The sequence below is a fragment of the Halobacteriovorax vibrionivorans genome (assembly GCF_003346865.1).
GTDB classification, from domain to species: domain Bacteria; phylum Bdellovibrionota; class Bacteriovoracia; order Bacteriovoracales; family Bacteriovoracaceae; genus Halobacteriovorax_A; species Halobacteriovorax_A vibrionivorans.
Map to the genome: position 1 here is coordinate 922,742 of NZ_QDKL01000001.1, position 57,671 is coordinate 980,412.

At 33.6% G+C, this 57,671-nt stretch carries 54 protein-coding genes (2 of these 54 running past the window's edge); 18 read left to right on the plus strand and 36 right to left on the minus strand.

What is annotated here, in order from left to right; genetic code table 11:
- The 17 genes from DAY19_RS04520 to rpmH all read right to left on the minus strand — a co-directional run.
- Positions 1 to 8, minus strand: partial view of a hypothetical protein gene (locus DAY19_RS04520; RefSeq protein ID WP_114705981.1) — the start only. The gene continues 1,549 nt to the left of window position 1, outside the view; only the first 8 of its 1,557 coding nucleotides appear in the window; it begins with the start codon at positions 6 to 8; the stop codon falls past the left edge of the window.
- Positions 9 to 118: 110 nt separating this feature from the next.
- A complete protein-coding gene (gene atpC / locus DAY19_RS04525; protein ID WP_158536784.1) occupies positions 119 to 529 on the minus strand; it encodes an ATP synthase F1 subunit epsilon in 411 nt (136 codons plus the stop codon).
- 146 nt (positions 530 to 675) lie between these two features.
- On the minus strand, positions 676 to 2,094 hold the full coding sequence (gene atpD / locus DAY19_RS04530) for a F0F1 ATP synthase subunit beta (RefSeq protein ID WP_114705983.1): 1,419 nt from the start codon (positions 2,092 to 2,094) through the stop codon (positions 676 to 678).
- Positions 2,095 to 2,104: 10 nt separating this feature from the next.
- On the minus strand, positions 2,105 to 2,977 hold the full coding sequence (atpG, locus tag DAY19_RS04535; protein ID WP_114705984.1) for an ATP synthase F1 subunit gamma: 873 nt from the start codon (positions 2,975 to 2,977) through the stop codon (positions 2,105 to 2,107).
- A gap of 16 nt (positions 2,978 to 2,993) precedes the next feature.
- Entirely contained in the window at positions 2,994 to 4,502 is a 1,509-nt protein-coding gene (gene atpA / locus DAY19_RS04540) for a F0F1 ATP synthase subunit alpha (RefSeq protein WP_114705985.1), read from the minus strand.
- Positions 4,503 to 4,527: 25 nt separating this feature from the next.
- Positions 4,528 to 5,067, minus strand: a complete 540-nt coding sequence (atpH, locus tag DAY19_RS04545) for an ATP synthase F1 subunit delta (protein ID WP_114705986.1) — start codon at positions 5,065 to 5,067, stop codon at positions 4,528 to 4,530.
- A 15-nt stretch (positions 5,068 to 5,082) separates the two neighbouring features.
- Complete coding sequence (locus DAY19_RS04550; protein WP_114705987.1) at positions 5,083 to 5,610, minus strand: F0F1 ATP synthase subunit B family protein; 528 nt, start codon at positions 5,608 to 5,610, stop codon at positions 5,083 to 5,085.
- A 23-nt stretch (positions 5,611 to 5,633) separates the two neighbouring features.
- A complete protein-coding gene (locus tag DAY19_RS04555; protein WP_114705988.1) occupies positions 5,634 to 6,077 on the minus strand; it encodes a F0F1 ATP synthase subunit B family protein in 444 nt (147 codons plus the stop codon).
- Between the two features lie 145 nt (positions 6,078 to 6,222).
- Positions 6,223 to 6,555, minus strand: coding sequence for a bactofilin family protein (locus tag DAY19_RS04560; RefSeq protein WP_114705989.1), 333 nt, complete (start codon positions 6,553 to 6,555; stop codon positions 6,223 to 6,225).
- 113 nt (positions 6,556 to 6,668) lie between these two features.
- Positions 6,669 to 7,631 (minus strand): ParB/RepB/Spo0J family partition protein, encoded by a 963-nt coding sequence (locus tag DAY19_RS04565; RefSeq protein WP_114705990.1) that lies wholly within the window; start codon positions 7,629 to 7,631, stop codon positions 6,669 to 6,671.
- Positions 7,632 to 7,647: 16 nt separating this feature from the next.
- Positions 7,648 to 8,499: a ParA family protein gene (locus tag DAY19_RS04570; protein WP_114705991.1), complete on the minus strand. Its 852-nt coding sequence runs from the start codon at positions 8,497 to 8,499 to the stop codon at positions 7,648 to 7,650.
- 36 nt (positions 8,500 to 8,535) lie between these two features.
- Positions 8,536 to 9,201 (minus strand): 16S rRNA (guanine(527)-N(7))-methyltransferase RsmG, encoded by a 666-nt coding sequence (locus tag DAY19_RS04575; protein ID WP_114705992.1) that lies wholly within the window; start codon positions 9,199 to 9,201, stop codon positions 8,536 to 8,538.
- Positions 9,198 to 11,039, minus strand: coding sequence for a tRNA uridine-5-carboxymethylaminomethyl(34) synthesis enzyme MnmG (gene mnmG / locus DAY19_RS04580; RefSeq protein WP_114705993.1), 1,842 nt, complete (start codon positions 11,037 to 11,039; stop codon positions 9,198 to 9,200). The genes DAY19_RS04575 and mnmG overlap by 4 nt, the downstream gene beginning before the upstream one ends.
- Before the next feature lie 141 nt (positions 11,040 to 11,180).
- Positions 11,181 to 12,755, minus strand: coding sequence for a tRNA modification GTPase (locus DAY19_RS04585; protein WP_114705994.1), 1,575 nt, complete (start codon positions 12,753 to 12,755; stop codon positions 11,181 to 11,183).
- A 3-nt stretch (positions 12,756 to 12,758) separates the two neighbouring features.
- Positions 12,759 to 14,237: a membrane protein insertase YidC gene (gene yidC / locus DAY19_RS04590; protein WP_114705995.1), complete on the minus strand. Its 1,479-nt coding sequence runs from the start codon at positions 14,235 to 14,237 to the stop codon at positions 12,759 to 12,761.
- Positions 14,238 to 14,308: 71 nt separating this feature from the next.
- Positions 14,309 to 14,668, minus strand: a complete 360-nt coding sequence (gene rnpA, locus DAY19_RS04595; RefSeq protein ID WP_114705996.1) for a ribonuclease P protein component — start codon at positions 14,666 to 14,668, stop codon at positions 14,309 to 14,311.
- On the minus strand, positions 14,668 to 14,820 hold the full coding sequence (rpmH, locus tag DAY19_RS04600) for a 50S ribosomal protein L34 (RefSeq protein ID WP_103218603.1): 153 nt from the start codon (positions 14,818 to 14,820) through the stop codon (positions 14,668 to 14,670). Before rpmH ends, rnpA begins: the two co-directional genes overlap by 1 nt.
- Before the next feature lie 241 nt (positions 14,821 to 15,061).
- Here rpmH and dnaA point away from each other — a divergent pair, with 241 nt between their 5' ends.
- The 8 genes from dnaA (at position 15,062) to DAY19_RS04640 (ending at position 26,715) form a co-directional block, all read left to right on the plus strand.
- Entirely contained in the window at positions 15,062 to 16,732 is a 1,671-nt protein-coding gene (gene dnaA / locus DAY19_RS04605) for a chromosomal replication initiator protein DnaA (RefSeq protein ID WP_114705997.1), read from the plus strand.
- 817 nt (positions 16,733 to 17,549) lie between these two features.
- Positions 17,550 to 18,662, plus strand: coding sequence for a DNA polymerase III subunit beta (gene dnaN, locus DAY19_RS04610; protein ID WP_114705998.1), 1,113 nt, complete (start codon positions 17,550 to 17,552; stop codon positions 18,660 to 18,662).
- A 14-nt stretch (positions 18,663 to 18,676) separates the two neighbouring features.
- On the plus strand, positions 18,677 to 19,759 hold the full coding sequence (gene recF / locus DAY19_RS04615) for a DNA replication/repair protein RecF (protein WP_158536785.1): 1,083 nt from the start codon (positions 18,677 to 18,679) through the stop codon (positions 19,757 to 19,759).
- A 69-nt stretch (positions 19,760 to 19,828) separates the two neighbouring features.
- Positions 19,829 to 22,291, plus strand: coding sequence for a DNA topoisomerase (ATP-hydrolyzing) subunit B (gene gyrB, locus DAY19_RS04620; RefSeq protein WP_114706000.1), 2,463 nt, complete (start codon positions 19,829 to 19,831; stop codon positions 22,289 to 22,291).
- 21 nt (positions 22,292 to 22,312) lie between these two features.
- On the plus strand, positions 22,313 to 24,820 hold the full coding sequence (gene gyrA, locus DAY19_RS04625; RefSeq protein ID WP_114706001.1) for a DNA gyrase subunit A: 2,508 nt from the start codon (positions 22,313 to 22,315) through the stop codon (positions 24,818 to 24,820).
- Positions 24,801 to 25,625, plus strand: coding sequence for a tetratricopeptide repeat protein (locus DAY19_RS04630; protein WP_114706002.1), 825 nt, complete (start codon positions 24,801 to 24,803; stop codon positions 25,623 to 25,625). The genes gyrA and DAY19_RS04630 overlap by 20 nt, the downstream gene beginning before the upstream one ends.
- 2 nt (positions 25,626 to 25,627) lie before the next feature.
- Positions 25,628 to 25,828 carry a hypothetical protein gene (locus DAY19_RS04635; RefSeq protein ID WP_114706003.1) on the plus strand — a complete coding sequence of 67 codons (201 nt, stop codon included), beginning with the start codon at positions 25,628 to 25,630 and terminating at the stop codon, positions 25,826 to 25,828.
- Between the two features lie 278 nt (positions 25,829 to 26,106).
- On the plus strand, positions 26,107 to 26,715 hold the full coding sequence (locus tag DAY19_RS04640) for a transposase (protein ID WP_114706004.1): 609 nt from the start codon (positions 26,107 to 26,109) through the stop codon (positions 26,713 to 26,715).
- A 17-nt stretch (positions 26,716 to 26,732) separates the two neighbouring features.
- On the opposite strand, the gene DAY19_RS04645 is transcribed toward DAY19_RS04640, so the two are convergent.
- Positions 26,733 to 27,905: an O-antigen ligase family protein gene (locus tag DAY19_RS04645; protein ID WP_114706005.1), complete on the minus strand. Its 1,173-nt coding sequence runs from the start codon at positions 27,903 to 27,905 to the stop codon at positions 26,733 to 26,735.
- Between the two features lie 57 nt (positions 27,906 to 27,962).
- Between DAY19_RS04645 and DAY19_RS04650 the strand changes: the two genes are divergently transcribed.
- The 4 genes from DAY19_RS04650 (at position 27,963) to DAY19_RS04665 (ending at position 30,662) form a co-directional block, all read left to right on the plus strand.
- Complete coding sequence (locus tag DAY19_RS04650) at positions 27,963 to 28,331, plus strand: hypothetical protein (protein ID WP_114706006.1); 369 nt, start codon at positions 27,963 to 27,965, stop codon at positions 28,329 to 28,331.
- A gap of 3 nt (positions 28,332 to 28,334) precedes the next feature.
- Positions 28,335 to 29,138 (plus strand): F0F1 ATP synthase subunit A, encoded by an 804-nt coding sequence (atpB, locus tag DAY19_RS04655; RefSeq protein WP_199506609.1) that lies wholly within the window; start codon positions 28,335 to 28,337, stop codon positions 29,136 to 29,138.
- A 66-nt stretch (positions 29,139 to 29,204) separates the two neighbouring features.
- Positions 29,205 to 29,429, plus strand: coding sequence for an ATP synthase F0 subunit C (locus DAY19_RS04660; protein ID WP_021267602.1), 225 nt, complete (start codon positions 29,205 to 29,207; stop codon positions 29,427 to 29,429).
- Between the two features lie 186 nt (positions 29,430 to 29,615).
- Positions 29,616 to 30,662, plus strand: a complete 1,047-nt coding sequence (locus DAY19_RS04665; RefSeq protein WP_133296883.1) for a glycosyltransferase — start codon at positions 29,616 to 29,618, stop codon at positions 30,660 to 30,662.
- Here DAY19_RS04665 and asnB read toward each other — a convergent pair.
- From asnB to DAY19_RS04735, 13 genes are all read right to left on the minus strand, one after another.
- On the minus strand, positions 30,655 to 32,514 hold the full coding sequence (gene asnB / locus DAY19_RS04670; protein WP_114706008.1) for an asparagine synthase (glutamine-hydrolyzing): 1,860 nt from the start codon (positions 32,512 to 32,514) through the stop codon (positions 30,655 to 30,657). The two genes, DAY19_RS04665 and asnB, sit on opposite strands and share 8 nt — an antisense overlap.
- Before the next feature lie 9 nt (positions 32,515 to 32,523).
- Positions 32,524 to 33,426 carry a glycosyltransferase gene (locus DAY19_RS04675; RefSeq protein ID WP_114706009.1) on the minus strand — a complete coding sequence of 301 codons (903 nt, stop codon included), beginning with the start codon at positions 33,424 to 33,426 and terminating at the stop codon, positions 32,524 to 32,526.
- On the minus strand, positions 33,416 to 34,663 hold the full coding sequence (locus DAY19_RS04680; protein WP_114706010.1) for an O-antigen translocase: 1,248 nt from the start codon (positions 34,661 to 34,663) through the stop codon (positions 33,416 to 33,418). The genes DAY19_RS04675 and DAY19_RS04680 overlap by 11 nt, the downstream gene beginning before the upstream one ends.
- A complete protein-coding gene (locus DAY19_RS04685; protein ID WP_114706011.1) occupies positions 34,660 to 35,763 on the minus strand; it encodes a DegT/DnrJ/EryC1/StrS family aminotransferase in 1,104 nt (367 codons plus the stop codon). The genes DAY19_RS04680 and DAY19_RS04685 overlap by 4 nt, the downstream gene beginning before the upstream one ends.
- A 219-nt stretch (positions 35,764 to 35,982) precedes the next feature.
- The gene (locus tag DAY19_RS04695; RefSeq protein ID WP_114706013.1) at positions 35,983 to 37,611 is read right to left on the minus strand and encodes an HAD-IIIC family phosphatase; all 1,629 of its coding nucleotides are present in this window, start codon (positions 37,609 to 37,611) and stop codon (positions 35,983 to 35,985) included.
- Positions 37,608 to 38,009, minus strand: a complete 402-nt coding sequence (locus DAY19_RS15525) for a VOC family protein (protein ID WP_114706014.1) — start codon at positions 38,007 to 38,009, stop codon at positions 37,608 to 37,610. Before DAY19_RS15525 ends, DAY19_RS04695 begins: the two co-directional genes overlap by 4 nt.
- A complete protein-coding gene (locus tag DAY19_RS04705) occupies positions 38,006 to 38,563 on the minus strand; it encodes a GNAT family N-acetyltransferase (RefSeq protein ID WP_158536786.1) in 558 nt (185 codons plus the stop codon). The genes DAY19_RS15525 and DAY19_RS04705 overlap by 4 nt, the downstream gene beginning before the upstream one ends.
- 2 nt (positions 38,564 to 38,565) lie before the next feature.
- Positions 38,566 to 39,288 (minus strand): class I SAM-dependent methyltransferase, encoded by a 723-nt coding sequence (locus tag DAY19_RS04710; RefSeq protein WP_114706016.1) that lies wholly within the window; start codon positions 39,286 to 39,288, stop codon positions 38,566 to 38,568.
- Positions 39,272 to 39,685: a sugar 3,4-ketoisomerase gene (locus DAY19_RS04715; RefSeq protein ID WP_114706017.1), complete on the minus strand. Its 414-nt coding sequence runs from the start codon at positions 39,683 to 39,685 to the stop codon at positions 39,272 to 39,274. Before DAY19_RS04715 ends, DAY19_RS04710 begins: the two co-directional genes overlap by 17 nt.
- Positions 39,675 to 40,676, minus strand: coding sequence for a dTDP-glucose 4,6-dehydratase (gene rfbB, locus DAY19_RS04720; RefSeq protein WP_114706018.1), 1,002 nt, complete (start codon positions 40,674 to 40,676; stop codon positions 39,675 to 39,677). The genes DAY19_RS04715 and rfbB overlap by 11 nt, the downstream gene beginning before the upstream one ends.
- Positions 40,669 to 41,538 (minus strand): glucose-1-phosphate thymidylyltransferase RfbA, encoded by an 870-nt coding sequence (rfbA, locus tag DAY19_RS04725; protein WP_114706019.1) that lies wholly within the window; start codon positions 41,536 to 41,538, stop codon positions 40,669 to 40,671. Before rfbA ends, rfbB begins: the two co-directional genes overlap by 8 nt.
- Entirely contained in the window at positions 41,538 to 42,545 is a 1,008-nt protein-coding gene (locus DAY19_RS04730; RefSeq protein WP_199506611.1) for an NAD-dependent epimerase/dehydratase family protein, read from the minus strand. Before DAY19_RS04730 ends, rfbA begins: the two co-directional genes overlap by 1 nt.
- A complete protein-coding gene (locus tag DAY19_RS04735; RefSeq protein WP_114706021.1) occupies positions 42,545 to 43,804 on the minus strand; it encodes a nucleotide sugar dehydrogenase in 1,260 nt (419 codons plus the stop codon). The genes DAY19_RS04730 and DAY19_RS04735 overlap by 1 nt, the downstream gene beginning before the upstream one ends.
- A 1,248-nt stretch (positions 43,805 to 45,052) precedes the next feature.
- On the opposite strand from DAY19_RS04735, the gene DAY19_RS04745 reads away from it, so the two are divergent.
- Positions 45,053 to 46,156 (plus strand): glycosyltransferase family 4 protein, encoded by a 1,104-nt coding sequence (locus tag DAY19_RS04745; RefSeq protein WP_114706023.1) that lies wholly within the window; start codon positions 45,053 to 45,055, stop codon positions 46,154 to 46,156.
- Here DAY19_RS04745 and DAY19_RS04750 read toward each other — a convergent pair.
- A complete protein-coding gene (locus DAY19_RS04750) occupies positions 46,137 to 47,150 on the minus strand; it encodes an MraY family glycosyltransferase (RefSeq protein ID WP_158536787.1) in 1,014 nt (337 codons plus the stop codon). The two genes, DAY19_RS04745 and DAY19_RS04750, sit on opposite strands and share 20 nt — an antisense overlap.
- A gap of 112 nt (positions 47,151 to 47,262) precedes the next feature.
- Positions 47,263 to 48,471: a UTP--glucose-1-phosphate uridylyltransferase gene (locus DAY19_RS04755; RefSeq protein ID WP_114706025.1), complete on the minus strand. Its 1,209-nt coding sequence runs from the start codon at positions 48,469 to 48,471 to the stop codon at positions 47,263 to 47,265.
- A 313-nt stretch (positions 48,472 to 48,784) separates the two neighbouring features.
- On the opposite strand from DAY19_RS04755, the gene DAY19_RS04760 reads away from it, so the two are divergent.
- On the plus strand, positions 48,785 to 49,036 hold the full coding sequence (locus DAY19_RS04760; RefSeq protein WP_199506612.1) for a helix-turn-helix domain-containing protein: 252 nt from the start codon (positions 48,785 to 48,787) through the stop codon (positions 49,034 to 49,036).
- A gap of 4 nt (positions 49,037 to 49,040) precedes the next feature.
- Here the strand turns inward: DAY19_RS04760 and DAY19_RS04765 are convergent, their stop codons facing one another.
- Positions 49,041 to 51,086 (minus strand): sulfatase-like hydrolase/transferase, encoded by a 2,046-nt coding sequence (locus DAY19_RS04765; protein ID WP_158536788.1) that lies wholly within the window; start codon positions 51,084 to 51,086, stop codon positions 49,041 to 49,043.
- Between the two features lie 236 nt (positions 51,087 to 51,322).
- Between DAY19_RS04765 and DAY19_RS04770 the strand changes: the two genes are divergently transcribed.
- Positions 51,323 to 52,066, plus strand: coding sequence for a polyprenol monophosphomannose synthase (locus DAY19_RS04770; RefSeq protein WP_233500236.1), 744 nt, complete (start codon positions 51,323 to 51,325; stop codon positions 52,064 to 52,066).
- A gap of 283 nt (positions 52,067 to 52,349) precedes the next feature.
- Positions 52,350 to 53,852: an LTA synthase family protein gene (locus tag DAY19_RS04775; RefSeq protein WP_158536789.1), complete on the plus strand. Its 1,503-nt coding sequence runs from the start codon at positions 52,350 to 52,352 to the stop codon at positions 53,850 to 53,852.
- Here the strand turns inward: DAY19_RS04775 and DAY19_RS04780 are convergent.
- Positions 53,839 to 54,999: a glycerophosphodiester phosphodiesterase family protein gene (locus DAY19_RS04780; RefSeq protein ID WP_114706029.1), complete on the minus strand. Its 1,161-nt coding sequence runs from the start codon at positions 54,997 to 54,999 to the stop codon at positions 53,839 to 53,841. The two genes, DAY19_RS04775 and DAY19_RS04780, sit on opposite strands and share 14 nt — an antisense overlap.
- A 288-nt stretch (positions 55,000 to 55,287) precedes the next feature.
- On the opposite strand from DAY19_RS04780, the gene DAY19_RS04785 reads away from it, so the two are divergent.
- Together DAY19_RS04785 and DAY19_RS04790 are read left to right on the plus strand one after the other, a co-directional pair.
- Positions 55,288 to 56,049 (plus strand): helix-turn-helix domain-containing protein, encoded by a 762-nt coding sequence (locus DAY19_RS04785; RefSeq protein WP_114706030.1) that lies wholly within the window; start codon positions 55,288 to 55,290, stop codon positions 56,047 to 56,049.
- A gap of 33 nt (positions 56,050 to 56,082) precedes the next feature.
- A complete protein-coding gene (locus DAY19_RS04790; RefSeq protein ID WP_133296884.1) occupies positions 56,083 to 56,514 on the plus strand; it encodes a hypothetical protein in 432 nt (143 codons plus the stop codon).
- 36 nt (positions 56,515 to 56,550) lie between these two features.
- Here the strand turns inward: DAY19_RS04790 and DAY19_RS04795 are convergent, their stop codons facing one another.
- Positions 56,551 to 57,671, minus strand: partial view of a hypothetical protein gene (locus tag DAY19_RS04795; RefSeq protein WP_114706032.1) — the 3' portion only. 67 nt of this gene lie beyond the right edge of the window; the window shows 1,121 of its 1,188 coding nt (coding positions 68-1,188); its start codon lies off the right edge, out of view; its stop codon occupies positions 56,551 to 56,553.

Consider the following 57,671-nt stretch of genomic DNA (forward strand, 5'->3'; position numbering starts at 1 on the left):
TTTATCATTAGCTCTATTTTCGCATTATTACTTTTTTTAAAGCTTAAGAGGCAAATATTGCCGATACAAAAAAGGCCCCGAATTACGGGGCCCTTTTATATTTCAAATAGTATTAAATCTATTTAGAGATTTGCTTAACTAGTTGTAATCTAAGCTGCGCTCTTTCAACCTTACGACGGTATTTAACTAATTCTTCGTCAGTTAAAGTATCTTTCAGTTTTTCACGAGCATAAATTAGTGCATTAGTAGCTCTTTCTTCGTCAATCTGATTATCTTCTTCAGAAGTCAAAGAAAGGATAGTAATTTCGTCGTTTAAAACTTTTACTATACCATTAGTTACAGTGAAAAATCTCTCTTGATCATCACCGTGAACTGCAACGCTACCTGTAGCTAGTTTTTCAACAATATGAGTGTGACCTGCTAGAACTTCAATTTCACCCTTTAGAGTTGGGATAAATACTGATTCTGCCGGTACATTCTTCGCTACAACTGAGCTAGGCGTTAATATATTTACAACAAAGTTACTCATCATTTAATCCTTATTATAAAGCATTATATATTTTGCTCCTACTTCGAACCGCTCGGGCCTAAACCCTCGCTCTCGAAAAAAGCATGCTCCTTTCAAGGGGAGCTTGCGAAGCAAACAATAGACTGGCCTTAGCCAGTCGATTTTGCTTACGCATCCTTTTTAAGTTGTTCCCATTTTTCGTATACCATATCTAGGTTACCAACTAGGTAGAACGCTTGCTCAGGTACTTCATCACATTCACCCGCTAAGATAGCTTTGAATGCTTTGATAGTATCGTTGATATCTACGAACTGACCTGGGATACCAGTGAATTGCTCAGCAACGAAGAATGGTTGAGAAAGGAACTTCTCAATCTTTCTAGCACGACCAACAAGTACTTTATCATCTTCAGAAAGCTCATCCATACCAAGAATAGCAATGATATCTTGAAGCTCTTTATATCTTTGAAGAATCTCTTGAACCTGTCTAGCAACTGCATAGTGATCTTCACCAAGAATATCTGGAGATAGAATTGTTGAAGATGATGATAAAGGGTCTACCGCTGGGTAAATACCTTTTTCAGCAATTGAACGGTTAAGTTCTGTTGTTGCATCTAAGTGAGCAAATGTAGTCGCTGGAGCCGGATCCGTATAGTCATCGGCTGGAACGTATACTGCTTGAATAGATGTAATAGAACCGTCTTTAGTTGAAGTAATACGCTCCTGCATAGCACCCATTTCTGTACCAAGAGTTGGCTGGTAACCAACGGCAGAAGGGATACGACCAAGAAGGGCAGAAACCTCTGAACCTGCTTGTGTAAAACGGAAGATATTATCAACGAAGAAAAGAACGTCTTGCTTCTCTTCATCACGGAAATATTCTGCAATAGAAAGACCAGTAAGAGCAACACGTGCACGTGCACCTGGTGGCTCATTCATCTGACCATATACCAGGGCAGTCTTATCGATAACCCCTGATTCTTTCATTTCTTCGTAAAGATCGTTACCTTCACGAGTTCTTTCACCAACACCTGCGAATACTGAGAAACCACCGTGTTGAGTTGCAATGTTGTTAATAAGTTCCATAATTAGAACTGTCTTACCAACACCAGCACCACCGAATAGACCAATCTTTCCACCTTTTAGGTATGGAGCAAGAAGGTCGATAACTTTAATACCAGTAAAGAATGGCTCAAGTTTAGTCGACTGGTTTTCAAATGTTGGAGCTGTATTGTGAATTGAATAAGATTTCTTATTTCCAATTTCACCAGCTTCATCAATAGCTTCACCAACTACATTGATAATACGACCAAGACATTCACGTCCAACAGGCGCTTGAATTGGTGCACCTGTATCAGAAACAACTAGCCCTCTTGAAAGACCTTCAGTCTGATCCATTGCAATTGTTCTAACAACGTTATCACCTAGGTGAGAAGCAACCTCAAGAACAAGGTTATTTTCTTTGTCGTTAATTGTTTTGTTTGTAACTGTGAGTGCGTTATAGATTTCCGGTAAATTTCCATCAGCAAATTCAACGTCTACAACAGGACCCATAACTTGACGAATAACACCTTTTGCTTGTGACATTCTACGCTCCTTAACCATTGAGGGACTCAGCACCAGAAACAACTTCAATTAGTTCAGTTGTAATAGCAGCTTGTCTCAATTTATTCATTTTTAATGTTAATGTTCTAATTGCATCTTTACAGTTTCCAACAGCACTATCCATTGCTGACATACGTGATCCGTGCTCTGCTGCGGTAGCATCTAAAATTGCTGTCCACATTGCACTTGTGTATGCCTCAGGAATAAGGCCGTTAAGAATTTCTTCTGCATTAGGGTTGTATCTAAAATCAAACGGATACTTTTCCTTAAGCTCTTCTTTTTCAGATGAATCTAAAGTCATTGGAAGAACTTGCTTAACTGTTGGCTCAATTGAAATCGCAGAATAGAAAATATTGTAAGCGATACTTACCTTTCCTACTTCACCACTTGAGAAAAGTGCTGATAGCTTTGAAGCTAGATCTGCAATTTCATGATGTTGAGGTTCAGCTTTTTCAAACTCATAGAACCCACCAACATTAACAAGTTTCTCAACAAGTTCTTTAACTTTAGTTCCAATAAAGTGTACTTCTAAATTTGATGGATCCTCATGATTTGCAACGTAGTTTTTAACTACTTTTGCAAGCCCAGAGTTATAACCACCACAAAGACCTTTATTAGATGAGATTACAAGTAAAACTTCTTTCTTACTTTCGTTATTTTGTAAGAAAGAGTGATTGTAATCTTCAACTAAGGCAGAAATTGTCTTAATTGAATCTTCTAATTCATTTGCATAAGGACGAGCATTCAGAATTGCATTCTGAGCCTTGTTTAGCTTTGCAGCTGAAACAAGTTTCATAGCTTCCGTAATCTTTAAAGTACCCTTTGTACTTTTGATTTTCTTTTTAAGATCCTTAATATTTGCCATTATGGCTCCTCAATAATTAGTAGTTCTTACTTGCGATAAACTCTTTAATAACAGTAGCTAATTTACCGTCATTCTCTCCTGAGATTGCTTTTTCATTTCTAATAGAAGTCATAAGCTCAGAGTGAGATGCATTTAAGTGATCAATTAGATCTCTTTCAGCTTCTTTAACTTTTTCTACAGGAACAGAGTCAAACATTCCTTTTGTACCAGCATAAACAGATACAACTTGATCAATTACATCGTAAGGTGAGTACTGAGCTTGCTTAAGTAGCTCAACAAGTCTTTCACCTTTTGAAAGTTGTTTTTGAGTTGCTTCATCTAGATCTGAACCGAAAGCAGCGAATGCCTGAAGTTCACGATACTGAGCAAGATCAAGTCTTAATGTACCAGCAACTTTCTTCATTGCCTTAATCTGAGCAGAACCACCAACACGTGATACTGAAATACCAACGTTAACAGCTGGACGAATACCAGAGTTAAATAAGTCACCTTCTAGGAAGATCTGACCGTCAGTAATCGAAATTACGTTAGTTGGAATATATGCAGAAACGTCACCTTCTTGAGTTTCAATAACTGGAAGTGCAGTTAGTGAACCAGCTCCGTCTTTATCAGCAAGTTTTGCAGCTCTTTCTAATAGTCTAGAGTGACAGTAGAAAACGTCCCCTGGGAATGCTTCACGCCCTGGAGGTCTTCTTAGAAGAAGTGAAAGCTGACGATATGCTTGTGCTTGTTTTGTTAAATCATCATAAACGATTAGAGCGTGCTTACCACTATCTCTGTAGTACTCACCCATTGTACAACCAGTGTATGGAGCAAGGTACTGAAGTGGTGCAGAGTTAGAAGCAGTAGCAGATACGATGATAGTATAATCAAGAGCACCGGCTTCTTTTAGCTTTTGTTGTACTTGACGTACTGTTGAGTTCTTTTGTCCAACAGCAACGTAGATACAAATAACATCTTTACCTTTTTGGTTGATGATTGTGTCGATAGCAACAGCTGTTTTACCAGTCTTTCTATCACCAATAATAAGCTCACGTTGACCACGTCCGATTGGGATCATTGAATCAATCGCTTTGATACCAGTTTGAAGTGGCTCGTGTACAGACTTTCTAGCTAGAATACCTGGAGCTTTAATTTCAACACGTCTTGAGTGTTCAGAAACGATTTCACCTTGTCCATCGATTGGATTACCAATAGCATCAACAACACGACCTAAAAGAGCGTCACCTACTGGTACTTCAACGATCTTTTCAGTTCTTTTAACTGTTGAACCTTCTGTGATTTTTGGATCATCACCTAGAATAGCAACACCAACGTTGTTAGTTTCAAGGTTTAGAACCATACCTTTTGTACCTGTAGCAAATTCTACAAGTTCACCGGCCATAGCATTTTTAAGACCGAAAATTCTAGCAACACCATCACCAACAGTTAGAACTGTACCTACTTCATCAACTTGTAGTTTAGTTTCGAAGTTAGCAATTCTGTCTTTGATAATGCTCGTAATTTCTTCTGGATTCATTGACATCATTTACCTCTACAATAATTGGCTTTTAACCATTTATAATTGATTCTTTTAAAGTATTAAGTTGTTTATCTACAGAAGCATCGACTTGATAGTCTTCAACTGTCACTCGAACACCTGCAGTTATTTTTTCGTTTTTTACGTAAGTTAATTCAGGCTCTGATCCTAATTCCTTCTTGATAAAAGATTTAATCTTATCAAGAGACTCAGTATCAATTGAATCTGCACTACCTTCGATTGTTCCTCTCATGAAACCTTTTTCATGATCATCGATAACGATTACTTCTTTAAAAATAATTGGCATAAGACCAATTCTTTTTTCTTGAAGTAGGAAATTAATAAATGATTTTACAACTTGAGAAAGTCCTAATTTTGTCATTACATCATTAACAACAGCTGTTTTTTCTTCAGCAGAGAAAACATCAAGAAACATAACATTTTCAAGATTGTTGTTTTCGTTAACCACTTCAGTAAGTGTTGTTAATTCTTTAGCAACGTCAAGATTTGACTCTTTACCTAGGTTGTAAATCGCTTTTGCATACGCTTTGGCTACATTCTTATCTTTCATTTTACTACCCTAGAACTATAGTCTTGATATTAAATTACTAGTTGCTTTATTTGATAATTTTTCATCTTTATGAATTGTACTTTTAGTCTTGTTAATAACTTCATCTAAAAGTGATTCGTTAAGACTTTTAAGCATCATTTTCTTTTCAGATTCTAATTTATGCTCAGAATCTTTTTCCATTTTTTCCATTGATGCTTTCATTTCTTCAACAAATTTTTGTTCAAACTTTTCGCTATCTACTTTTGCATTTGAAATGATTTTTTCTTTTTCACTTTGAATGTTATCGATCTTAGCTTTTGAAGCTTGTAGCTCTTGTTCTGCCTTAGCATCTTTCTTTGCTGCATACTCAACTAAGTCTTTAATGTTTTCTGATTTTTCTGTGAATGATTTGCTCATAAATGGGATCATCTTCCACGCAATAAAACCAAACACAATTGTGAAGTTAATTGCAGGAACTAGAAGATCACTTAAATGACCACCGCGGTACTCACCACCAGCAGCTAGAGCAACATTACTAATGATTAAAGCTAATAAAAATTTCATTGCTTACCCTATCCTTAAATAATTTACTGAACGATTTTGTTTACAAGAAGTGACGATAGTTCTTCCGCATCTTTCATAACGGCAACTTTCTTTTCTTCTAATTCTTTTGCGTACTCATTCTTCTCAGCATTTAGTTGAGACTCAAGTTTATCTGCTAGTTCTTTAACCTTTGCAGCTTCACGCTTTGTTACTTCTTCTTTCTTTGCTTGAATGATAGAAAAAGCTTCTGATTGAGCACTTTCAATTTTCACTTTATATTCTTTTTCAAGCTCAGTTGCTAGACGAGTTTTCTCCTCTGCTCCTGACTCCATTTTAGTCGTTTTTGCTTCACGATTTTCAAGAATATCTTGAAGCTTAGACCAAATTAAGTTTCTTGTTACAAAGTACAAAACAGTAACAATAGCTAATTGAATGAATAAAGTTGAATCGATTTGTAGTGATTTTAATACTGTAAGAATAGTATCCATTAGTGACTACTCCAAATTACATCTAGATGATTGGTTAAAAGTTCACTAATAATTAAACTTTATATGGCCTATCGTCAAGATAAACCGGTTATTTCTGAATGTTTGTTAATTTTTAATTAAGGTGTAAATAATCAAATTTATTTAATTATTTGTCATCATGCATCTTCGTTGTTCCATGGAAGATAACACCATCTTCAACAATCAGCGAAGGAGTTGTGATAGTCCCCTCGAAGCGAGCTGGCTTGATAATTTCAACGCGAGAAGTCGCTTTAATATCACCTTTTACGATACCACTAATCATAATTACATCAGCAATAATATCTGCATTTATAACAGCGGCCTCTGAAATAATTACCGTATCATTAGAATAAATTGTTCCGTTCACAATTCCTGCAATGCGTCCAACACCATTAAGTGTAATATTGCCTTCAAGCTTACAACCATCTTCAATAATTGCTGCCATTGTTCCTTGTGTCATATACTCTTTACCTTTTTTCCATGGTGGTTCTATAGGACCAATTTAATTATTTCATTATTTGGTTCTATAGGACCAGTTAAGACTATATCCAACTGGTCCCATAGGACCGATTTTTATCTATTAGTTAAAAGATATTCAAAGATATCATTAAATTCAGCTTCATTAGCAAATTTAAGAACGACTTCACCACCGCCACTCTTATTTGTCTTAATACCAAAGTGGTACCCAGTACGCTGCTCAAGCTTCTCTCTATATTGAGACATTTTGCCATTGAAGAAGTCAAAGTTTTCTTCCTCTTCTTTCTTGTCTTTTGGTGCACGTTTAGAAGCTTTAATTAGTTTTTCAGTTTCTCTAACTGATAAATTATCTACAGCTGCTTTATTTGCAATGCGAATACAATCTTCTCTTTCTTTAACACCTGCTAAAATTTTAGCATGACCAAAAGATAGCTGATCCTTTTGAATTAAATCGACAACATCACGAGGTAGTTTAAGGATACGTAGGAAGTTAGCAATTGTTGATCTTTCCTTTCCTACTTTCTTTGCAACTTCTTCTTGTGTCAGGTTGTAGTCTTCCATTAATCCAAAGTAAGCTAGCGCTTCTTCTACACAATTTAGATCTGAACGTTGAACGTTTTCAATGATCGACATAACCATTTTTTCACGATCAGTTGCTCTTTTAATGACAACAGGAACCTGAGTAAGGCCAGCAAGTTTTGAAGCTCTTAATCTTCTTTCACCAGCTACAAGTTCATATCCTTCATCCGCTTTAACAACAATTAAAGGCTGGATAACACCATTTTCCTTAATTGAGTTAGATAGCTCATGAAGTTCTTCTTCTTTAAATATTTTACGTGGTTGATTTGGGTTTGCATGAATTGATGTAATATCCAACATTGATGGATTCGTTTCAACTTGTACTGCTGCTTCTCTTTGTACCGGTTTTTCAGGTTGATTTTCTGCCGCTACCTTTTGGAGATCTGAAAATGCAGCTTGCGCTTTCGATGCTTTAGAAGAACCACTTGTTCCACCTAAAAGAGAACCCATACCTTTACCTAGAGCTACTTTCTTTGCCATTTTCTCTTCCCCTTACCTATTGAATATTACCTTGAAGTGTATTGTCGACATTATCAACTGAAGGCACCTCTGGTAGTCCATTTTGAGTTTCTACTGATTGAGCACGATCTTTAATAATAAGTTCTTTTGCTAGAGCAAGGTAAGCTTCAGAACCTTTTGATTCAATATCGTAAAGAATGATTGGTTTCCCAAAAGATGGGCACTCGGCAAGTTTTACGTTTCTAGGTATTACCGCTTGAAACACTTTATCGCCGAAGTGCCTTCTAATCTCTTCAGAAACTTGTTTATGAAGAGAAGCTCTTCCATCAAACATAGTAAGGACGATTCCGTCCATTTCTAATGCTGGATTTAAATTCGCTTTTATTAGTTTTACTGTATTAATTAATTGAGCAAGACCTTCCATCGCTAAATACTCTGTTTGCATTGGCACGATAAAGCTATCAGCTGCGTTTAGAGCGTTTACAGTTAGAAGACCTAATGATGGTGGACAATCGATTAGAATGTAGTCATATGAGTCCATAATAGGCATGAAAGCTGTCTTTAACTTAGACTCACGTGCAAACTCAGATACTAATTCAATCTCGGCACCAGATAGATTATTGTCAGAAGGACAAATATGTAAGTTAGGAAGTTCTGTTTCATAAATTGCTTCACGAATATCAGTTCTTCCAATCATTGCATGATATACATTACTATTTGTATGCTGCGATGAATCAAGTCCTAAACTAACACTACCATTACCCTGCGGGTCTAGATCAATTACCAGAGTCTTTTTCTCGGCTACTGCTAGGCAGGCTGCTAGATTAATTGTGGTTGTTGTCTTACCAACACCACCCTTCTGATTCATGAGTGCAATAATTTTAGCCATTTATGTCTCCCCATATATATAGTTGTTACTATATTTTTAAAGAAATGAGGACAAAGTGACAAGATTTTTATTTTTATTTTTTCGAAAATTGTTAATTTCTGTTCCACGTAGAACATTCTTGTTCCTAAGAGCAATCATCATACGCCCCTCAGTACCAGGAATATCAACCAATGTTTCCTCTATAATGTCCCACTTACCACCAAGCCAATCAAGATCTTCAAGCTCGTAGAAATTTGGTCCCTTGTAAAAGATCACGTTTACTTTCTTATCCGTGATAATTTTAGGAAGCAGATTTTCAATAGTCGAAACAGCTTTGAATGTAATTGTGCAATCACGGTCAAAGTATACGTGCTCGAATCTCTGATGATATGTCTTAACATTATCTAAACCGATGGCCTCAGCAATTTGATTAACGACTTTGGATTTTTTCCCTCTAGCTTCAAATCCAATATACTTTTTGTCAGGATTAAGACTTGCTAAAGGCAGTAATGGAAAACCTCCACCGAAACCAATATCCACATGAATCTCAGTCTTGTCATAGATCTTCTTTAGTGACTCCACTTCTTCGATTGGCTTAACACTATCAACATATTGTTTCACGTGGAACTCTTCTGGTGTATTAATTCTTGTAAGGTTAATACCAGCAAATGGACCATTAATTTGTTCTAAATACTTTTGGCAAAACTCAGTATCTTTCATCATAAAATATTTCCTGCCACAAAGGCCAAGGTCGCAGGTCTAATACCTACTATTCTCTGGAGTTGCCCAAAGCTTTCTGGTTTAATTTCTGTTATACGTTGGCGGCATTCGAAGGAGATATTCTCACTTGCAACTAATTGCTCCCAATTAATAGGTTTTTTACTTAAGCGATTAATCTTAGCATTCTCCACTAATGCTCGATCAATATATCCTTCATATTTGAGAGAGATAGCTACTGTGCGAATCACATTTGGATCGAAGGCCATATTATTCTCACTCAATTCTCTAGTGAGAACATCTACTGGATTAAGTTGTGCTCTCTTTGAAAGTTCAGCAAGAGTTATATTTGAATTAAGCGGCCCATAACCCTTGTCTTTGAAATATTCTTTATTCTTTGGGTTAGCTTTATACGTATAGTTCTTCGCTACACTCCATATAATATTAAAGCTTCTTTCAAACTTATCCTGGTAGCGATCAACTTCTGCGAAGAGACCCAGTTCCTGACGATATTTTTTCATACGTAGAATTGTATTATCCTCACGTACGTAAAGACGGTTCTCATTTCTAGCAGTAAATAAACGATAAGGCTCATCTCTCTTATTAGAAACTAAATCCTCTACCATAACACCAATATATGAATCTTCACGATCAAGAATGAATTTGTCTGCACCTATTATAGACCTCGCTGCATTTATCCCTGCAATTAAACCTTGTCCTGCAGCTTCTTCATAACCAGAAGTTCCATTTACCTGTCCTGCAAAGTACAATCCTGGCATTTCCTTGGACTGAAGAGTTCGATCTAAGCATGTTGTATCAACAACATCATATTCCACAGCATAGCCATAGACAGCAATCTCTGCATTCTCTAGGCCTTCTATTGTTCTAATGAAATCCAACTGAATTTCACGTGGAAGAGATGTTGAGATGCCATTTGGATAAAAGGTATCTAATTCATGTGATTCAGGTTCAACAAAAACATGGTGAATATCTTTTTCTTCATAACGATAGGCCTTATCTTCAATAGAAGGACAGTACCTAGGACCAACGCCTTTAATTTGACCATTAAAAATAGGACTTCTCTCTTTATTCTCACGTATAATCCCAAGGGTCTTTTCATTAGTCTTTGTTAAATGACATGAAACTTGATCAATAAACCTCTCATTAAGTTCATGTCCATAGTGGAAGTTAACAGCATTAATATCGCTTTCCTGCTCTACCATCTTTGAAAAATCAATAGAATCACGTTTCAACCTAGCAGGAGTTCCTGTTTTAAACCTTGTTTTAAGTGCAGTAACACCCACAAAGATATTCTCTAGAGAATCGGCCTTTAGACAATCAACACGTCCACCATCAGACTGCTCCTCACCTGTATGCATTTTTCCAGCAAGGAAAGTTCCTGTTGTTACAACAATCTTCTTAGAGAGATACTCACCTTCTGTTGTCTTAATGAGAAACTGCTCTTGATCTTTACTAACCCTTTCCACCATTTCACGAATAACGGTGATATTCTCATTGGCAGCAACCTCAGCTTCTGCGTTTCTTGCATAGACCTCTTTATCGATTTGGACACGTGTCGACTGGACAGCGTAACCCTTTGATTCATTTAATGTACGGTATTGAATAGCGCTGCGATCTGCAAGCTTTCCCATAATGCCGCCAAGGGCATCAATCTCACGAACTACCTGACCTTTACCAACACCACCAACTGCTGGGTTACAGGGAGCTGAAGCAATACTTACCCCTGGCATCGTTACGATCGCAACCTTTAAATCGAATTGAGCAGCGGCCCAAGCAGCTTCAAGCCCAGCATGTCCCCCACCTATAATTGCTACATCAAACATAGTTTTTCCAATTTCACACGTGTTCCACGTGGAACTATTACCCTGGCTTGTTCTACGTGGAACAAATGGGCGCAGTTCTAATAATAAAGTTCTACGTGGAACATTTAAGCTATATTTTAAGAAAAATCAATGGTTTATATATTATTTACCGATACAGAAGTTAGTAAATATATGTGTCAGGGTATCATCTGGACTGATAATTCCAATAAGTTCTGCGGTTTTCTTTTCAAGTATTGAAACTTCAGAGGATATGATAGCGATATCATCTAAGTATTTGATATTACTAGAGAATTCACTAAATTTACTATAAATATCATTGATGACAATACGGTGTCTTTCGATTGATATCGGGTCACTATTACGTAATTTCGTATACTTAGATAGTATATCTTGAGTAATTAAGTCAGTTATATGAGGTGGTTCTATAGGACCAGTCTTTTGATTTTTTCCTACTTTTGCCCCTGTAGGACCAGTATTGTCCTGTGGTTCTATAGGACCATTTTTTTGATTTGCCCCCATAGGACCGAGATTAAATTCTTCTAATTCTTTTGGTTCTATAGAACCACTTGTTGTTTTTGGTCCGATAGGACCACTTATTTCAACAAGTCTCCCCTCGCCTTTTGAAGTGTCGGCACTATAGTATTTAATAGCCTTTGGAAGATTTGATTTTAAAGTATCTAAATTTAAATCACCCTCAAACTCATCAAAATGTGTAAAGATAAGAGCATCAAAAAGTGTCTCATTGATATCGTGATATTGGTATTTTTCTACTTCATTTATATTAACTAGAAGAATTTTATAAAATGCATTGTCGATAAGATTACGACTTCTCTTTATTCCTTCTTCTTCAATAACATCAGTTGTATTGCGTAGACCGGCCGTATCCACTAATTTAAATGTTTCATTTCCAAGGCTGATATATTCAGAAATATAATCACGAGTGGTTCCTGCAATATCTGAAACAATTGAGCGGGATTCATCGAGAAATAAATTAAAGAGAGAACTCTTTCCAGCGTTCGGTTCACCACATAGAACTATATCTGGCGACATTAAGCTTTTAGCGTTCACACTTGCACTTCTGTGAAGTGAGCTAATATGCGTACTAATATCAGAAACGGCCTCATCTAAAAGTTTCTGCGACTGTTCCTCCCCTACGTCTTCAGCAAAATCGATATTAATTTCAACTGCAGCTTTCAGTTTTAAAAACTTATCGTAGAGATCAGTGTATTTTTGATAAAGGCTTCCATTTAAAAGTTTAAGTCCTTCATCAAGCATTAGAGAAGAAGAAGCATTTAGGAGAGCATCAAGTCCTTCAACTTGTGCAAGGGAGAGCTTCTTATTCTTTAGTGCTCGATAAGTGAATTCACCATTTTTTGCGAGACGAAAATTACCAGAGTTAATGAATGCATTCATAATACGCTTTAAATTAAGTGTATTTCCATGAGCTGCAATCTCTAATATATTTTCACCATTGTAACTATTAGGTCCCTTAAAATAAGTGATAACTACTTCATCCAGGAAGTTTCCATCAATGTCATAGAGATTAACAAATGTCGCTTTTCTTATTTCAAGTTTTGAAAGGTCTTTTTTGAAAAATGGTCCTATAGAACCAACGAGATCGGTAAAACCAGATAAACGGATAACCCCTATGGCCGTATTCTCACTTAAGCCGGTAGAGCATGCGACAATAGGTTGGTCATCCGTTTGGTATATCATTTTCTATGCGTCTGCTGTTTTATAAACGTATAACTGCTGTGCAATCCCTAAAATATTTGAAACTGCAAAGTAAAGATTTAATCCTGCCGGTAGATCTTTCATAATAAAAATGAAAACAATTGGCATGATATACATAATCTTTTGTTGATTAGGATCTGCTGATGTTGAAGGGTTAAGTCTAGTTTGAGCTAGCATTGTAATACCCATAATCGCAGGCAGAATGTAATATGGATCCTTTGCACTAAGATCAGTTAACCAAAAGTAAAATGGAGAACCAACTAGTTCAACTGAATTTGAAATTGCTTGATAGAAAGCGATGAAAATAGGAATTTGAAGAACCATTGGTAAACATCCACCTAATGGTGAAGCTCCAGATCTTTTAAATAATTCCATTGTTGCTTTCTGTTGCTTCATTGGATCATCAGCATACTTTTCTTTAAGCTTAGCAATTTCAGGTTGAAGTTTTTGCATCTTCTTCATTGAACGGAAAGACTTAGCTTGCAGCGGGTATGTTGCGATACGAATAACAAGTGTTAAAAGAATAATAGCAATACCGTAGTTACCTACATACTTATATACGAATTGCATTGCCTTAAGAATTGGAACAGCAAAAATTCCAAAGATACCAAAATCAATTGAAAGATCGAGTTGATCGTCAAAAGCTAGAAGGTAATCATAATTTTTAAGAGCATATAACATATAACCGTTATAAGTTTTTTTACCACGAACTGTTTGAAAGAAAGCATCTCCACTTTCAGTCGTCAGATAATTAATTGTTTGTTTTTCATTAAATACATTTAAGAATACATGGTGATTAAAATCTAATCCTAACCACTTTAACTTGCCTTCCCCATTCTCATCTGATTCTAAGTTTAGACGTTCAGTATCAACTGTTTGAAGAATATATTGACGGTAAGTTCTGTTATCAGATTGTTTTTCTGATGAAGACATATTGTATGAAAGTCTAAAGTCTTGTGTACCTTCGATTTCATAACTTAAACGCCCATCATCCAGAAGACTTAAACGAATAGAAATATTTTTTTCTAAATCATTTGCAACAACTTCATTTGGTGATGTTTTCTCATCAAAAACAAAATTAAAGTTTTGAAGGTTATTGTTGATATCAATTACTTTAAAAGCAAAGAAGTTATCTTTATCAGATAATTCCTTTAAACTCATGGCCGTTTTATTTCCAGTAGCTGCTTTAAAAGAAAGATCGCTATTTACAGTATAACTATAAGGTCCATTCTCTAAAGTGACACTTTTAAGATTTGTTGCTTTTGCTGAACTCGTAGCAATTGCCTTAGGAGTTGTAGACTCTTGCGAAGTCGTTTCTGACTTTGTTTGAGTTTGAGCTGTTGACTGCTCTTGCTTAACTTGTGTTTGAGTGTTTTGAGTTGGACTAAAAAGCGCTTGCCATGTGAAGACAATAACACCTGCTAATACAAACGCTAAAACGGTGCGTTTTTGATCATTATTCATGCGAGATAACTCCTAAACTGGTAATTATAAGTACAGGATTTTTAACATGCCCTACGGCACTTGTTAACTTTTTATTGCAGTTTTGCGAATGCTCTTTCTAAAGAGATTTTGAGGTCTTTTTTGGGATCTTCGGATTGTTTAAAAAGACGATTAGAAACAACTACCATGATATCTTTCCCATCATTACGATAAGGACTCATACGAAAAAATTCGCGAATTAAACGCTTACAAAGATTGCGCTTATTTGCCTTACCTACTTTTTTGGTAACAGAAAATCCGATTCTAGAAGTTTCAGAATTAATTCGCGATGGCTTATAATAAACTCTTAGCCAGCGATCAGTGATAATTTTTGAATTCTTTCGAAGATAAGAGAAATCTTCAGTTGATAGCAATCTTGAACTTTTATCAAAAGTGCTATCAACTGATTCCATTATTTCTTACCGTGAGAAACTGTAAGTTGCTTACGTCCCTTAGCTCTACGAGCCTTGATAACGTTGCGACCACCAGCTGTTTCCATTCTTTTAAGGAAACCGTGTACTCTCATTCTTTTCTTTCTTTTTGGCTGCCAAGTTCTTTTAGACATCTTCAACCTACCTAACTATAACTGTTAAACTTAAAATTAATATTGTAAGGGCTAGTATTATACCATTTCGCATCACCGGTCAATGGCCCTGTAGATAGTGCAGGCCAAAATATTTGATTTATTTGGCCATGCGTAAAAAACTTATTTTTTTATTGGCCTAGGATTTTGGGCCATGATACAAATTTGCCCCACAACACAGAATTAAAGAAAAATTGACGAGTGCAGCTCAAGGGAATAGATCATGCAGGGAAACTTTCCTTTTAATGAATTTTTAAAAAATTCAAACTCAAACACGAACACACACAATGAATTAGGACACAGTAAAGTTAATAATATTGAAGACTTAGCAAATAAGAACATCATTGAAGATCCCTTCAATATCAAGCAAAGCTTAAATAGTAATCCTTCTCAAGACTACTCTAGCCTATCAGATGACTTCTTTAGTGCCGAAGAGTTAGAGATGATGAATTGTGAAATACATAACTCACTGAAATCACTCATAAATCCACAAAAGTATGCATCGTTTTTTCAAGGTGAATTCTTTCGCCTTGTTAATATTGATGGTGAGAGAGCTACATTCTCAACAACAACAAATTTCATTAAGTCATTCATTGAGAAGAATTTAGAGCAAATTAGCCAAAGTATTGTAAATACGTTAGGTAAATCATACCAAATCGTTATTATTACTAATAATAACAACAACTTAGCTAATAGTAGCCAAACTTCACTATCTCAGAGCTTAAATTCATCTGGTCCTATAGAACCAGCTCAGAATCGACCTAAATCAGCAAATGAAATTTCATTTTCGCTTGATCTAGAGCCTGTACAGGAAGATCTTCTATCAAAGGTAGAATCAAAATATATCGATCACGTAAGTGATGATTATAATAATATTGTAATCGATAAGAGTAAGACGTTTAAGAACTTCGTAATCGGACCATCTAATAATATGGCCTACGCTGCTTCACTAGCAATTGCTAAAAGCCCTGGTAAAGCAGGTAAATACCCTTCACTTTATATTCATTCGAATTCTGGACTTGGTAAGACTCACCTCTTACATGCCATGGCCAACGGAATTCAAAATCAATACCCTCACTTTGTTATCTGCTTAATTACAGCACGTGACTTTATGAAGGAAATGATTGAATCGATTCGCAACAAACAACTTCCAGAATTTCGTCAAAAGTATTCAGAGAAAGTTGATGTTCTTATGATTGATGATGTTCATGAACTTAAAGGCAAAGAAGGAACTCAACGCGAATTCTTCCATATCTTTAATGAGCTTTATCAAAAAGGAAAACAGTTAATCTTCACTTCTGATAAGACACCTCAAGAGATTAATGGTCTAGAAGAGAGAATCAAGACTCGCCTACAATGGGGTCTAGTTGTTGATATTCAAAAGCCAGATATTGAAACAAGAGTTGCTATCATTAATGCTAAGGCAGATGATCTCGACCTATTCCTTTCTGAAGATATTGTTAATCTAATTGCATGTAATGTTAAAAACTCAATCAGAGAGCTTGAAGGTGCTCTAATTAAGCTTTCAGCCTACTCTGATATCATGAAGGTTGATATTGAATTAGAGATGGTTAAAGAGGTTCTTGCTCTTCGAGATTTTGAAGATGAGAAGAAAATTACAATCGAAGGTATTGCTAAGCAAACATCTCAATATTTTAAAATACCTGTTGCTGATTTAAAGTCAAAATCACGTACGAAAGATATTGCTAACGCTCGTTTTGTGGCCATGTACTTATGTCGTAAGCTTGCAAATGCAACTCATGAGGAAATTGGTCGCTTCTTTGGTGGTCGAGATCACAGCTCTGTTGTACACGCAGAACAGAAGATTTCAGAAAGACTATCACAAGATCCCCTACTTTCTAAGACTATTATGACGATTGAAAATCAACTTTAATCACTACTAAATCCAAATTAAATTCTGACTAGTCAAATGACTATCCAAAAATAGGCCACTCAATGAGTGGTCTTTTTTATGTCCAGGATGGACGGTATGTCGACGAGAGGCAGGAGCCGAAGTCGACCTTGATGACTACTCGGCCGTGAGTAAATGATTGGCCAACACTGACAAACACACAATTTAATCCACATGAAATCTGTGAAATGTTGATTATATGACTAGTCAAATGGCCGACAAATTCACAGTAGTATTTGACTAGTCAACTTTGGTCCGACGAGATCACAGTTATCCACGGCCATTAGCGGCCAATTCACGGCCAACAAACTTAATTGTGGATTAATAAATGTATTAAAATTAATAACTTAGAACATATTTTAGAATTTATTCACGGCCGTTAATAATATAATCGACAAAAACGTAGGCCGTGGATAAAAAAGTTATCAACATGTTTGCAAAATGTGAGTAAATGAATGGCCAAATTAATAAAAAGTTAAGCAATTTAACTCGACCTAAAATTATCAACATTTGGCCGTGAGTAAAAATCTAATAACGTCAATATATTGTTACCGAAATGATAATATACGAATGTGTGCATTGAGTTAAAAAAACTAATCAACCATTGCTCACAAATGGGAAATCGAGAGAATGAAGATCTAATAGGGAAGTAGAAGCTTATACACTTTTCCACAGGATTATATATTATATTAATATAAATATATATAAAAAGAGAAACACTTAAAACGCCTATGCTAGCTTGCTAACTGGTGTTTTCCATTATACAACAATAGCACAATTATTTCTGATAGGATTAAAAATGAAGCTTAGGGTAGATACAGATAACTTAAGAGATGCACTAAATAAAATTTTAACTGTAATTGATAAGAAGAATTCAAGACCAATCTTAACTTATACGTTACTAACTGTTAGCAATGAGAAAATATATTTATCAGCTACAGATTTAGAAGTATCAGCAAAGTATTCAATAAATGCATCAACTGAAGGTTCAGCTTCATTTTGTATAAACGCTAAGAATCTATTTGATATATTAAAAGAACTTCCTAACACAGATATCAACATGGAGTTGGAAGAAGGTGAAAATCTTCTAAAAATAAATTGTGAAGATATCCATTATTCACTTTTAATTTATGAATCAGATGAATTTCCAAACCTACATTTTGGAAATGAAAATACATTCAATCTAAATTCAGATGATCTATTAAATCTAATCACAAAAACTTCATATGCTATTTCAAATGATGAAACGAGACTTCACTTTAACGGAATATATTTTCAAGAAGTAGAAGGGAAGTTAAGAGCTGTCTCAACAGACGGTCATCGATTATCACTAATTGAACACGACATAGCAGAACAAAATAATGAAGCACTTATTAATGGAATTATCATTCCAAAGAAAGGTGTATCAGAACTTAGAAAGGTTGCAGAAACTTATCCAGGTGCTAATCTGTTTATTTCTGTTGATGACTCTTATTTATATGTAACAGCTAATGAGCAATACCAATTAGGTATTCGTTTAATTGCTAGAGAATATCCAAAGTATCAAGCTGTAATTCCAGCTAAGACGACTTATTCACTAACAGCTGATAAAGAAACTCTTCAGCATGCTATTAGACGTATTAAAATTATGTCTAATGAGAAATCAAATGCAGTTAAGATCAAGCTTACTGAAAACCATATGACAATCTCTGCTAACCATCCTTCACTTGGAGATGCGAAAGAGACGATCGCTGTTGATTACAATGGTAAGGAGCTTGAAATTGGATTTAATGCACGATTCTTATTAGATTCAATTGCAATTTTAAATTCAGAAAATATTACTTTTGAATTCAATAATGAATTCTCAGCTGTGATTGTAAGATCAAATGATATCCAAAACTATCTTGGAATCATTATGCCACTTAGAATCTAAGAGATTATATTATTTTGAAGCTATCTAAGTTACAGATTACAAACTTCCGTAACCTCCAGCCAGATATTATATCTTTCAATAAGAATATAAATTGTATCTTGGGAGAGAATGGAAATGGTAAGACAAATATATTAGAAGCGCTTCATGTGTTAGTAACTCGAAAATCTTTTCGTAAAAATACAACTTTTCCACAGTTATTAAGTATTGATGGGGATAACCCAGAAATATTATTTTCATCTCTTTTTGAAAATGAAGGTGACCAAATCACTTTTACTGGAAAGATGAATCCTAATGGTTCTTCGTGGACTCTAAATGGAAAGAACACCAAGAAAAAGCTTGATGCAAAATTAGTATTTATTAATCCATTTGATTCATATTCATTTTCTAATATTCCAAGCTTTAGAAGAAAGTGGTTTGATGATCACTTATCACTACTTAGTCGCGATTATAAGAAAGTATTAAATCAGTACAATTCTTCTCTTAGATTTAGAAACGTACTTCTTTCTAAAAAGCCGCCACAATTTAGAGAGCAGCTACAAGTTATTGATCGTCAAATGGCAGATTACGCTTACGAGCTAGTGGCCATGAGAAATCAATTTGTGGCCGAGTTAATTCCATATTGTGAAAAAACTTATCGCGACATTTTTTCAGAAGAACATGAGCTTAATATCCAAGTCGATTCACGCTTTCACGGCTTTTCACCAGATATGATCTTTGATTACATGCAACAAAGACTTGAAAAGGACCTAGTTGTGGGGCATACGACGTATCAAGTCCATAAAGATGACTACGTGCTTCTTTTTGATGGAATGAATGCCTATGAATTCTGCTCTCTAGGCCAACAAAAAATGTCTTATTTGAGCCTCATATTTGCCTATATAGAGCTATTTAGGTATAACTTATACACCTATCCAATTGTACTTATCGACGATGTCTCAGGGGAATTAGACAAAGCGAGATGGGGTAGGCTTGTAAATTTTTTGGAACAACGAGAGTTTCAAGTATTAATTACAACGGCAAATGAAAAATTTAAGGAAGAATTAGAAAAAATTGATGGAGCAAATAAGATCTATATCTCTAATGGATCCATTCACTAATCTATCTTCCAAAAATATATTTTTAAAACAACAACACACTGACACAAGAAATTGGAAGAGAGGTTCCTTTTGGAAAATCAAGAAAATCAAGCAGGAAGTATTGGTAAGGTCGGACAAGAATATGGTGCGAGCCAAATTAGTGTTCTTGAAGGACTTGAGGCCGTTAGAAAAAGACCGGGGATGTATATTGGGGATACTGCTAATCGTGGACTACATCACTGTGTATATGAAATTGTTGATAATGCAGTTGATGAAGCACTGGCAGGCTACTGTAGTGAAATTAAAGTTATTATCCACGTTGATAACTCTGTAACAGTTATCGATGATGGCCGAGGAATACCTGTTGATATCCATCCAAAAGAAGGTGTTTCTGCCGCTGAACTTGTTTACACAAAACTTCATGCAGGTGGGAAATTTAATGAAGATGGTGGAGCTTATAAAGTTTCTGGTGGTCTACACGGTGTAGGTGCATCTGTTGTAAACGCGCTTTCCAAGTGGGTTAAGATTGAAATTAAAAAGCATGGAAAAATCCATCAGGTAGAATTTAATCATGGCGTTACTAAAGCACCTCTTAGCATAGTTGGAGAATTAGAAGATCCAGAGCAAACTGGGACATCTGTAACTTTCAAGCCTGATAATGAAATTTTTGAAGTACATGAATTTAATTACGATACTTTAACAAGTCGTTTTAGAGAGATGGCTTTTCTTAATAGAGGATTAAAGATTGTTGTTAAAGATGAGAGAAATGATAAAAAAGAAGTATTTCATTATGAAGGTGGTTTAATTGAATTTGTTCAGTACTTAAATAGAGCAAAGACTGTCGTTCATAAGGCTCCGATTTATATATCTGAATCTCGTGAAGACTATGAAGTTGAAATCGCAATGCAATGGACGGATTCATACTCAGAAGTTCTTTCAGGTTATGCAAACGCAATTACAACTCCTGGTGGTGGAACACATATCTCTGGATTTAAAACTGCACTAACAAGAGTTGTAAATCAATATGCTAAAGAAAATAATCTTTTAAAGGGAATTAAAGCAAATCTTACTGGAGATGATATGAGAGAAGGTCTTACGGCCATTATCTCTGTAAAGCTTCCTGAACTTCAATTCGAAGGTCAGACAAAAGATAAACTTGGTAACTCTGAAGTCGAAGGGATTGTTAACTCTCTAGTTGGTGATGCTCTTAAGCGCTATTTAGAGGAGAATCCATCAACCGCAAAAACGATTATTAGAAAATCAGTTGATGCAGCCGCTGCAAGAGAAGCTGCACGTCGTGCTCGTGAATTAACGAGAAGAAAATCAGTTCTTGATATGGGTGGCCTTCCAGGTAAGATGGCAGATTGTCAGGAAAAAGATCCAGCACTTTCTGAAATTTATATCGTTGAGGGTGACTCTGCCGGTGGTTCTGCAAAGCAGGGACGTGATAGAAAGTATCAAGCTGTACTTCCACTAAAAGGGAAGATTCTAAACGTTGAAAAAGCACGTTATGACAAAATGCTTGGTAATGCCGAAATTAAAATGATTGTTCAAGCAATGGGAACAGGAATTGGTAAAGGGAATTTTGATATCTCAAAACTTCGTTACCATAAACTTGTTATTATGACAGATGCCGACGTCGATGGGTCTCACATTAGAACTCTAATTCTGACTCTTCTTTACCGTCAGTTCCCAGAACTTATTGAGCAAGGTTATGTGTATATTGCACAACCACCATTATATAAATACAAGAAAGGTAAGAAAGAGATTTATCTTAAAGATGAAAAAGCTCTTGAGACTTTCCTTGTTGCAAACGCAATTGAAGGAACAGCAATTAACTTCAATGGTGAAATGATTGAAGAAGACACGGCCAAAGGCTTAGTTAATAAGTTTTCTCAATACGATAAGACACTTAAGTCTTACGATATTCACTTTGATACTCTTCTTCTAAGACATTTAATTGAAGAAATTGGAATTAGAGCTGCTGACTTAAAAGATAAAGCAAAATTAGAAAAAATTGTTACTGACTTAGATACACACTTCAAAGCAAATGAAGCTGAAACATTAAGAAATTATGCTTTTACTATCGAAGAAGATAAAGAGCATGAGAGTTTTCAACTTCGTATTACTGTTAAAACGACAGCTCGTACAAAGAAATTTAAGCTTTCTTCTTACTTCCTTGAATCTTCAGAGTATGCAGATTTAATTAATCTCTATGATGGAATTCAAAAGTACAAAGTAGGGAAGTTCTTATATCAACCTGAAAAAGGTAACTCGAGAGAATTTGGAACATTACGTGAATTTGCTAGTTTTGTTATCGATGATGCAAAACAAGGTGCATATATTCAACGTTATAAGGGTCTTGGTGAGATGAACCCTGAGCAACTTTGGGAAACTACAATGAATCCTGAAAATCGTACTCTTCTACAGGTTAAGATTGAAGATACGATTGAAGCAGATTCTGTATTCTCTGTTCTAATGGGTGACCAGGTAGAACCAAGAAGACAATTCGTTGAAGAAAATGCACTTAATGTAAGGAACCTAGACGTTTAAACGTTTTGCGAGGATTAAGAAATGACTGATGAAACAAATACAGTAGATAATGGTGACGGTGGAAATCACAATCACGGAAATATTCAACAAATCGGTATTCGCGATGAAATGAAAAATTGTTACCTCGATTACGCTATGTCTGTAATCGTTGGGCGTGCACTTCCAGACGTACGTGACGGGATGAAGCCAGTTCACCGTCGTTGTCTGTATGCGATGCACTCACTTGGTAACTATCACAATAAACCATTTCTAAAATCTGCCCGTGTTGTCGGGGATGTTATTGGTAAGTATCACCCACACGGTGACTCTGCGGTTTATAATACAATCGTTCGTATGGCCCAAGATTTCTCAATGAGATATCCAATGGTTCAAGGTCAAGGTAACTTCGGTTCAATTGACGGTGATAACGCTGCAGCCATGAGGTATACAGAGATCAGAATGCAAAAGCTTTCTGAGGAGATGCTAAAAGACTTAGATAAGGAAACAGTTGATTGGCAACCTAACTACGATGACTCTTTAAAAGAGCCAACAGTTCTTCCATCAAAGATTCCTAATCTTCTAGTTAATGGATCTGCTGGTATTGCCGTAGGTATGGCCACAAACATTCCACCACATAACTTAACAGAAGTTATGACAGCACTTACTCAACTTGTTGATAATCGCGATATGACGATTGATGAAATCATGCAAGTTATTCCAGGTCCTGACTTTCCAACTGCAGGAACGATCCATGGAACTGAAGGTATCCGCTCTGCCTATAAAACAGGTAAGGGTGTTGTTCAAATGCGTGCAAAAATGGATGTGGAAACACATGGTAAGAAACAAGATCGTGAAAGAATTGTTATTACTGAACTTCCATACCAAGTTAATAAAGCAAAACTAATTGAAAAGATTGCTGACCTAGTAAATTCTAAGTCACTTGTTGGGATCTCTGATCTTCGTGATGAATCTTCACGTGAAGGTATTCGTGTTGTAATTGATCTTAAAAAAGGTGAGATTGCTACAGTAATCATGAATAAGCTTTATAAGCAGACTGCTCTTCAGTCTTCTTTTGGTATTATCTTCCTTTCAATCGTTAACTCTTCTCCAAAAGTTCTTAATATTAAAGAACAACTTGAGTGTTTCATTGATCACAGACGTGAAATTATTATTCGTCGTACAGTTTATGAATTGAAGAAAGCACGTGAAAGAGCGCATATCTTAGAAGGTTTAAAAGTAGCTGTTGAAAATATTGATGAAGTTGTTGAGATGATTAAAAAGTCTGACGGGCCAACAGATGCTCGTGAGAAATTAATGTCAACATTCTCATTAAGTGAAATTCAAGCTCAAGCAATTCTTGATATGAGACTTCAACGTCTAACTGGTCTTGAAAGAGATAAGATCATTGCAGACTATGAAGCAATTATGAAAGAGATTGCACGTTTAGAAGGTATCTTAGGTTCTGAAGAAAAAATTAAAAATATCATCAAAGAAGAGTTCACTGAAATCATTGAAAAATATGGAGATGAAAGAAGAACTGAAATCGTTGCAAAAGCAGACGAAATTCAAATTGAAGATTTAGTTGCAAAAGAAGAGATGATTGTAACAATCACTCATAAGGGATACGTAAAACGTATGCCACTTGATACTTACAAAGCGCAAAAGCGTGGTGGAAAAGGTGTTAAGGGTGCTGCTAATGAAGATGATTTCTTCACAAATATTTTTACAGCTAATACACATGATAAGCTTCTATTCTTCACATCTCGTGGACAAGTTTTCTCTAAGAAAGTTTATGAGATGCCAGAAGGAACTAGAACTTCTAAAGGTAGAAATATCGCTAACCTAATCCAAATCCCAAGTGGAGATCGTGTAACAGAAATTATTAGAATTCCACACGATATGGATATGGAAGAGAAGTACTTAATTTTTGCAACTAATAAAGGTCTTGTTAAGAAGACGGCCCTTTCTGAATACTCTAATGTTAAGCAGTCAGGTCTAATTGCAATTAAGCTTCAAGATGGTGATTATATTGTAAATGTTAGAATCAATGATGGTTCAAAAGATATTCTTCTTTGTTCATCAGCTGGTAAAATTATCCGTTTCGACACTTCAGATGCTCGCGCTATGGGACGTGTTTCTCAAGGTGTAAAAGGGATTAATATCAATGCTGAAGAAGAGCGTATTATCGGAATGGAATTAATTGATGATAATATGGAAATTCTATCGGTAACTGAAAATGGGTACGGTAAACGTACTGAATCTTCACAATATCGTAAGCAAACTCGTGGTGGGAAAGGGATTCTAGCGATGAGACTTACTGATAAGAATGGTGAGATTGTTCAGATTAAGCCTGTTATTGAATCTGATGATTTAATGATCATTACAGACCGTGGTCAGGTTGTTAGAACTAAGGTTTCTGGAATTTCTCTAATGGGTCGTGCAACACAAGGTGTACGTCTTATTAAGCCAAAAGAAGGTGAGAAGGTTGTTTCAATCGCTAAGATTGTTGAGCCAGAAAACGACGGAATTGATGAAAATACTGAAGAATAATTTTCACATACTTAAAAGGGCCGGCCATGTGCTGGCCTTTTTAGTTTTAGGACTTTTCATGTCTGCTTGTGACTTCACACCAAGAATTCACAAGGATATTTTAATTGCTCAAAATTATATTACTAATCAAGAATATGCCCTGGCGGTGAAGCAGTATCATAAGATACTTGAGATGGCGCCAAATGATGAAATTAAAATTAAAGTTAATTACCAAATAGCAGAACTTTATTCTGTTTCTCTAGGACAATACTATAAGGGTATTGCTTTCTACGAAAAAATTCCAAAGCTTACAACAGATCCAGTTTGGCTTGTAAAAACACAAGAAAGAATTGGTGAGATTGCTTTTTTATATATCAATGACTATGAGAAAGCCGCTGATGTTTACAGTAAGCTTTCAGACTTTAGACCTAAGCTTTCTAATCATGATCTCTATGAATATCGCTTAGCAATTTCTTATATCAAATTAAAAAAATATGATATGGCCACAAAGCATTTGGTTACGATGCATAATAACGGTAACCATAAATACTTTGTGGATAGCTTTTATCAATCTGGTGTTCTCTATTTTGATAAGCAAGAATGGAACCGCGCTATCCAATATTTTCGTGAATACATAAAACGTGAAGACCGCCGTGATTTAAAAGTCCGTGCAATATTTCTAATGGCAAATTGCTATGAAACAATTGAGCGTTTGAAAACTGCATACGATCTCTACTATTCAATCTTAGGTGAATACCCAAATAATAAAGTTATTCAAGAACGACTTAACTCTGTTTATGAACGACGTGTAGCAAGGAAGAGATAACGATGGCGCTTTTCGATCCAAAGTGGATTAAACCCATGGCCCTTGCAATGTCGCTTCCATCAACTGCCTTGATCGTTGCTTGGGGCCTATGGGAAATGGTTGATGCCAATATCATCACTCAAAGTTGGGCCATTTTTATATTCCTGGCCGCAATTGGAAATATTTTAATCTCAATGGTTATTTTTGCTTTGAAAAAAAAGTAGGGTACGTCGATACTTTTCGAAGTTTTGAGCACTTAACTGTTTTTGTAATTCATTAATTCAAAGTTTAAAGCTTAATTCGGCTATAAATTAAGATATTCATGTTATTTTCTTGTAGATTAATTCAATTAGTTTCTCTTATGACATTCTTTCGTACTAAAAAATTTGTAACTTATTGATAATGTCAAAAGTATCGACGTACCGATTAACAAAAATGAAATATATTATCAATTGAGCATTCTTTAATTCATTTTTTTTAATGTTTAGTGGATAAGCTTTGCATGCCTAGAAAAAAGAGAGTTTTCCAACATCATTATCCATATCACGTTACACGACGAACAAATAATCGTGATTGGTTTAATCTTCCATTGTTTGAAGTGTGGGATCTTATTAAAGATTCATTTAAATATGCTCAAGACAATGCACCTGTAGTTATTCACGCTTTTGTTTTAATGGATAATCATTATCATTTATTAATCTCAACTCCTAAGTGTAATCTGCACCATTTCATGATGTATTTTAATCGTAGAATATCACGAGAAATAAATAGACGTAGTAAAAGAGAGAATCATTGTTTTGCTAACGAATATAAAGCAACAATTGTTGATGATCAAAGATACTTACGTTCAGTTTATCGATATATTTATCAAAATCCAATTAGGGCCAAGATTACTGATGATATATTTAGTTATCCTTATTCTTCTTTGCATTTTTCCTCATATGAAGCAAAGTTATTCAACTTTAAACCGCATTTTCACTTCGCAAAAGAAAAGGCAAATATTGAAAAAAGATTTTCTTGCGATATGGAAAGAATAATACGCTTAGGACTTCGTCGAAATAGATTCCAAATTTCGGAGAAAAATAGAAGTATAGCAAGTCGATACTTGTAAAAGTATCGACGTACCTTTTACGCTTTTTTCCTAATAAATAACATTCCATACATGATAAATAATATTGAAGTCACCGGACCGATGTAAAGTGGAGCATCAGTCATAGTAATAGATAAATAGGTCGCAAAACCTGGTAAGGTAATGAGAAAGCTTTCTCTGAAGCTAAGTAAATATGTTAGAAGCCAACCTCCAAAGAAAAGTACATAGGCAATTGTTCCTATAGAACCAGTCATGGCCATAGCATCTAGGAATTGATTATGAGAGTGTTCCTTGCAAAAACGTGGCTTGATATCATTTTCATTTTGTATATCAGGGCAAACGGCTTCGTAATTTCTAAGTCCATAGCCTAGTACTGGTTTATCCTCATACATTCTTAGTGCTGTTTTAAAGAGTGCGATTCGATAAGAGTCACTATTATTATTTTTCTTAAAGCGATAAATACCCAGATCAACTTGATTGATGACTACATACCCAACAGCTCCAGCGAGTATTGCACCTAAGATTAGACCAGCTGAGAAGATCTTTTTATTTGTGTAATAAAAAATAAATGGCAAACAAGCGATAAACGAGAGAATTGCTCCACGTGTATAAGAATAATAAAGTCCGATAAGGTTAATAATCAAAGTAATGATAAGAACTTTAGTATCGACGTAGCTTTTGAATTTAGAGCGGTGTACTAATGCAGCAAGTGTCATGGCAGAGATCATGGCTATCGGGTAAGAGTAGTACATAGCTCCACCCATTAGAGCACCTTGATTTCTTCCGTAAGTATCGACAGTAAATTTCACAATATTATAGTGAAAGAGAACTTGGATAACACCTACGAATGAACTAAATGCACTTAGAGTTAACGTCCAAAAAATTAAACGCTTAATCCATTTTTCACTAAGCATATGGCCATATTGATAGAATCCACCGGCAAAAATAAGTGGGATAAAATAATACTTAATTTTCGAATAACTACCTGCTCCATTTACAAGAACTGAGAGAATAAGAATGAAAATAAATGCAGAGAAGAAAATCTGTAATTTGTTCTTAAAAACTTCTTTGTAAGAATCTTTTGATACGTAGAATGCTAAAATGACAAAAAGCAGCATTCCTATTGTTGAAAATGCCTTATAGAAAATTGTCATTGTTAAGTAGAAGAAGATCGCCCAAGCAAGTAGATTTGCCTTCTTAGTCTCTGTCATATTTTATTCCCGTCAAAAGTATTTGAAATTAAGAGAAATTATAGTAACTATGCGTTCATGTTTAAAGAATTAATTAATAAGATTAGCTTTAGTCGCTATTTTATTTTATCTCTTCCATCAGCTGCAATTTGTCTCTTTTTTCTTACATTTGGAAAAGAATGGTTAGCGTTCGGGATCATTTATGCGGCCACTGTAATATATTTAGTCATGTTTTGGATGGCCGTAGATGAGCTGATAAAGCCACATCGCGTTGAAGGTTATAAGGCCAATAAGAAGTATCTAGCGTTTTTATTTATAGGGAAGACTGCAATTTTAATTGGTGCCTTATTATTTAGTGTACAAATTCTGGAAAGTAAGATAATTATACCGGTAATAAATTATTTCTTAAATATATTTGTGCTGGGCGCCAGCATCAGAAAGGACTAGTTAATGAAAAAAATGGCCCTTCTTTTATCGACTCTATTAGCGACAAATGCACATGCAGCAGGTGGATTCCTTTGGTTAGGTGAACTATCACAGGCTCTAGGAGCTAGCTATGTGGATCACATCTTCACAAAGTCATTCGTTGCAATTTTAATTCTTTTAATTGCTCTAGCTTATAGATTAAGAGTATCAAAAATGACTCTTGATGAAACAGTAGTCCCTGACAAAGGAATTACTCTTAGAAACTTAGTTGAGATGTATGGTTCATTCATCTACACTCAATGTCGTGCTGTTCTTGGTGAAGAAGATGCACCTAAGTATTTTAAATTCATCGCATTCCTATTTATCACAATTTTCCTAGCAAACGTTATTGGTCTTATTCCAGGTTTCTTACCTCCAACAGAATATATCAATACAACGTTAGCTCTTGGTGTTCTTTCATTTGTTTACTACAACATCAAAGGTTGTAAAGAACTTGGAACTATGAACTACCTTGCTCACTTTGCTGGGCCTTTATGGTATATGGCAATCTTAATTTTCCCAATTGAGATTCTTTCAAACTTTATTCGTCCTCTATCTCTAGCACTACGTCTTAGAGGTAATATGATGGGTGACCACCACGTACTTACAACATTCCTTAACCTTGAAATTCTTGGTGTAAATGTTGGTATGTTTGGTGCTGCTATCCCATTCTATTTACTTGGACTTCTAGTTTGTTTTATCCAAGCTTACGTATTTACAATGTTATCAATGGTTTATATTAGCTTAGCAACTGCTCACCACGATCATGATGAGCACCACGCGCACTAATAAAAACTTAAACTTATTAATTTAACTGTTACTTGATCAAAGTAACTAACGTTTTAGGAGACTATTATGGAAAACACTCAAGCAATTAAGTACATCGCGTATTTCTTAGCAATGGCTATCGCTGCATACGGTGGTACTGCTGCACAATCAAGAGCTGCATCTGTTGCTCTAGAAGGTATCGCAAGAAACCCATCTGCTGCTGACAAGATTCAAACACCAATGATCCTTGGTCTAGCACTTATGGAATCACTTGTAATTTTCGTACTTATCTCAGTATTCCTTGCTGGATAATTTCGAAACACAAATTCGATTTTAAAAGGAAGGCAGTCGTAAGACTGCCTTTTTTGTTTTTCTAGTATTACTTTATCAATCTTTCAATCTGTATAGGCTTAGGTGTTTGTAAGTTATTAGTCTTTCTAATATAATTATTTAATTTATAGATGAACTATTGCATTAAGAATAAGGGTGTTTATAGCTATGAATCATATTTTGATCGGAACTCTTGAGCAGGGAGGAGCTGAAAGGCAGGTCTCCTATTTATCTAGGGAGGACTTTATTGATTCTGTGTTCTCTTTCTCTAATTCAAATTTTTATCAAATACCTAAACATAAAACTATATTGTCAAAGCTTCACATGAATAAGTTTGCCTTACTACTTTTAGCTCCACTATTTATAGCTAGAATAATTAGAAAAGGTGACACGATAATCTCATTTATGGAAATGAGTAATATAATTAATATTTTAACGAAAATTTTCAAAAAGCATAAGGCTGTGATTAGCATTCGAACGAACTTAAATAGGTTTAATAGGGGTTTTGTTAGATCATTTTTTTTAAAGTTAATTTTATTTTTATATAGATATGCAGATTTAGTTGTAATTAATTCTGAAGAAGGAAAAAGGATTTTAATAGACCTGGGCCTATCAGATAAAAAAATAAAGGTTTTACCAAATGCACTTGATTTAAGCTCTGTTGTTAATCTTCAATCTAAGGAAAAAGTTAGTAAGAGAATAATATTCTGTGGTCGATTTAATAAAATTAAAAATATCAGTGGCTTATTAAATGTGTTTAAAGCTTTGATAAGAAAGGATTCTGAATTTAAATTATACATGATTGGTGATGGTCCATTAAGATCTAATATAGAAGATTTTATATATGAAAATGGGCTATCAGGTAATATTACTTTAGTAGGTTTGCAGAAAAACCCTTTTAAATACTTCAATCCTGGATCTATTCTCTTATTAACATCATTTAATGAAGGTTTACCAAATGTTTTAATTGAAGCGTTAGCATGTGGTCTACCTGTCATTTCTAGTGATTGTAAAACTGGTCCTAGAGAAATTATAGCTGACAAATATGGTGTCTTGTTACCAATTCCTATTAGTTCTAAGGAATTTGATCAATGGGCAATCAAGATATTAGAGACCAGTAAAAATTATGCTGAATTTAGCAAGTTGTCGTTAGAGAGAGCTGAGGACTATGAGCTAAGAAGTATTATGAATAAGTGGCGACTACTTATTACTTAGATTCTACATATTCTTGATACCATTCATTGAAAATAATTATATCCCAAAGTGGTCTTGACCAATTTCTAATACCATTCATATGCTCATTATATAATTTTTTAACTACTGATTTATCTAAATATGAATTATCTTTTAAAATAATTGGAGTCGCCCATTCTTTTAGTTCATTACGGAGCCACTTTTCAATCGGAACAGAGAATCCTTTCTTTGGTCTTTCAATAAGTTTTTTATCTACATACTTATAAAGTATTTCCCTTAAAATATACTTTCCTTGACCCTCATGTACCTTGTAATCTATTGGAAGCTTTAGTGAGAATTCAATTATACGTTTATCTACTAAAGGTGCTCGTGTTTCCAAACTTGTGCTCATAGAGGCTCTATCGACTTTCGTGAAGATATCGCTAGGAAGGTAAGTTTTCATATCGAATAAACACATTTGGTCATAAAGGTTTACACCATTGTCGAAACGATAGTGAGTTAATTGATTATTGCCTTTTATTAGTGGGTTAATGTTATTCCAATGATTAAGGAAGTATTTATATATCTCAATATCAGACTTACTTTCAAATAAGTCATTAAGCTTTTCTGCTTTATGATAGGAAATAGGAGATAGATCTTTTATTAGAGGTATATTTAATGTTGGAGTAAGTAATTTTAGTGCTTTCTTTAACACATAGGGTATATTTTTATTATATTTTTTAAGTTTATTGGTCATTAAATATCTTTCATAACCACAAAAAACTTCATCACCACCATCTCCACTTAAACATACAGTAACATGCTCTTTTGTAAGTCTCGATAATAGTAGTGTTGGTAACTGAGAAGAGTCCGCAAACGGTTCATCGTAAATTTTTTTGATATCATGAACTAATGAAATACAATCCTCAGGCTTTGTGTATAGCTCTGTGTGATTTGTTTTTAAATAGTTAGCAACTTCTTTAGCATAGACTGCTTCATTATATTTTGGATCCCTAAAGCCAATACTAAATGTGTTAATAGGCTTTGTGGAAATATTTTGTGCAATAGCTGACACGAGAGATGAGTCCACTCCCCCTGATAAGAAACTTCCAATTGGAACATCTGAGTCTAATTGCTCATCTATGACTTCTTTCAAAATTTCATCTAAATCTTTTATGGCAGAATTAAATGTTTTTCTGTAGCTACCTTTTGATTTATTATATTCTTCATCTAACGACCAATAGTAGAATGATTTTTCTTTAAGATTTAAAGTATTTATTTCAACTATTTGACCTGGTTCAACTTTAGATACGTTTTCAAATATAGAGGATTTTTCATTAATATAGCTACTGGAAAAGAAACTTTCTAAACCCTTCTCACTTACTTCTTTTTTTATAAATGGTTCAAATGACTTTAATTCTGATGAAAAATAAATAGTTTGAGAATCATTGTATTTATATAGCGGTTTTTCTCCGATTCGATCTCTGCACAAATATATGACTTGTTTCTTTGTGTCATATACTGAAAAAGCAAACATACCAATAATTTCTTCACATGCTCTTTTTATTCCGATTAGTTCAATTAACTCTATAAGTACTTCAGTGTCACTAGTTGATAAGGTATGTATTTTATATTTTCTTTTGAGTTTTTGATAATTGTATATTTCACCATTAAACACAATTATGTATCTTTTACTTTTGGTAAACATTGGTTGTGAACCATTTTCTGATAAGTCATGAATAGATAATCGAGTATGTCCTAGCGTTGCGTTTTGTATCTGTACATAACTAGATGAATCAGGACCTCTGTGTTTTATATGCTCATTCATTTGAGAAATTTTAGATTTCATAGAATAAGGATTACTGAGTGATACAATGCCATTAATTCCACACATTAATTACACCTATTTGAACTTGTATTTTGTGAATGTTAAATAGTATACTATTAAAGCTATTAGTGCTTTTAAATTTATTCTAATCGAAAGAGAGTATTTTAAACACTCTAGGTAGTTCATCTTATTTCTGAGAGAGAAAATTATTTGAGATTGTCTAAATCTAATCTCATTAAAATATTTAATTGAGTTTTTTATTAGGTAATTACATGTGTTTAAATGATCTATATCTGCCTGTGATATATTATTTGTTTTAAGTGTAACGTTGTTAGAGTGTCTACGGTATTTTCCTAGCACTTCATTTATATAAATAGCGGTTCCATTACCTATTGTCTCAATCCAGTATAGCCAATCTGCAGCAACAGGAAGGTACTTGTAAAATCCATGTGGCGGGGTTGCAGAACGTCGAACCATGTTAGAACAAGCTCCATTTATACAACCGAGTTTAATTAGATCTTTTTTTTGATAATTGCTTCTTTTTAAATTTGAAAATAGAAATAGGGTTTTCCCTGATTCAGAATCAAAAACATCCAAATTATGAAAAACAATATTACAGTCACTATTACTTTCTAATATCTCTACTTGTTTCCTTATCTTACCAGGTAACATTAAATCGTCACCACCAAGCCATGCTATATACTTTCCTTTACAGTTGAAGTGAGCTTTATTTGTATTAGCAGTTACACCTTCATTTATGTTAGATGTTATTATTTTAATTGATATGTTGGTTTTACGATTTTTTATAAAATTATTAATAATTGCAACAGTATTATCAGTGGAATTATCATCTGAGATTACAATTTCTACATTGTTATAGTCTTGAGATAATACTGAGTCCAAACACTCAGTAATAAATTTTTCGTGGTTATAGGTTACAATTGCAACACTAACTAATGGGTTATTTCTATTTTGCATATTTTTTTAATATTATTCTAACTGTTATAAAGTAAAGACTATAGTTTATTAAGTAAGCAGTATTTATACCATGAAGCCCCCAATAATTTATAAGTATTTTAGATAGTATTACAAATAATAAAGAGTATGTAATTTCTGTAGATATAAACCATCTAGCAGCTCCTTTTGAGAGCATTGGGTATGCATATAACCAACTGTATACTTTAATTATGTCTCCACTTAATTGTATTAGAAAATAGTCCCTTGCAGGTAGGAATTTTTCACTAAATAGTAGTATTATTACTAAGTCTCGAGCTAAATATATAATTAATGTACCTGATAATATTATTGGCATAACAATCTTAGATACTTTATTTATTTCGCTTTTTAATTCAGAATATTTTTCTAATTTACTAAGCTTTGGTAAATAATATGTTCCTAAAGAAATAGTAATGACTTTAATATATACTTCAGATATGCGCCAAACCGATTGCCAGATTCCTGCAGCTTCCCACCCTTCTTTTTCTATAATTGTTTTACGCACTAGTGCTATGGCGAAAGGGAATAAAGTACTAGAAACGATAGCCATCGCAACATATTTTAAGATATTTAATACATGCTCCTTTTCTATTTTTTGCGTTAATACTCTAAATTTAAACCAAGTCTTTTGGTAAGTGATGAGAACACCAATAAGCCCAATTATTGCATATTGTATACTTATACCTATCAAGGCTCCTTGAGTAGAAAAATAATAGATCATGCCAATTATCAGCGTCGTTGATAGAAGCGTAGATATAACAGTTACTTTTGCGTAGTCTCTATACTGTTCTTTAGCATTTAGGATAGATGTTATTAATGTTCCTAAACTAGTTATGGGCAATATTGAACAGATAAGAATTATTAAATTTTTATATTTTTGATCATCAAGAAAGTATAGTGAAATTTGCTCTGAAAAAATAAGCGTGATAGGTAGAATTATTATATATATTAAAAAGACTATTCTTAGGCTTGCTGTCCACCATTTCGAATAATACTCATATTCTTTGTTATTATATTTAGCAGTATATTTAATGATCCCTGCACTAGTTGGTGAATTGATGATTCCCGTTAACATTGTTACAATTGACTGGATCTGACCAATGAGTGCTATTCCTGTAGGGCCTAAATGAACAGAAATGATTTTTCCTATTAAAAAGCCACAGCCCATTTTAATTAATGTTAGTGAGCCGGATAAGGATGCAACTTTTAATAGCTTCATAATTTAAAAGAGTTGATACTTTCAATAATTTGATCAATATCTTTAACTGTTAAGTTAGGGTCAATTGGAATAGATAGTACTTTGTTATGGAGTGACTCTGTTATCGGTAGGTGAAGATTACTAATTTCTTTATAAGCCTTTTGTTTATGTATTGGTATTGGGTAATGTATTAAAGTATTAACATTATTTCTTCTCAAATGTTCAATTAGCTCTTCTCTATGATTAGTTTTTATAACGTATAAGTGCCACACATGTATGTTGTATTGAGCGATATGTGGTAGAGTTATCAGAGGGTTGGTGATTTCTGTAGAATATCTTTTAGCTATATTTTGTCTTGTAATTGTTTCGTCATTTAAATATCTTAATTTTACATTCAAGAATGCCGCTTGAATTTCATCAAGCCTATTGTTTCTACCCTTGTATATATGTTCGTACTTTTTCTCAGAACCATAGTTACTTAATGCCTTAATAACTTCATATAGCTTCTTGTTGTTTGTAGTTATTGCTCCTGCATCTCCTAGTGCTCCAAGGTTTTTTCCAGGATAAAAACTAAATGCCGCAGCATCTCCCCAGCTTCCTGCTGGTTTTGATCTATGTGTAGCCAAATGTGCTTGTGCTGAATCTTCAAGAAGTAAGATAGAAGAATTTTTAGTGAGTTCAGAAATTTCACTCATATTTGCCATTTGTCCATATAAATGTACAACGATAACAAGTTTAGTTCTTTGACTTATGTGCTTTCTTATTTCTTTTGCTGTAATATTAAATGTTTTACTACAAGGTTCGATTAATATAGGCTTCAATCCACAACTTGAAATTGCAAGAATAGTTGCAATAAACGTGTTCGCTGGTACAATTACTTCATCACCACTTTTAAGAAAACCTATTTCTTTCCATGCTAAAATACATAGCACTAAGCTATCTAAGCCATTGGATGTACCAACACAATATCTTGTCTCAGTTATTTTAGAAAATGATTCTTCAAACTCCTTAACCTGATCACCATTTATAAAGTATCCCGATTCTAATACTCCATTAAAAGCTTTAATAAGCTCATCTTTATATTTTAAATTTTGTTTTTTTATGTCCAAAAAAGGTATCAAGTTTTCTTCCACTAGTTTTGTTTGTTTTTGATGTAATTCACTATATTGCTATATGAGTTTAAAAGTGAAATATCATCTGTTGGTATATCAATGTTAAATTGAGACTTTAGTTCAATAATTATGTTTATATGATTAAACGAGTCCCATTCTTCGCAGCTTTCCATAGATGTGTTTTCATTAACTTCACATTCAAGTGTTTCAGTTAGTATTTCAGTGATTTTATTTTTCATATATTACCTGTATATTTAATTTTTCAGTTTTTAGTTGAGTATTGTTTCTTAGCGAATACTCTTTTTTGTTACCATTTTCACTAGTTAATAAGAATCCAAGGTCGTCAAGCTTGTCTTTTATTAATATATTTTTTGCTGTTGGTATATAGCTAGCCTTAATCTTTTTATCGTGATTTTTCAGAACTGATTCTAGGAACACATTTTCAATTTTTTTTCCAATAATTCTACAGCTCAAAAGAAATGTATCAATTTCTATATCATTAGTATTTTCTTTAAGTATAGTAAGTATTGTGATGCCCTGGTTCCCAAACTTATCTGATACTTCTGCTGTATAAACATGATAGACCTCCGAGTTAATAAATTCTACTATCTGTTCTTTTGAATATCTTTTTGTTGTAAAATTAAATTGATTTGTTTTTTGTGTTAGCTCTGCAATTCTGTTTACTTGCTCTATATTGTTTTTGAAAATTTTAATTTTAATGTCTAATGAATTTATAAAGTCATTAATGTCTTCAAAGCTTCTTTCAACCTGTGTTCTTTTAAAGTTTTGAAGATAGTTCTCTTTTTTATTTAGATCTTCTTTACTTAAAGAGAATTTAGTAAAGTATTTTTTATCTATTTCTATTATATGCAAGGGAAGGTTGTCTGGATTTTTAGGAAAATCTGGAACTGTGCAATTTGTATTTATTTTTGCAATCTCCCTCTCTGCTGGATTATCGTCTATAAAAACAAGACTGTCTTCGCCAATGTTTAATTCTTTAGCGATCTGTCGTAGATTGGTGTCTTTAGAGGTCCAATTCACCTTTTTTATTATGAAATCTTCCCAAGTGAGCGGACATTCAGGGTGCTTGTCAAATACTTCTTTTGCATCCTTTTCATTATTCTTTGAACAAAGAGCTAATAAAACACCTTTTTCAGAGATTTTTTTTACTGTTTCTTGAAAGATATAATACGGCTCACCACTACCGTCTTTGCTAAGTTGAATATTCTCTATTCCCTCTTCTCCGATTACTCCGCCCCAGCAGGTGTTATCAAGATCTAGTACAAGGCATTTTTTATTCTTTTTAAGAATATTCATGATAGTTATTTCTATTTGTTCTGCTATGAGTGATATTCCTAGTTTATTGTAGGGATTTCTGCTCATGAACCATAATGATTGATCCTCAATATTTTTTGAGCCATATTCTTCATATAGCGACATTGTATCAATTACAAAAACTCTTTCATGTTTAATTGATAAGTCATTCAATAAACTATTTATAGATAGTTGTATTTTTTTTTCTGAGTTTTCAGAATTATAACAAAGACCTTTGTTAAATATTGCATCAAACTTAATTGTATTTATGATTACGTATGATTTAGAGTTCTTTAATGATGAATTTATCAAGTCATTAATATGATTTTTTATGTTTTGTAGACTATTTAATTTCAGTAAAGAATTACCTTCAAGAAGAATTGCAATAAATTCCGGTTCGTATTTAAAAAGAGAGCTGTTCTCTAGTAGTAGCTCTTGATTGTATTGATTGTATTCTGAGACATATACTTCAGAGTTAAGTGTTTTTTTAATCTTTCTTGCTACAAAGTCAATATTGTAGTTTCCTGTGAATGCAATTTTCATTTGCTCTCCAGTAGCTCTATTATTCCAGTTTCTTTTGTATAAAGAAAAGCTACATTCTTATTATTAAATGCTATTGCGGGTTTAGGTTCCTGTATTGTAATGAAGCCTTCCATGTTAAGTTTCTCAATCTGAGAATCTATATCATTTGTCAGATAACAAATGTGATAAAGGTTACTCTTTAACTTTGAAATTAAGGATTTTACATCTGAATCATCTCTGCTTGGCTCAACTAATTCTAGAGTGTGCCCGTTTGAATTTTCATGATCCATGAAGACAATGTTTACACCTCTCTCATTGTCTTTGATTATGTCCGATGTGACTCGATAGCCTAGCTTGGAAAATTTATCAATAGTCTTGTCTAAATTTAGAGTTAAAAAACCGTAATGATGTACTTTCACTTAAATATCTCTATCTTTTTTTTAATTTTTTTCTTTATGTTTTCGTATTGTAAATAATCTATATAGTTTTCGATGAGTGTAAAATCCGAATTTTCTAGTTGTATCATATGTTCTGTTTGTGTAGCTCCAAAACGTTTGTGAAAGTTTAAGGTTTTTGTGTTTTCAGCAACCGTTCTTGAGTATATCTTTTTTAATTTTATTACATTAAATCCAAAGTCATGCAATAGTAATACTGACTCGGTTGATTGTAAGCTATTTCCTATGCATATCCATCTTCCAAACTCTGCTGTGTCTTCTTTATCTATATTGTACAGAGAAATTGTTCCGATTAATTTATCTGTTTTATTATCAATTATTGCAAAGTAATAATCACCATTTTTATTAATTTGAGAGCTCAGCCATTCATTTTGTTTTTCAATTGATGGAACTGTCTTATTTAGATATTTAGATATTATTTTATCAGTTCTTAGTTTGATAATATCTTCTGAGTAACGAGTTGTTACTGGACGTAGCGTAATGAAGTCGCCTTTTATATCACTTTTATATATTGCCATGTTCACTTCTTTGCTATTATGTATATATCTCCGCATATTTCAGGGTAATGATTACCAAGTTCTATGTAGCCATTGATAATATCTTTATTCCAGTCCTTTTCAATTTGTCGATTTGTTAAGGGCTTGATCATAACGCCTCCGAATTCTATTATATTTAGTCCAGAAGAAATGATATCCCTTTTTAATGTTTCTGGTGTGTACACACGTACGTGGCCAAGGGTGATGTCTCTATCATTCAAATCTGTTTCTTTGTTTAGAAGTCCCATTTTGACAGCTACTTGCCTATGAAGGGACATAGCATTTGGTACTGAAATATAAAGAACTGTTTCATCTAGCATATTGTTATTTTTTATGTTTTTTAAGGCCTCTATTGGCTCATTAATATGTTCGAGAATGTGACTCATTACAATGTTTTTTGATTTAATATTTGCAGGAATACTCTCTGCATAGCTATGTACAAACTCTACTTCCTTTAGTTTATCATTATTACTTAGGATTTCGATTGCTTTACTCGAGCCATCAACTGCTATTGTTCTTTTAAATTTACTATTCAATAGTTCTGTGAATGCTCCATCACCTAATCCAATCTCTAATACTGAATCGTATGAGTTTACATGTTTTATGAAATTTTGGAACTCTTTGTGTCGTACGGTTGTTTCTAAGTTTTTCCAGTCTTCATGTAAAGAGTCGTATTTTTCTGCTATTTGATCAAGATTTGTATTCATTATTTTCCTCTAAAAATTGGATATACTCTTCATAACTATTTATATAATCATTCTTATCATAAAGCTCATTTGCTAGCACAATAAGGCAGCAGTCTTTTGAGAAGTTATATATCTCTCGCCATAAGGGTTTGTTTATGTATAAATACTTTGATGGATCATTGAGTTTATAAACCTTTGAATTGATACCATCATCGAGCTTTATATCACAACTACCACTTACGCATATTAGCATTTGTTCAAGGTTCTTATGAGCGTGAAATCCTCTGGGTAAATTTTTTGTATTAAAGATATAGTACAATCTTTTTACTATAAAAGGGATTTCGTTACCAACTTCTATTGATATTAAACTACCTCGTTCATCAGTAAATGTTTTAAGTCTTTTAAGATTATCTATCATTTTGTTTCATATAGTATAAAATTGTGTTTTCAATACTTTTATGTATCTCGTGTTTTGGTACCCAACCTAGCTCTGATTTAATTTTGGTAATATCAACAGCATATCTATAATCATGACCCTTTCTATCCTCAACATATGTAATTAAAGATATATATTCATTAACATCTACATTCTTTAACTTTGCAATCTTTTCACAAATTAGTAAGACTAGATCTATATTTTTATACTCGTTATCACCACCAATGTTGTAAACTTCTCCTGGTATGCCTTCGTTAAAAACTTTGTAGATAGCTTCACAGTGATCTTCTACATATAGCCAGTCTCTAATGTTAGTACCTTTTCCATAAATAGGTACAGGTTTCTTATTAAGAATATTGATAATAACTTTTGGTATTAGTTTTTCTTTATGTTGTTTAGGACCATAATTATTAGAACAATTTGTTATTACGGTGTTTAGTTTAAAAGTTTGATTATAACTTCTTACAAGCATGTCAGATGATGCTTTTGATGCTGAGTATGGACTATTTGGTGAATATTGACTTTTTTCTGTAAATAATCCTGTCTCATCAAGTGAGCCATATACTTCATCTGTAGAGATATGATGGAACCTAGAAGTCTCGATCGAGTTATTTTTTGACCAATGTCTATAGGCTGTTTGTAAAAGACAGTGCGTTCCTATAATGTTAGTTTGTATAAAGGCTTCAGGCCCATTTATTGAGTTGTCTACGTGTGACTCAGCTGCAAAATGTATGACATCTGTAATTTGATGCGATTCAAATAAATCATTTAGCTTATTTAAGTCACAGATATCAGCATGAATAAAAGTATAATTCGAATTCTTACTAAATTCGGTGGTGTTATCTAGGTTTCCTGCATAGGTTAATAAGTCTAGGTTGATTATTTTGTCTTCTTTATATTTTTTTAGGTGATAATTAATATAATTAGAGCCAATAAAGCCCGCGCCACCAGTTATAAGTATGTTTCTACTCATATTTTACGACCCTTTTTAAATACTCTGAATATGAATTGTTTTTTAATTTGGAAATTTTTTCATTAATATCTTCTTTAGATATCCACTTTTTAAGATATGCAATTTCTTCTAGGCACGCAATTTGTAAGCCTTGTCTTTTTTCAAGGGCATATACAAAGTTTCCTGCCTCGAGAAATGATTCATGTGTTCCAGTGTCTAGCCATGCTATTCCTCTTCCTAGAACTTCCATCTTGATTTTATTTTCTTTTAAGTATGCATTGTTGATGCTAGTGATTTCTAACTCGCCTCTTTTTGAGGGCTTAACATTCTTAGCTTTCTCCACAACTGAGTTATCATAAAAATATAAACCTGTTACAGCATAGTTAGACTTTGGCTTTTCAGGTTTTTCTTCAATTGTAAGTACGTTTGAGGATTTATCTATTTCGGCAACGCCATATCGTTCGGGATCATTGACATAGTAACCAAAAATAGTTGCTCCCTCATTGAGTTCTGCAGCATTTTCTAGTTTTTCTCTAATACCTTGACCGTAAAAAATATTGTCGCCTAGGATAAGACAAACTGGTGAGTTTCCTATGAATTTCTCGCCGATAATAAATGCTTCGGCAAGGCCATTTGGTTTATTCTGTATCTCATATTCTAAATTGATTCCATATTGTGATCCATCTCCAAGTAGGTCTTTGAATAGTGGCATGTCTCTCTTTGTTGTAATAATGAGTATTTCTTTTATGTTCGCAAGCATCAATATACTTAATGGATAGTAAATCATTGGTTTGTTGTATATTGGTAGAAGTTGTTTTGATACTGAGTAGGTCGCAGGGTAAAGTCTTGTTCCTGAACCACCAGCAAGTATAATTCCCTTCATTATAATTTCCTCTTTTCTTTGAAGAAGTATTCAACAGTGGCTGATATTCCCTCGTGCGCAAGGACCATAGGGGAATAATTTAATAATTTTTTCGCTTTAGAAATATTAGCTAATGAGTGCTTTATATCGCCTTGTCTGAAGTCTCTGTATAATGCTTCGGTAATTGGAATATTTTCATCAAGAGAGTTTAGCCCCTTGTTGATCATATCATAAAGTGTGTTCAAGCTCGTTTGCTCTTCACATGCTATGTTAAATGCTTCTCCATATGCCTCCTTTTTAGAAGTTATTGAGGCGAGGATATTTGCTAGGACAGCATTATCTACATAGCAGAAGTCTCTAGAGGTTGTGCCATCACCATTTATGGTTGGAGTATCTCCTTCTAGTAGTTGACCAATCCATTTTGGTATTACTGCAGCATATGCACCATTTGGATTTTGTCTTGGCCCGAATATATTGAAATAACGTAACCCTATTAGCTCCATTTTATAAGCGCTTGTGTATGCATCGGCATATACTTCATTTATTGCTTTTGTTGCAGCGTATGGTGATAAAACCTTTCCTGTTTCGTACTCTACTTTAGGTAACTTAGGACTGTCTCCATAAACAGAGCTGCTAGATGCATATACAACTCGTTTTATATTGTTGGCTCTAGCTGCTTCTAAAATGGAGATAAATCCATTCACATTATTTTGATGAGTATCTACTGGTAGTTTTATACTTCTAGGCACAGAGCCTAGTGCGGCTTGATGAATTATCTTTTCGCAACCTTTTGACAGTTCAATCATTTTTTCTGTGTCACAAATATCAGCATTGTAAAAATTAAATGATGATTCAGGGTGGCTAGTTGAAACCTCTTTGAGGTAGTCAATATTGCTTTGTAGTCCTGTGAGGAAGTTGTCTACAGCTATTATATTTTGATTATTTCTAATTAAGTAATCACATATATGAGATGCTACAAATCCGGCAGCTCCAGTAATGAACCAGTTGTATTTCTTTTCAAGTTTCACTATAAGCTCCAATAAGTTCCAGTATGCATACCTTTCAAAAAGTTTTTAACATCAAGAATGATAGTATCATCAGTAATTAATTTATTTAGGTATTGCTTATTATATACTTTATGAGAGACGGCTCCAATAATTACATTTGATTTTTGAAGTTCATCTATATTTTTAACAATCTCAAGACCATATTCTTGAAGGGCTTCATTTTTTGAGGCTTCAGGGTCGTGAATTTGAACTTTTATACCAAAAGATTGTAGTTCCGAAACAATTTCGACAACTTTTGAGTTTCGTAAATCTGGACAATTTTCTTTGAAGGTTAATCCTAAAATAGTGACTACTTCTGATGAGATATCGACTTTATTCTTTATCATTAATTTAATGGCTTTTTCAGCAATGAACTTAGGAATATAGTCGTTTATTTTCCTGCCACTTAAAATAACATTAGGGTGATAGTTTAGCTGTTCCGCTTTATGTGTAAGATAGTATGGATCAACACCAATACAGTGTCCACCAACAAGGCCAGGTCTGAAGTTTAAGAAGTTCCATTTCGTACCAGCGGCTTCTAAGACTTCTAGTGTATTTATATCCATGCGATCGAAAATGAGAGCTAATTCGTTTATTAGAGCAATATTTACATCTCTTTGAGTGTTTTCTATTACTTTTGCTGCCTCTGCTACTTTGATGCTTGATGCTTCGTAAACACCAGCTGTTACAACACTTTTATACACTTCTGAAACCACTTTTAAGGATTCTCCACAACATCCTGAAACTACTTTTGTAATTTTTGTGAATGTGTGTTCTTTGTCACCGGGATTAATTCTTTCTGGTGAGTATCCAACCCAAAAATCTTGGCCGTGCTTAAGTCCCGATTCTTTTTCAAGGATTGGAACACATATATCTTCTGTAACACCTGGATATACTGTTGATTCATATACGACAATATCGCCATTTTTTAAAGCTTTAGCAACAGTTGTACTTGCAGCTTTAATTGGACGCAGGTCAGGTTGTTTAGAATTATCGATAGGTGTAGGAACTGCAACTATATGAAAATCTGCTTCTTTTAGAATATCAATACTATCCGTGAATATAATGTCAATATTGGGAAAATCATTAAAGTCAATTTCATTAGTTGAATCTTTACTTTGATTCAATTCTTTAATTCTTGATTTATTAATATCAAATCCTATAACACGTGAATTCTTTGCAAAATTCACTGCTACAGGAAGGCCGACATAGCCTAGTCCGATAACAGATACTTTTCTCATTTTTTACCTTTAAATAAGTGTAATTATTTGTATATGATATTAATTAAAATTAACTCTTGTGTCTAATATTCTATTTATAAAGGTATACTGATTGAAAAGTAAAAAAGCATTTATTTTCACGCTCTTATATACACTCGTTCTGCATTGCGTTGTCCACTTTGTATTACCAGTTATTATACCAGGTTTGTTCACTGACGGAGTATCAAGTTTTACACCTGATGTTGGTAAGTTTCATAACTTAGCTTGTAATGGAGAATCAAATATAACTCTATCCGGAAACGTAGTAATATTTGTAATTAAGATCTTTTATGATTTATTTGGAATTTGTAATGTTGCTCTATCCGGTTATCTTGGCGTTATGTTAATATCTATAGCCGGTTATTTGATAATTGATACGTTTTCTGTTTATTTAAAGAAAAAAGTACTGCTTTCTTATCTATTAATTATATCACTTCCATCTGTAATTAATTGGTATCTTTTTTTAAATAAGGAATCATTTATATTCTTGGGGCTTTGTTTTATTTATAATTTTCTGTTTTTTACAAGAAATAGAAATATTGCATACGATCTATTTTTTATAATGATAGGTGTGACAATTATATTGGTAACAAAATTTTACTATAGTTACTATCTGTTATTCATATCATTAACCATTTTAATCATATCATTAATTAAGAAAGATAGGACTCTACTAAAAAAATCTTTGGTATCGTTAGTGACAATATTGATTACTGCAAATTTTGCTAAGAATGTTGGTGTGTTCGATAGAGCGAGTGTTGTTTCGAATCAGAAAAATAGTGTAAACCTTGTCTATGAGAAGTCTAATTTTAATAAATTATTCTCTATGCCTTTGTATGCTCGAAGTTATTATCTATCCCGTCAGAAGGGTGATAGTGACGTAGATAGGGACTTGTTTTTCAAACGTTACAGAGATTTGTTCGCATATATTCCAAGATTGACATACTTAAGCTTCTTTTATCCATCTCCAAAAGACTATTCGTTTTCATCATTAAGATCAATAATGATAAGTATACAGAGTCTAATTATTGGTACTGCAGTTATCTTTTCTGTATTGGCACTATTTCGAAATATATACTTATTACCTTTGTTTATAGTGATAGAGGTTATTTGCTTTAGTGTACCAAATGTAGGTTCATATTATAGGTATAGAGATCCGTTTCTGATATTTATCCTAACTTATGGTTTATGTAATTTACAAAACTTTATAGAAAAATATAGGCTAACTTTATGTCAAATAAAAAGATAATACTGTGCGCATCAGATTCTTGGTACCTTTTAAACTTTAGATACGATTTAATAAAAGAATTGAATGAGAAATATAGTGAAGTCGTAATCGTAACAAGCTTCGATGGAAGTGAAAAAAAAATGGGAGAATTTTTTCCTAATATTAGGATAATAAATTCATTGCTTGATAGAAAATCTACTGGGTTGATGAAAAATGTTTTCTTAATTTATTGTTATTTTAAGATTTATATAAATGAAAAACCAGATTTTGTAATGAACTTTACAATAAAGCCAAATGTTTTTTCTGCTTTTGTATGTATTGTTTTATCAATACCCTTTATAAATAATGTAACAGGCTTGGGTACTGTATTTATCAAAGGGGGGGCTCTACAGAATATCGTGATTTACTTGTATAGAGTAATTTTTCCATTTGCAAAGAATATCATTTTTCAAAATAATGATGATATGAGTCTTATAAAAGATTTCAAAGTTTCAGCAAGAAATTTCGTATTAATTGAGGGGAGTGGTGTGAATACGAACGTTTTTAGTTCTAACGAAAGTATATTAGAACGAGAATATGATTTTGTATTCATCGGGAGGATTATTAAGGATAAAGGTGTTGTAGAATATATAAAGGCGATGAAGAGACTTAAATTAGAATATCCAAGTCTAAGAGTTTTAATTGTGGGTGGCCTGGACTCTGATAATCAAACAAGTCTTTCTAAAGAAGAATTTAATGAGCTAATTGAGGATTCAGGTATTGAATATCTTGGTAAAAGGAGTGATGTACCAAAGATCTTGAGTGAAACTAAATTTATGGTCTTGCCTTCATATCGTGAAGGACTTTCAAAAGTTTTGATTGAGGCTGCGAGTATGGGGTGTGTTATATTGACTAGTGATGTGCCTGGATGTCGTCAAGTTGTAGAATCAAACGGCTTCTTGTTTGAGCCTAAAAATGTTGAGTCATTATACAATACAGTATTAAATACAATAGAGATTGGGGATGAGGAATTATTAAGACTTTCTAAAAATAGTAGAAAACTCGCAGTAAGCCGGTTTTCCACAGAAATAGTAAATAAGAAAATATTTAATTTATTACAAGATTAAGACTCTTTTTTTTTACTCTCGAAAATATAAATACATTAATTAGTGAAAATGAAAATACAAATAATAATGGTATTATAATTTTTCCCGTAAAACGATTAAGAATGAGAGAAATTATGATACAAGCTGAGTTAATAAAGAATAAACTAAGTGCCGCTTGTAAGTGTGTAAAGTTTGCATCAAGTAAAATGTGGTGTAGATGATTTTTATCCGGGCTAAGAGGGCTTCTCTTTTCTTTGATTCTAATTAAAAATACCCTTAATGTATCAAGAATTGGTATAAAGAAGATACTCACTGCCATTGAAGGGGCAGATCTTAATTGAAATTTAAGATTCGGTAGAGTGTGATTCAGATTTATAAACTTAATTATTAAAAATGTTAGAGTTAAGCCTAGAAGTAATGAACCAGTATCACCCATAAAAATTCTTGCAGGAGTTTTATTATAAATTAAAAATGCAATAACAGAGCCTATTATTGCAAGTGAGAGCCCCGCAAATATTATAAATCCATTGGTAATAAACCAGATAGATAGAAATGTTGCAGCCGAAATAGAAATGAGGCCCGCTAGCCAGTTAATACCATCGATAAGATTAAATGCATTTACTAACCCGACAATCGTTATAATCGAAAATATGTAAGATTGGGTGTCAGTTAACTCATATATGCCTAACGTTCCATAAAAACTTGTTATTCTTGCACCAGATAGGACTATTAATATTAAGGCACATGCAATTTGTATTATTAGTTTATTTTTAGCTGAAAGAATAAAGATATCATCTTTTAATCCCAAGAAAAAAATGATGAATTGAGTTGCTAAAATATATTGCAGGCCCGAAAATAACTTGTTTGGTGTTAAAAGTAACATACTGAATACGATACCTAGAAAAATACCAATTCCACCAAGATTAGGGACTTTTTTGTCATGTGAAGACCTTTCGCATGGATCTGCATAAATAGTAGCATGGTTTGCAAACTTTATTAGTATGGGCATTGTCATGTACGACACAATAAAAGAAATAAAGAATACTAGTATGTAGTAAGCCATTTTGATCCTAAGTTAATTAAACTTATTAAAGATATATTTTATATATTATGAATGAACAATAAGTTTATTTGAAGTGAAAAGTACCATTGTTTAGCATAGAGGACTTTATTAAGTCTCTAAAATCACGTATGTTTTTGATGGGACTAAAAAACTTTTTTCGGTTCTCTTTATTAACATTGAGAATATGAACAAACTTTTTTCCTGTTTCTCTAGCTAGTCTATCTGAATTTAACAGTACTGATCCCATCGCACCCTCAAGCTGCACAAAGTCACCTTTTTGATTTTTTATTAAGTCTGGTAGTGCTATTTCACTATTATCGATAGCATTAAAGTTTACGAGTACTAAATTCGTATTGAAAAAAGCGTCATCATCTTCTTCGCGAAGACCCAGCTTTTCAAAGTAATCTAATTGTCCAGCTTGTTCAGCTTGTGCTTTTTCTACAATTGTAAGGTAGGTCTTATCGCCTTCGACTTTTAGAGCAATTTGGCCACCTTTCATATCACGGTCAGTTTTTGTGGTGGTTACCATAACAACTGGAATATTCTCAGTTAGCATCCAATTGACAATAGCGCGATCTGGAGTGGAGCTTAGATCTTCTCCATTTCCGATACAGGCAACAATATTGTCGCCGGAAGGCCTTGGGCCTTTAAAGACTTCGTATCCAAAGATACCATGTCCCGCAGGTGCAAGTCTCTCAGTTGAAAGCTTGCCATCTTTGATAGTTGGGAGTTTTTGTTGAACCACTGATTCAAGGCGAGAAAAGTTTTCATTTAAGAGTTGAGAATGCTTCTCCCACATCTTATCTAGGATTGGCTTTACATCATTATTAACAAGGTCCTGTAGGACCACTTTTTTGAATGAGCTTGTTTTCTTTGAAGCTTGAATGATTTGAGCTTCAGCTAGTGAGATGTCTCCAAATTCTTTTGTTTCAATATAAAGATCTGTAGATTTTGAACCTGGAGTTGTGCGGCCATATTTTTTTAGATATTCACTTCGATCAAGGCTTGAGCCAAGGCCTCCGTGCATTTTTCTAAGCCATAAAGTACAGTCGACTATTTCTTTTGTTGAATATCGTTGCTTGATGTCTTCGTATGAATAAAAAGGAAGTTCGCGACGCATTAATTCTCGAGGTGCAATTGCTGTAGGGTAAACCCCTGTGTCATTTTCAGGAGTAGCAATTCTTAGTTGTTCTTTTTTCTCATTAAGTTGAGAAAGAAGCCCCTGGAAGTACTCGAGTTCAATAGGATTCGTGATAAATTCTTTTAAATTCATAGACTGGAATAATACCAGATGCTTAGTGAATACTGAAATATAAAATATTCACTTAACGGCATATGAAAAATGCACTTATGTACATATTTTGCGTAAATTTTAGTAGGTTATGCACTTGAGTGAATATTGTGTGGAAAAAGATAAAGAATATTCACTTGATGGCATATCACGGTTGTCTGGAGAGAAAATATGCCATCAAATGAATACTTGATCATTTACGTATGCATTCAAGTGAATGCTCGCAAAAAACTCAAAAGATGATACAATTAAATTCATTACAACTGTTTTACGGAAGAAACGGGGAGAAACTTTAATGAGTTATGATAACTTAGACTTAGAGTTCTTAGAGTATGCCAAGACGGCCATCAAGAAGAATGACTACTACGACATCGATCTAAAAGCTTTAAGAAAATCACTTGGGCTTAAGCAAACAGACTTAATAGGTATAGATCAGCCTGATGTCTCTAAAATTGAAAATCGTCTCGATTTAAAACTTTCAACATTGAATAAGTATGCAAAGGCCTGTGGCCTAGAGATGGAAATTAAATTCCACCCCAAGCATTAATAACTTATTTAATGAGCTCTAACTTTTGAACACCTGTTACAGTTGGGAAGTATGCACGTCCAGTGAACACGTATAGTGTTTTCCTTAATAGGTTATGGATTTTTTTAATCAGCCCAGTATCATTTTTAACGAGTGTTGCTTTATACTTCTTCCCATTTATTTTTATCTCAGGTTTTTGTTTCTTTCCCGAAATATAGCGATAAAAGTGATCAGGTGTTTTTGTATTCTTAAAGCTTACTCGGTTGAATGCTTGTTCGAAGTTTTTTGGAAGATGTGTATATTGAATGATTTCACCTTCTTTTGAGCTCTCCACAAGACTTTTAAGAGGCCCATTAAGATTCCAATCGATTAACTTTCGATAGTTTGAGAAATTTTTAGAATCGATCTTTTGCTTAGTTATATCGATAATATCATCATTACTTAAGTGGAAGCCCTCATCTAAAGGTTCAATTTTAAGATTCGCACTTAGCTTTCCAGAGATAGTACAAAACTCATTACTTGGGGCCTCAGTCTTAAAGAACTCTTCAAAAGTGTCACAGTAGTCAATCCACGTGAAGGCCTGGTTTGGAGACTTTCTAATTAAGTCTCTTGAATATTGTATTTTTTTCTTCTTTCCAAGAAAATAGGTCGGTGTGATCTTTCCCTTCTCGTCATAGTAGAGGATTAGAGGAATTTTAAACTTATTGTCTCCAGCATAGAGAAATTCATCTTTTACACGAATACCTTTATCTAGGTTCTTAATAGACCATAGCTTTAAAAACTCTTCTTTCATTCCTTTTAAATAGGAGTCTGTTTTAGCACCATATTGTTCATAAAGAGTTTTTTCTTCTTTTAAAAGATCAACGCCAAGGCCAACCTTATAATCAGTACCTAATTGAGCCAAGAGTGTTGTTGCAACATCAAGGTGAGTACCGGGTTTTGTCACCTCACCAGTCTTACTATTATTTGGATAATTGATGAGAAATAGGTTTTTACGGTCCATTCCCTGTAATTTATCTGATAATAAATTTCTTAATGATAAATGATCTGACATGACAACAATAAGAGTGTTGTCACTATATTCAGAGGCCCTGATTTTATCGACAAATTCTTTAATATAATAATCAGAGCATTTAAAAGCTTTTACTAAGCGACTGTCACCATCTTGATGATTGATTTTACATGATGGGAATACATGACCTTTTGGGTGGTGTGTATCTAATGTATTTACTGATAAAAAGAACGGGTTATCTTTTTTAGCTAAATTATCGGCAACTATTTTTGCTTCATCAAATAAGTTCTTATCATAAAATCCCCAAGAGTTCGTTCTTGCTGTTGGGTATTTCTTCTTCAAGTCATCTTTACCTTTAATAAGGCTATACTTATGAGTTTTTAAATAATTTTTCGTACCTGAGAAAACGACAGAGGCACCTTTGAGGTGGGCACCAATATAGCCATTACTATGGAGAATGTCGGGAAGGCAAACAGCAGAACCATAGAAATTGAATATACCTTCCATTGCATTGCCTTCACCTGCTGCTTCAAGAGGAACGCCACATTGTGAAGCAACCATACCTGCAATAGTCCATGTTGCACCATAGTTCGAATACATATTAGTAAATGAAAGAGATTGCTTTTCTAACTCTCTCATATTTGGTGTCATTCCTGGAAAGACCTCATCATTTAAATATGTTTTTTCAAAACCTTCAGCGTAGATAATGATGAGGTTTTTCTTATCTTTGATTTCTGCAATCTCGTCACCGGCTTTGTGAATATCTATTTTTACGCCTTGAAATTCATTAGGCTTTAAAAGAGTATAGAGATTATGTGTCAATGGACTTGAGATAATGGCCAGTAGAAGTACTACTGTAGCAAATTGTGATGCAACCTTCTTTTTCGTTATTTTATAAGTGAAGAAAATTGATAAGATGATCATTGCAGCACTAGCAATAATAATATTTGTGTACTCACCAACTCCTGCTTCTACTGTATCAAGTCTTAAGTGATAGAGGACAACATCATTTAGCCCTACACCAGTAAAGTAATTACTTACGATAAAGATATTACTCATCGTAAAAAAGATAAAAGTGAGGGAGGCTGTTATTTGTGATAATATTTTATTATTGTTTTTGGAACGAAGCGTAATCGTTAGGGCAATAAGAAATAAAACAATACTTAAATAGATGTTGAAAAAATAAAACATATGAATTCCTGAAGTCTGCAATGCTTGATTATACAGGTTGTAAAAGGTGTTGAAAAGATAGTGATCTTTTCTTATAGTTCTTTCAGTCATAGGAGATGAAAAAGGTGAGCACTGGCCAACTTCCATGGAATAGATCATTGATCATTATTCCAACTTACAATGAAATCGATAACATAGAGCGTATGATTGATACGATCTTTGGAAAATACCCAGAGGTCTCATTGCTTATTATAGAAGATGGTTCACCTGATGGAACTGCAGATGTGGTTAAAAAGAAGATGGAATCAAATGAAAATCTTCATATAATTGAGCGTACTGGAAAACTTGGACTGGGTACGGCCTATATCACTGGATTTAAGTGGGCCCTCGAAAATAAATATGACTTTGTCTTTGAGATGGACTGTGACTTTTCACATGATCCAGATGCGGTTAAAGACCTTCTAGCAGCAGCACAGGAAAATGATCTTGTTATTGGTTCTCGCTATATTGATGGAATTCGAATTATCAATTGGCCATTTAGAAGACTTCTATTATCTTACTGTGCATCTATTTATACACGATTCATGACAGGGATCCCTGTTCTTGATACAACAGGTGGCTTTAAGTGTTTCACACGTAAAGCACTTGAAGCTATTAATTTAAATAAAATCATCTCGAATGGTTATATCTTTCAACTTGAACTAAATTATAAGGTTTGGGATAGAGGACTTAAGGTAAAAGAAGTGCCAATTATCTTTTATGAAAGACGTGACGGTCAATCAAAAATGGGTGGCGGAATTATTTTTGAGGCCCTTTTTAATGTTGTAAAATTAAGAGTTTTAAAACTCTTAGGTTTACTAAATTCTTAATGAGCCTTGACCTATGAATATATTTGGATTCTTTTATTCGTTAGTTTATTTAGCTTCCTTCATAAGATATTCAAATAGCTTATCTCTTTGGAAAAACTATACCGCTTTTGATTACGGTACGTTTTTGTTGGGCTTTATATTTATTATCTGTCTTGCTCAAACAGTCTTCCATTTTTGTAAAAAGAAATATTCAAGGTTAGCATTTTCGATTTTTTTCATCAGTTTATATTATATCGGCTATATCTTCTTTCATCGTACAAACACTGCTTACGATTATGCAATTTTGATTGATAATATTGGTGAAGTTTTAATACCTGAAAATGGTGCAATATTTGGACAAATTTATCGTGTAAAAGATGTTGTTACTCTTTTATTTATTCATTTAATAATCATAGTTACTTTTTTTAAGAGTAAAAAGTTTGAAGTTAGTTATAGAAGACCCTTGCTCGGCTTAGCTTCTTTAATCGTTTATATTTTCTTGGTGATCTTTGCACCATATTCTAAAGAAGAACTGTCTGCATTTGCTAAAACAATGTCTGACTATTATTTAAATAGTAGCTCAAAATATATTGGTGAAGCTTATAAAAACATCGATTCAATTTTAAATTATCAATTTGAATCAACTTATCCAGAAGATAAAAAAGATATTATTCTAGTACATCTAGAATCTTATTCAGGAATTTACATAAATAAAAAGATTAACGGCAAGTATGTTACACCCGTAATGAATGAACTTTATAAAGAGGGACTCTCTTTTAAGCATTTTTATTCTAACTCGATTCAAACAATTAAGGGCCAGTATGCGACTCTTTGTTCGCTAATTCCGCTTCCTCGAGGAAAAGCGTCATATCGTGTTGATAGCAGTAAGTTGGATTGTTTGCCTCGTGTACTTGGTCAAATGGGATATACGACATATTTCCATGACTCTTTTGGTAATCCTGGTTTTGATAATACACATGACTTCATAAAGAAATCTGGTTTTGAATATATAAAAACTTCTCGTGAAATAGAAAGTAAGCCTGGTGTTTTAAAGTGGGGATGGGGAGTCCAAGATGATTTTTCATACCGCTATTTCGTAGAGAATATTGAAGAGTTTAAATCAAATAAGAAGCCGATATTTGCAATGATCCAAACAGTATCAAATCATATGTGGTTTGATCGTGTACCAAAAGACCAAAAAGAGATATTTCCAAACGAAAAGCATTTAACAGAAGCCTTCATTAATTCTCTACATGCAAGTGATAAATACTTGGGAACATTGATAAATGAATTAAAAGAGAAAAAGATCTTCGATAATTCAATCATCATCATTACAGGTGATCATAGTTTTCCAAATTCTGAACACGGTATGAAAAGTAATGCAGCTGGCGCGTACGAAGAGTTCTTTAGGGTACCACTGTTAATTATTTCTAAATCTCAAAACTTAGATGGCAATATTGAAAATATTAATGGTAGTCAGGTAGATATCAAACCTACAGTATTAGACTTAATCGGATATAAGGGTGAAGTACAATCCGCTGGTGAAACGTTACTAACTAAATCAGAGCGAAGCTCTTACCTGGTTCAGCCATACAATGGTACTTTCTTATCAGTTGTTAAACATCCTTATAAAGTGATTTGGAATAAAAGAAATAATCGTTGGCAATATTTTAATTTAGAACTTGATCCTGAAGAAAGAAGTCCAATTAAAAAAGAAAATAAAGAGATTAAAGCTTTAAAAAAAGAAATTGGATTTATCTTTGCCAATGAAGAATACGCAACACAATTTACTCCTAAAGAGGGTTAAAGCATTCTACTTCCTCTTTAAAGTTCCAATTGTCAGCATAGAATCCATGGAATAATCCTAGTTCATTACATGCTACAAATCTCTCATCTCGCTTATCTTTTCCGTGGTTAAGGTGATAAGCGTAGACTTTAAACCCTTGTTTTCTTAACTTCAAAAGATCATCGTAATTATTCTTAGCGTAGTAACGACTTAGTGCGATTGAAGTAATTCCCTTTCTAAAATATTCATCGAGTTTATTCTTTATATTTAAATAAAGATAATGAGTTGGCATGGCCTCTTTTATATTTAGCTTTAATGCTTCATTTAATGAGGATTCGTTAAATAACTCCATTACTAAACGATCTTTATATTTGAAAACTTCTAATACTTTTTTGGGCTTATTAATCTTATCAGTAACTAAAACTGCATCAGGATGTTCTTTGAACCAATTACGAATCGTACTTAGATCCAGTGGTGTATACTTATTAAATAATTTGTGATTCATAAAATCTTGATGGGTAGGCGGAAGGTCGCCACTAAAATTTGTTTCATCGGCCCAATCATCCCATTCGTGGACGGCCACGATTATGCCATCACTTGTCTCTTGGAGATCTAATTCAATTCTTCTAAAGCCTTTTTTGTAACTACTGTTAATTGCTTCAAGTGAGTTAGTGTAAATTCTTCCATCGATTACACCTCCAGCATGAGCAATGAAGCGTGAAGTATCTGTGAATGCATCTTTATGTGGGGGCTCAAACCTTTTTATGATTTCAAGTTTAAATATACCTGTTAATTCAGGGATAAAGTCTTTCTTTATTATTTTGTACCAAAATTCCTTGATGGCATTTTTAATCTTAATTAATAATGGTGAGTGATCTGCGATTAATTTAGCCTGATAGATATTGTAATTAAGTGATATATTGAAAGTTCTCTTTGTTTTAATATCTTTTATTACAGTGAAAAGCTCTTGTGTATTTGCTGATTTCAAAAATCTTCTTTCATATTTTGAACTCAATTCTCTAATTTGCTCAGAGGTGAGCTTCTTTTGAACTAAGACGTTATCCCCTTTAGATGTGGATTGAATTAATTTTAAATCTAATTCTCCTAGCTCAATAGCTGAACTTGTAAAAGTCAGAATAAGAATTAGTAAGGGCCTAAGTATATACATATGTAATGATCTACCTTTGTGATTATAGTTACTTATAAAATATATTGTATTTATTTTATAGTTGCTCTCACGTATTTACTAGTGCTTATAAATTTCTTCATTCCAATCTGGAATGTTTCATTTCATTAGTGAAAAAAATCAGATTTTTCACTATCTAAAGTTTATTTATGCTCTATCAAATACTTAACAAGAACGCTTATTGATACTTTTTACATTGATAATGAAAAAAACTTATTGGCAATGTATGAACAATGATCAACCAAAAAGCGAATATGAGGGAGAAGCAAAATGGACAAGGTTTTTTTAGAAAGACCTTCGGTTAACGAGGTTTTGCGGGATAAGATCAGAAAATACAAGAAAGAGCATTCCCGCTTAAGTAGTAATCAAATCGCTCGAAGATTGGGACTTCCACCTTCGACATTCCACCGCCTTGAAATGGGTGACGTTAAAAATCCTGGACTCGACATTTGTGTAACAGTCCTCAATGGCCTTGCCAGTAAAAAGGACACAGCGGAATTCGTACGCGAGTACTTCCCTGAGGTGCATGAAAGTCTTTATGGGCATTTTTATGAAACCCAGACTCAGAATCTTATTTCTGATGATGTGGTTCAATATTTCAAAGATGAATCCACTTATAAAATGATGATCAAGGCAACCACTCATCACGGACTTAGTGAAAATGAAGTTTTACAAGAGTATGGAAGACAGGGGCATAAGATATTCATGAAATTAGCAGCTGACGGAACAATAAAAAATAAAAATGGAAGGTTCTTCCATTCTGATGATCTTCAGCGTGTTAATACAGAAACAACTATAAAGTTATCAAACCTAATATTAAATGAAATGGTAAATGAGGTTAGGGTGCATGGTAACCCGATTAATAGTAAGCATGATATCTGTTATCAATCAGTAGATGGTAGTAAAGTCAAAGATGAACTAAAGCAACTTGCATCCGAGTTTTCTTATAACGTAAGGAAAATTATGTTATCTCCAGAAAATAGAGGAGAGGATGTGTTTTTTGTTAGTAACTTAATAAGAAAAATAGATTAAGGGGTTAAAATGAAATATATAATAATATTACTTATGACATTATCGATTTATGCTAGTGGTGGTGTCGTTGGAGATGTTGATACATTGAGAATGTCAAACCGGTCAGGAGTAATTGGCGATGTTGACACTCTAAGGGAGCTACCTTCAGTAGTTGATTTAGCTAACTTATCAGAGCTTATGGGCACAAGTCATGAAAACGTTAGTATATCAAGAAGGCTATTAAGTTCGGGAGACTATGATTTTAACTCTAGTCAAAATAGATGGGTTCTAAAAACAAAGTCACGTGTTGTTAGTGTAGCTAGCATTGACCTAATTGATGAATATGAAGAAAAGCAAGTTGAAGTAAGTAACTTTTCATCAAATATAAGATCTAAAATAAGAAATCTTGGCTCTAGAATTCTAGAAAGAAGAATAAAGAGAGGAGTGAGATTTAAAAATTATAAAATAGACGACTTTGATTTCTAAAGAGCATAACAAGTAGCAGGCTAGTAATGTGGCCTGCTACATATTGCAAACTTCTAATTTTACAAATTTTCTATTTTTTTCAGGTAATTTGATAAGTTCATTTAATATTTCATTTGTAAATGGGTTTCTAATATAAACGCTTTCTAAGCTTTTTTTACTTCCCCAATATTTCATATAGTTAAATTCACTCAGGTGTGCTCTTATATCAGTGCCTAGAGGAAATCTAATTTTATCTTTTCGAATGTAATATGTTAATACTTCTTCTTCTAAATATGTATTCTCGTTAAATTCTAAGATTTTATTTTTAAATTGGATTTGAAATATTTTATCTTCTGTCTCAAAACTTGAAGACTTATAGCACTTTAGTTCCGTTTTAAACGAAAAACTTGTTGAGTTAAAGCTTATATGTTCTTGGATACTATCAGCGTCATTTAAAGGAAACGAAGCGGCTAGATATCCTATTATGAAAGCATCGTCAGAAAAAAGGTTTAGGCTTATTTTATCCATCTTGCCTATAATAGAGTGTGATTTATTATTACCATTTAGAGAAATCCCTTCGTACAACTCAATTTCGTTATGTTTTTTTGTAAGGAAACCAATTGATTTACCGTTTTGTGAGATTAGGGCACCGTCTCGGACGCCTTCGCAATTTTTGATGTTAAGAAGTTGTGATTCGTTATCAAATGAGTTGGCATAGGCAAGGGATGCGTATGTAAGTTCACAATCTTGAGATTGAAGCTCGCCTAGTTCATTGAAATAGTTAAGTTGAACTTCGTTATTATCAATTTCTGGAAGTTCAATATTTGCAGTATTAGGTATTTCTTTTTCGAGGTTAAGTTTTAAGATCTTGTCTCCGAATTCATTTGAGAGCTCATCTTCGACAGATGTGACCTTGATTAGTTTGCCGTCTGTTGTTTGAATATTGAATGCCTCATTTTCTGTGGCACAATTTTCTGAAATCAAAACTTCGCTTTGAGATTTTACGATTCCCGAACAAGTAAGTTTCTTCTTTTCTGTTTTAACAGCAACAATTCCCTCTGGGCACTCGTGGCCATCGCAGAAGTTTCCTAATTTTGGATTTAGAATTGTTCTGTCGTTTGAGATTCCACCTAGTGTCTCCTCACTTTGAGAAGCTATATTATTGATCGCTTTTTTCG

What these genes read in the sequence shown, in the direction of transcription:
- rfbB (WP_114706018.1), bottom strand. Translation starts at nt 40,676, where the DNA reads ATGAGTAGAAACATACTTATAACTGGTGGCGCGGGCTTTATTGGCTCT.
- gyrA (WP_114706001.1), top strand. Translation starts at nt 22,313, where the DNA reads ATGACTGATGAAACAAATACAGTAGATAATGGTGACGGTGGAAATCAC.
- DAY19_RS04630 (WP_114706002.1), top strand. Translation starts at nt 24,801, where the DNA reads ATGAAAATACTGAAGAATAATTTTCACATACTTAAAAGGGCCGGCCAT.
- atpC (WP_158536784.1), bottom strand. Translation starts at nt 529, where the DNA reads ATGAGTAACTTTGTTGTAAATATATTAACGCCTAGCTCAGTTGTAGCG.
- DAY19_RS04760 (WP_199506612.1), top strand. Translation starts at nt 48,785, where the DNA reads ATGAGTTATGATAACTTAGACTTAGAGTTCTTAGAGTATGCCAAGACG.
- DAY19_RS04710 (WP_114706016.1), bottom strand. Translation starts at nt 39,288, where the DNA reads ATGAATACAAATCTTGATCAAATAGCAGAAAAATACGACTCTTTACAT.
- DAY19_RS04645 (WP_114706005.1), bottom strand. Translation starts at nt 27,905, where the DNA reads ATGACAGAGACTAAGAAGGCAAATCTACTTGCTTGGGCGATCTTCTTC.
- DAY19_RS04780 (WP_114706029.1), bottom strand. Translation starts at nt 54,999, where the DNA reads ATGTATATACTTAGGCCCTTACTAATTCTTATTCTGACTTTTACAAGT.
- DAY19_RS04715 (WP_114706017.1), bottom strand. Translation starts at nt 39,685, where the DNA reads ATGATAGATAATCTTAAAAGACTTAAAACATTTACTGATGAACGAGGT.
- rpmH (WP_103218603.1), bottom strand. Translation starts at nt 14,820, where the DNA reads ATGTCTAAAAGAACTTGGCAGCCAAAAAGAAAGAAAAGAATGAGAGTA.
- DAY19_RS04790 (WP_133296884.1), top strand. Translation starts at nt 56,083, where the DNA reads ATGACATTATCGATTTATGCTAGTGGTGGTGTCGTTGGAGATGTTGAT.
- DAY19_RS04660 (WP_021267602.1), top strand. Translation starts at nt 29,205, where the DNA reads ATGGAAAACACTCAAGCAATTAAGTACATCGCGTATTTCTTAGCAATG.
- atpB (WP_199506609.1), top strand. Translation starts at nt 28,335, where the DNA reads ATGAAAAAAATGGCCCTTCTTTTATCGACTCTATTAGCGACAAATGCA.
- DAY19_RS04565 (WP_114705990.1), bottom strand. Translation starts at nt 7,631, where the DNA reads ATGGCAAAGAAAGTAGCTCTAGGTAAAGGTATGGGTTCTCTTTTAGGT.
- dnaN (WP_114705998.1), top strand. Translation starts at nt 17,550, where the DNA reads ATGAAGCTTAGGGTAGATACAGATAACTTAAGAGATGCACTAAATAAA.
- rnpA (WP_114705996.1), bottom strand. Translation starts at nt 14,668, where the DNA reads ATGGAATCAGTTGATAGCACTTTTGATAAAAGTTCAAGATTGCTATCA.
- atpA (WP_114705985.1), bottom strand. Translation starts at nt 4,502, where the DNA reads ATGTCAATGAATCCAGAAGAAATTACGAGCATTATCAAAGACAGAATT.
- mnmG (WP_114705993.1), bottom strand. Translation starts at nt 11,039, where the DNA reads ATGTTTGATGTAGCAATTATAGGTGGGGGACATGCTGGGCTTGAAGCT.
- DAY19_RS04680 (WP_114706010.1), bottom strand. Translation starts at nt 34,663, where the DNA reads ATGAAGCTATTAAAAGTTGCATCCTTATCCGGCTCACTAACATTAATT.
- DAY19_RS04695 (WP_114706013.1), bottom strand. Translation starts at nt 37,611, where the DNA reads ATGAAAATTGCATTCACAGGAAACTACAATATTGACTTTGTAGCAAGA.
- DAY19_RS04765 (WP_158536788.1), bottom strand. Translation starts at nt 51,086, where the DNA reads ATGAGTAATATCTTTATCGTAAGTAATTACTTTACTGGTGTAGGGCTA.
- DAY19_RS04665 (WP_133296883.1), top strand. Translation starts at nt 29,616, where the DNA reads ATGAATCATATTTTGATCGGAACTCTTGAGCAGGGAGGAGCTGAAAGG.
- DAY19_RS04570 (WP_114705991.1), bottom strand. Translation starts at nt 8,499, where the DNA reads ATGGCTAAAATTATTGCACTCATGAATCAGAAGGGTGGTGTTGGTAAG.
- DAY19_RS04555 (WP_114705988.1), bottom strand. Translation starts at nt 6,077, where the DNA reads ATGGATACTATTCTTACAGTATTAAAATCACTACAAATCGATTCAACT.
- atpG (WP_114705984.1), bottom strand. Translation starts at nt 2,977, where the DNA reads ATGGCAAATATTAAGGATCTTAAAAAGAAAATCAAAAGTACAAAGGGT.
- dnaA (WP_114705997.1), top strand. Translation starts at nt 15,062, where the DNA reads ATGCAGGGAAACTTTCCTTTTAATGAATTTTTAAAAAATTCAAACTCA.
- DAY19_RS04635 (WP_114706003.1), top strand. Translation starts at nt 25,628, where the DNA reads ATGGCGCTTTTCGATCCAAAGTGGATTAAACCCATGGCCCTTGCAATG.
- DAY19_RS04675 (WP_114706009.1), bottom strand. Translation starts at nt 33,426, where the DNA reads ATGCAAAATAGAAATAACCCATTAGTTAGTGTTGCAATTGTAACCTAT.
- DAY19_RS04640 (WP_114706004.1), top strand. Translation starts at nt 26,107, where the DNA reads ATGCCTAGAAAAAAGAGAGTTTTCCAACATCATTATCCATATCACGTT.
- DAY19_RS04745 (WP_114706023.1), top strand. Translation starts at nt 45,053, where the DNA reads ATGTCAAATAAAAAGATAATACTGTGCGCATCAGATTCTTGGTACCTT.
- DAY19_RS04755 (WP_114706025.1), bottom strand. Translation starts at nt 48,471, where the DNA reads ATGAATTTAAAAGAATTTATCACGAATCCTATTGAACTCGAGTACTTC.
- DAY19_RS04585 (WP_114705994.1), bottom strand. Translation starts at nt 12,755, where the DNA reads ATGATATACCAAACGGATGACCAACCTATTGTCGCATGCTCTACCGGC.
- DAY19_RS04550 (WP_114705987.1), bottom strand. Translation starts at nt 5,610, where the DNA reads ATGAAATTTTTATTAGCTTTAATCATTAGTAATGTTGCTCTAGCTGCT.
- atpD (WP_114705983.1), bottom strand. Translation starts at nt 2,094, where the DNA reads ATGTCACAAGCAAAAGGTGTTATTCGTCAAGTTATGGGTCCTGTTGTA.
- DAY19_RS04735 (WP_114706021.1), bottom strand. Translation starts at nt 43,804, where the DNA reads ATGAGAAAAGTATCTGTTATCGGACTAGGCTATGTCGGCCTTCCTGTA.
- DAY19_RS04560 (WP_114705989.1), bottom strand. Translation starts at nt 6,555, where the DNA reads ATGACACAAGGAACAATGGCAGCAATTATTGAAGATGGTTGTAAGCTT.
- DAY19_RS04705 (WP_158536786.1), bottom strand. Translation starts at nt 38,563, where the DNA reads ATGGCAATATATAAAAGTGATATAAAAGGCGACTTCATTACGCTACGT.
- atpH (WP_114705986.1), bottom strand. Translation starts at nt 5,067, where the DNA reads ATGAAAGATAAGAATGTAGCCAAAGCGTATGCAAAAGCGATTTACAAC.
- rfbA (WP_114706019.1), bottom strand. Translation starts at nt 41,538, where the DNA reads ATGAAGGGAATTATACTTGCTGGTGGTTCAGGAACAAGACTTTACCCT.
- asnB (WP_114706008.1), bottom strand. Translation starts at nt 32,514, where the DNA reads ATGTGTGGAATTAATGGCATTGTATCACTCAGTAATCCTTATTCTATG.
- DAY19_RS04650 (WP_114706006.1), top strand. Translation starts at nt 27,963, where the DNA reads ATGTTTAAAGAATTAATTAATAAGATTAGCTTTAGTCGCTATTTTATT.
- DAY19_RS04575 (WP_114705992.1), bottom strand. Translation starts at nt 9,201, where the DNA reads ATGATGAAAGATACTGAGTTTTGCCAAAAGTATTTAGAACAAATTAAT.
- DAY19_RS04750 (WP_158536787.1), bottom strand. Translation starts at nt 47,150, where the DNA reads ATGACAATGCCCATACTAATAAAGTTTGCAAACCATGCTACTATTTAT.
- DAY19_RS04785 (WP_114706030.1), top strand. Translation starts at nt 55,288, where the DNA reads ATGGACAAGGTTTTTTTAGAAAGACCTTCGGTTAACGAGGTTTTGCGG.
- yidC (WP_114705995.1), bottom strand. Translation starts at nt 14,237, where the DNA reads ATGAATAATGATCAAAAACGCACCGTTTTAGCGTTTGTATTAGCAGGT.